This is a genomic window from Streptomyces sp. NPDC002793 (genome assembly GCF_040295485.1).
In the GTDB taxonomy this organism is placed as follows: Bacteria; Actinomycetota; Actinomycetes; order Streptomycetales; family Streptomycetaceae; genus Streptomyces.
This window is the reverse complement of record NZ_JBEOVL010000026.1, coordinates 57,672-100,372: the sequence shown is the minus strand read 5'-3', so window position 1 is coordinate 100,372 and position 42,701 is coordinate 57,672. Positions and strand designations below refer to the sequence as shown.

Genomic DNA, 42,701 nt, shown 5'->3' with positions numbered 1-42,701 from the left:
ACCCACATCACCCACCACCCCCTCCAACAACACCACGAACAACCCCACCAACCGCTCCACAGAACCCCGATCAAACAAATCCGCAGAGAACTCGAACCCACCCTCGATCCGCCCCGAAGGGGTTTCGGAGAGCAGCAGGGAGAGATCGAATTTGGCGGTGCTCTCCGTGACGTCCACGCGCTCGAGGTCGAGGTCGCCCATGCGGAGCTCGCTCTCCGCGAGATAGGTGAAGAGCACCTGGAACAAGGGCTGATGATCGGTCCTGCCGTGGGAGGCGACTTCCTGGACGAGCCGCCCGAACGGGAGGTCCCGGTGCTCGTAGGCGCCGATCAGGTTGTTCCGGACCTGGCGCAGGAGTTCCACGAAGGTGGGCCGGCCCGTGAGGTCGGAGCGGAGCACGAGGGTGTTGAGGAAGTAGCCGACGAGGTGCTCGGCGTCGGGGTGGTTGCGGCCGTCGACGGGCAGGCCGACGCTGATGTCGTCCTCGCCGCTCCAACGTGACAACAGTGCCTGGAAGGCCGCGAGCAGCACCATGAAGGTGGTCGCCTGGTTCCGGTGCCCGAGTGCGGTGAGGGACTCGACGAGGGGCGCGGGCAGGGTGAAGCGCACCACGTCGCCGCGGAAGCCCGGACTCGCGGGACGGGGCCGGTCGAAGGGCAGGCCGAGGGTGGCCGGTGCTCCTTCGAGCCGGCCGGTCCAGTAGTCGAGGAGTTCACGCAGCCGCTCGCCGCGCAGGGTCTCACGCTGCCAGAGGGCGTAGTCGGCGTACTGGGCCGCGGGCGGAGGCAGCGGTGAGGGCTCGCCCTTGCGGAACGCCTCGTAGAGCAGGCCGAGTTCACGGAAGAGGACGTCGAACGAGGTGCCGTCGATCATGATGTGGTGGGCAGTGACGGCGAGGACGTGCTCCTGGTCACCGGTGCGCACGAGTTGGAGCGACATGGGGCAGCGGGCCGCCAGGTCGAGGGGGGCTGCGGCAGCCGCGCGCAGCACCCCGCGCAGCGCCGCGTCGCGCTCGCCGGCCGCCACTCCGGTCAGATCGTGCCTCTGGAGGACGGGGGCGGTGGCGGGTTCGATCGTCTGCCGGGGCACCCCGTCGACGTCGGCGTAGCGGGTGCGCATCACCTCGTGGCGGCGGACGAGTTCGGTCAGCGCCTCGCTCAGGGCGGCTTCGTCCAAAGCACCGCGAAGGCGCACGGCCGACTGCTCGTGGTAGGCGGCCCCGGTCTCGCCCGTGCGGTCGAGGAACCAGAGGCCCTCCTGGCCGAGGGAGAGGGGCACTTCGGCGGGTCGTTCCGGCCTGGCCAGGCCACCCGCGGCGGCCTCCGGCACCCGGGCGGCAGGCCCGGACGCCGCCGCACCGACGGCCGCCTCCGCCCGCAGCAGCTCGGTGATCTCCTTCTTCGCCTCCCGCAGCGCGGCCATCCGCCCCGTGCTCAGCCCGTCGTCCGACCGGTACCGCAAGCGATCGCCGTGTACCCACAACCGCACGCCGTCGGCGCGCAGTTCGTCGAGCAGGCGGTGGGCGTCGGTCTCGGGCAGCGATCCAGTCATGACAGAGCCCCTTCTGGCAAGCGGAATCGGACGGCTCACGAGGGCGGCCGCGGACAGTCCGGGCAGCGGTCGGCTGGTGACACCCGGAAACAGCCGCGCTTGTTCCCGTTCCGGGATCGGAGCGAACACGGGGAATTCCCCGGTGACAATGCCTTCTCGGCGTACTGACGATCCTTGTCGACGCTATGACGAAGTCCGGCCGGAACTGCGATCCAGCCCACCGTAGACAGCGCCCATGGGCCCGTCAATCAAGTGCTTCCACGGCACCCCGGACGGCATTCCAACTGATGATTCACCTCAGTTGAACACCTGCTCTCCCCGGCTCGCGAGCCGCTCGTGACCGGTCCGTTCCGCCGGACGTGCGCCGAGGTGACCTCCGGGGTCACCCTGGGCCGACAGAGGACCCGCGCCGCTCGGCGCGGTCCGGACACGCGACAGGGGGCGTCATCGGTCATGATCGACCAACTGCTGCAGGAACTCCGCAGTAACAACATTCGCGTATGGGCGAAGGAAGGACGCCTGCATTTCGACGCGCCGAAGGACGCGATAACCCCGGAAATGCTGGCCCTGTTGCGCGACAGGAAAGAGGAACTGCTGCAGCGCTTGGCGAAAGGGCCCGGAATGCGCCCGCCGGTGTGGGAGGAGACGCGGAGAGAAGGGGAGCCCGGCGGCGAGGTCCGGCTGAAGCGGCTCACGGCCGCCGCCGACGGGCTCGTGGTCTTCGCGCTGCCGCCGGCGGGCGCCGGTCCCTCGCTCTTCCAGCCGTGGGCCGCGATCGCGCCTGAGGGGGTGGAGGTCGTGGTGGTCCACGCGCCGGGCCGCGAGGACAGGATCCAGGAGCCGCCCTACCGCAGGGTGGGCCCGCTCGCCGACGCGATCGCCGCCGCGGTCGACGGATACGGGGACCGTCCGTTCGCACTCTTCGGGCACAGCGCGGGCGCCCTGATCGGTCACCAGGTGCTGCGCAGGGTCCGGTCCCGTGGGGCGCGGCTGCTGGTGACGGCGGCGTCCACGCCCCCCGACCGGGTGGTGGGAGACGTCGCGGCCATGAGCGACACCGATCTGCTGGCCGCGATGGCGGCCTGGGGCGGTACCCCGGATCAGGTCCTGGACGACCCCTTCAGCCGCGGTGAGTTCCTGCCGTGCCTGCGCGCCGATCTGGAGGTCGTCGAGAGCTGTGCCAGGGCCGAGGACGATGTCGAGCCCGTCGACGTGCCCGTCCTCGCTCTGGTGGGGGCCGAGGATGCCTTCGCCCCTCTGTCCGAGTGCCTGCGCTGGTCGCGGTGGAGCACCGCGGGCTTCCGCGCGCATGTCGTGCCGGGCGGCCACTTCTTCCCCACCACGGAGGGGGCCGAGATCCTCGCCCTGATCCAGCGGCATGTCCTGTCGCGACCCGGCGGGGCCTGACGCCGTGGTGGGCCGGCGCCCGGGCGGCGCCGGCCCACCAGCCTCGACCGCCGTGCGTGACAGGGCCGGGGACCTGTAGCGGTCCCCGGCCCTGTCACTGTCCGAGTCCTGTCAGATCTCGTCGAAGACCAGGCTCTCGGAGGTGATCCGGCGGAGCCGTCGGGCGAGGCCGGCGGCGTTGCCGCCACGCAGCAGCGTCAGATGGTTGCCGGGGATCACCTCGCGCACCAGGTCCCCGACCACGCTCCGCCAGGCGCCCTCGCCCTCGTCGGGCGTGGGAACGACGGTGGTGACCGGGAGCGGCTCGGCGGCTCGCAGGAGGTGGACACGGCCCGCGTAGGGCTCGGGTCGGTGTGCGAGGAGCGCTCGCCGGTTCCGCTCGGTGACCCGGGCCAGGTCCTCGTCGAGTGCGTCCAGGTCGACTCCCTCCACGGCACCGATGTCCAGGTCCTCGATCGCCCGCCGGGTCCGCGACTGCTCGGCGGCGGTGGTGCAGCAGGCCGGCGGGGGCCAGCTGTCCAGCATGACCGTCGCGTCGACCGGGGCCGACCGGCGTTCGGCCTCACGGGCCATCTCCAGGGCGATGGACCCGCCCATGGACCAGCCCACCAGGAAGACCGGGCTGAGGCCGCGCACCGGTTCGAGTGCGTCCAGGTACCGCAGGGCCAGTTCCTCGACGGACGAGGCGTCAGGGGTGTCGGGGCCCGGAGCCTGCAGGGCGTGGACCGAGAAGTCCTCTCCCAACTGCTCGGCGAGTTCACGGAAGGGCAGCACGGAGCCGCTCGCCGCGTGCACGAAGACCAGGGTGGGCGCGCCGGCGCGGGGGGCGAGCGGTACCAGGCAGCCGCCGTCGGCGGCCCGCGGATCGCGGACCCGGGCCGCGAGGTCCCTGACCGTGGGTGCGGCGAAGATCTCGGCCACGCCGAGCTCCGTCCCGAACTCGGCGGTGCAGGCCGCGATCAGCCGGAAGACCAGCAGGGAGTGACCGCCCAGGGAGAAGAAGCTGTCGGTGACCGTCAGTTGGTGCACGCCGAGGATGCGGCGGAAGATGGCGGCCATCCGCTCCTCCGTGTCATCGGCGTAGGAGTGCGCGGCGTCGGCCCGGCTGTCGTCGGAGCCGGCCCTGCCGGGCCAGTGAGCGAGCAGCGCCTCCCTGTCGGGCTTGCCGTTGACGTTGGTGACGATGTCGTCGACGACCTGGACGGACGTGGGAACCATGTAGCGGGGCAGCATGCGCGCCGCTCGTGCCCCCGTCTCGGCGGGGTCGAGCTCGGCACCGTCCCCCGGGACCACGAAGGCCACGAGGTGCTGTTCCTCGGCCTCGGTGACCACCAGCACGACGCACCGGTCGACGCCTTCCTGCTCGGCCAGGACGGCCTCGAGCTCGGACGGCTCGATGCGCATGCCACGAATCTTCACCTGGTTGCCGATGCGCCCGAGATGTTCGAGGACGCCGTCGTCGCGGTAGCGGCACACGTCGCCGCTGCGGTACATGCGCGATCCGGGCGGGCCGTAGGGGTCCGGCAGGAAGCGCTCCGCGGTGAGCGCGGGCCGGTTGAAGTAGCCCTGGGCCAGGCCGACCTCGGCGGCGATGAACGCCTCACCCGGCACGCCGACCGGCACGACGTCGAGGTTGTCGTCGAGGACGTGCAGCCGGAAGTTGTCGGAGGGGCGCCCGAGCGGGACGACCGGGTTGCCCGGTTCGCGGGGAACAGTCATGTCGGTGACCCGGCCGGCCTCGGTGGGCCCGTAGCCGTTGACCAGCTCCGCGCCCAGCTTGGAATGGCAGGCGTCACGCAGCCGGGGTGTGACCGGCTCGCCGCCGGAGATCATCCAGCGCAGCGAAGCGCACTGCCCCTCGGACCATTCGTCGAGGAACACCTGGAGCTGGGTGGGGATCACGTAGGCGGTGGTGACCTCGTACTCGTCGATCATGCGGGCCAGGTAGTGGACGTCCCAGTGCTCGCCCGGACGGCAGACGGCCACCCTGGCGCCCGTGTAGAGGGGCCAGCAGATCTCCCAGAGGGAGACGTCGAATCCGTAGGACGTCTTCAGCAGGGCGGTGTCCCCCGGAAGATAGGGGTAGCGCCGCTGCATCCAGAGGATGTCCGCGACGGAACCGGCGGCGTCCGAGGCGACGGCTTTGGGACGGCCGGTGGAGCCCGAGGTGAAGAGCAGGTGGGAGACCTGGTGCGGGACCGCCCTGTCGGGGTCGGTGGCGGGCATGTCGGCCCAGGGCGCGGGGTCGTCCAGGGAGATCACCGACCAGGGGCCCGCGGGGACGCGCGCGCGGGCGGTTCCCGCCGTGAGCACCGTGCTCGGGCCGGTGTCCTCCAGCATGAACCGAATTCTGGCGTCGGGGAGTTCGGGGTCGAGCGGCACGTAGGTGCCACCGGCCTTGGCCACCGCGTAGATGGCGACCACCATGGCGAATCCCCGGTGCGTGCACAGGGCGACCCTGGTGCCCGGGCCGACACCACGGGCGGCCAGGTGATGCGCCAACCGGTTGGCCTCGGCGTTGAGTTCGCCGTAGGTGAGGACTCCCTCGTCGCCGATCAGAGCGGTGGCGTCCGGGCGCAGGCGTACCTGCTCCTCGAACGGCTCGGCGAGGGAACGGTAGGTGTGCGTGGGGCGTTCGTAGGCGTTGAGACCGTACAGGATGCGGTCCCGCTCGTCGTCGGTGATCAGCGGGTGGCTCGCCGCCTCGGCCTCGGGGGCGAGGAGCAGCCGGCCGAGCAGGTGCGTGTACATGGTGGAGAAACGGGTGACGGTCGCCCGGTCGAACAGGTCCGCCGAGCACTCCATGATTCCCCTGAGGCCTTGCGCGGTCTCGGTGACGACGAGGGCCATGTCCCATTTGGCGGTGCCGTACTCGGAGAGGCCGCTGGGGTCCGTCTCGAACCCCTCGTCCTGCGGCGAGTCGGCGGTCTGGAGGGAGAACTGCGCCTGGAACACGGGGTCGACGCCGAGATCGCGGGGCACGTCCAGGCGGGCCACGATGTCGTCGTAGGGGACGTACTGGTGGTCCTGGGCCTCCAGCACGGTCCGGTGCACGGCCCGGACGGCGGCGCTGAAAGTGGTCCGCTCGTCGAGTTCGGTGCGCAGGGCGACCGACTTCACGAAGCAGCCGAAGATCTTCTCCGAGAAGGGCTGGTCGCGGCCTGCGAAGACGCCGCCGACGACCAGATCGCGCTGGCCGCTGAGCCGGCCGAGGAAGACGTGGTAGGCGGCGAGCATGACGACGTACGTCGTGGTGTCGTGCTCGCGTGCCACCCGTGCCGCCTCGGCCAGCACCTCGGGGGAGACTCTGACCGGGACGCTGTGCCCGGCGCGCGTGGAGACCTTCGGCCGCGGGCGGTCCGCCGGCAGGCTGAGAACGGGCAGCGGGCCGCCCAGCTTCTCGGTCCAGTACGCCAGGTCGTCCTCGGCCCGCCGCTCGTCGTGGTTGTCGTGCAGCCAGGCCGCGTAGTCGAGGAAGTCGGGTCCCTCGGAGACCTCGTGGGCCTCGGAGACCTCTCCGGCGAGCAGCTCGGTGAGCTCCCGGACGAGCTGCATCCAGGACCAGTGGTCGGCGATGACGTGGTGGAAACCGAGGACGAACGCGGCCCGGCCCCGTGGCAGCCGGATCACCGAGAACCGCCACAACGGCGGCTTCTCCGGCCGCAGCACCTCACGAGAGCACTCGTTGGCGATGTCGGTGGCACGCCGCTCGGCCTGCTCCTCCGGGTACCCGGTGAGGTCGTACCGGACCACCTCGGGGTCGTAGGCCCCGCAGTCCTCCTGCACGGGCTCACCGTCCACCTCGAACATCCGCACCCGCAGGGCGACATGGCGCTCCACCAGGACGCGCAGCGCGGCTCGGAGCCGACTCTCGTCCGGAGCCCGGTCGACGTACACGAGGTCGAAGAGGTTGTACTCGTTACTCGTCGCGTAGAGCTGGGAGAAGAACCAGATCCGGCGCTGGGCCGGGGTGAGCGGTACGCGGGTGCCGGGGGGCACCCGGGGGATCCGTGTGCTCACCGCGCTCGATGTCTCCCCTGACAACAGCTGCCTCAGCAGCCGGTCCTGAGCGGATTCGGTGGTGGTCATCGTGCCTGGGACTCCTTCAGTTCGGCCAGTAGACCCGTCGCGTCGTCCTCCGACATCGCGGCGATCATCTCGCGCAGCAGGCGATCCACCGTGGTGGCCATCTGGCTGATCGTCGGCCCGGCGAAGAAGTCGCGCACCGTGAACTTGATGTGGAAGGCGGCGTTGATCCGGTTGAGGATCTGCAGCGACTTCAGCGAGTTGCCGCCGATGTTGAAGAAGTTGTCGTCGCGGCCCGGCCGGTCGATGCGGAGCACGGTCTGCCACAGCTCGGCGATCCGCTGTTCCAAGGCGCTCAGCGGCGGTTCCGATCCGGTGCGCCGTGCCGCCCGGTCGTCCGCGGTCGGGGCGGGCAGGCCGCGCCGGTCGAGCTTTCCGGACGAGTTGAGCGGCAGGGCGTCGAGGGCGACGTAGACGCTCGGCAGCATGTAGCCCGGCAGGTACTCCTCGGCGTGGGCGGCCATGGTCTCGATCGTGGAGCGGCCGCCCACCACGTAGGCGACGAGTTCCGCCGCCCCGTCCTCGTCCGGCCGGGCGACGACCGCGCAGTCGGCTCCGCCCCGGGAGAGAACGGCCTCCACCTCACCGGTCTCCACCCGGCAGCCGCGGATCTTGGTCTGTTCGTCGACCCGGCCCCGGTAGGTGAGCAGCCCGTCCTCGTCGGACGAGGCGAGGTCCCCGGTCCGGTACAGCCGCTCCCCCGGCGTGACGGGGTAAGGGTGGGGCACGAAGCGTTCCGCCGTGGTGCCGGGACGGCCCAGGTAGCCGCGGGCCAGCCCTCCCACCCCGGCGACGCAGAGCTCGCCGGTGACGCCGGGCGGGACCGGACGGAGCGCCTCGTCGAGGACGAACAGACGGTAGATGCCGATCTGCCGGCCGAGCGGCACACTTCCGTCACCCTCGAAGGCCCGTCCCTCCCAGGCGGCGACCTCGGAGGTCTCCGTCTGTCCGTACAGGTTGTGGCACTCGGCGGAGAAGTGCCCGGCGAACCGTTCGAGGAGCCGCGCCGGCACCGCCTCGCCGGAGAGCTGGACCCAGCGCAGGGAGGGGTGTCCGGACGCGGGCGCGTGGCGCAGGTAGGCGTCCAGCATGGACGGTACGAAGTGGGTGAAGACGGTGTTCTCGGTGGTGAGCAGCTTGCTCAGGTGCGCCACGTCCGACTCGGCCCCGGGGTCGGCGAGCAGCAGTGTGGCGCCCGCGCTGAGCGGTCCGACGATCTCCCAGACGGCCACGTCGAAGATCAGGGGCGTCTTGTGCACGACCCTGTCACCGGCCCCGAACCGGTAGCGGCGGGCCAGCCACTGCAGGCGCACGGACGCCGTCCGGTGGTCGAGCACGACGCCCTTGGGCTGCCCGGTCGACCCGGACGTGTAGTAGACGTACGCGGTGTTGTCCATGCGCAGGCCGGGAGCGCCGGGGGCGTCGGCACCGCCTTCGGTCGGCACCATGGTGAGCGGTACCCGCTGCTCCGAGAGCCGGGTTCTGAATTGCTCCTGGGTGACGATGGTGGTGAGCCGCGCGTCACCGGTGATGAACTCCACCCGCTTGTCCGGCATCCGCGGGTCGAGCGGCACCATGGCGGCCCCGGTCTTCCAGACAGCCAGCAGCGCGACGATCAGGTCGACCGAGCGTTCGACGAGGACGCCGGCGGTCCGCTCGGGACCGAGCCCCTGGGCGATCAGCCGGTGGGCGAGAAGATTGGCCCGCCGGTCGAGCTCCCCGTAACCGATCGACCGGGTACCCGACTCGACGGCGGTGAGGTCCGGTCGGCTGCGGGCGATCTCCTCGAACGCCGCGTGCACGGGGCGCGTTCCCGGGTAGGTCTCGAAACCGCTGTTGATCACCGCGACCGTGCCGTCGAGCCGGTCGGCCGGAAGCATCTCGAGTGCGCCGAGTCCCGCTGCCGGGCAGGCGGCGGCGTGAGCCAGGAGTGTGGCGAAGGAGTCCGCCCATCCCCGGGCGGCGCCCACCCGGATCTCGGCCGTGTCGTACTCGAGGACTCCGGTCCAGGTGTTCTCGGCGTGCGCGAGGCGGAACGAGACACCGGCCGCGGCGCCCGTCACCCGCAAGGGCAGCTCGCGTCCTCCCGCACCGTCGTGCGGGGCTCCCCCGGCCGGCCGCCTCGGGACGGGTCCCGGCGGTACGAACTGGACGCGCGGGGCGGGGGCCCAGGGCCCCCCTCCTCGTCCGGCGAGGGCCTCGGCGAGCGGCAGGTCCGCCCGCTGCCGGGCCTCCTCGAGGGCGGTGTGCGCCAGCTGCAGGAGCTCGCCGAAGCGCAGAGTCCGGTCGACGGGTACCAGCAGCGGCACCGTGTTGACGAAGTTCCCGACGGCTGCGCCGCCGGCGTTCGCGCCACCGGGAGCGGCACGGCTCTCCACGGGGACGCCGACGAGGGTCTGTTCCTCCCGGACGTAGCGGTGGAGCGTGGCCAGGAACGCCGCGAGCAGCACCGAGTCGGCGGCGGTCGCGGAGCGCCGTGCCAGCTCCTCCACGGCGTCGCGGACTCCGGCCGGCACGGTGAACGCGACCGCCCCGCGCCCGGCCGCCGGGCCGTCGGCCCGTGCCGGGCTCTCGATGCCGAAGCGGGGCAGGGGCAGGTGGGTGTCCAGCCGGCTCTTCCAGTAGGCGCGCTGCTGCTCGGGGGAACCGGTGGTGAGCGGGGCACGCCTCGGGTCGGCCTCGGGCGCGCCGGGCAGCGTTCCGCCCGCGCACAGCGTGCGGAACTCGTCCCACAGGGCGGTCATCGACGACTCGTCGCAGACCGCGCTCGGGGCGGCCAGCGTGAGCACGGTGGCGTCCTCGCCGACCCGTATCCGGCAGGCGCGCAGGCGCGGGCCCGTGCCGAGGTCCCACTCCGCCCCGGCGTGCTCCTCCGCCCGTCCCAGGGCCCCCTCCTCCGTGGCGGCGTCGGCCTCCTGGGCCCGGACGGGAGAGCGGTCGCCGTCCCCGCGCAGTACGGGGTGACGGCTCACCAGCGTCCGGAGCGCGCTGTCGACGTGTGCGGTCGGTACGGCACCCGCGAGCCGCACGGCACGGGCGACGGTGCCCACGGAAGGTGCGGCGGGACGCCAGTGGGACAGGGTGCGGGGGCCCTGCCGCGCGGCGGCTGCCGACTCGTGTGGCTGACGATGGTCCAGGTCCACGGACACCATGTACTCCAGCTCTGTCGTAGTTGGCCGTACGGAATGCCGGGCGCGCGGTCAGCGGCGGGTGAGCGCCAGCGGGACCGTCCGGTAGCCGCGGAAGAAGTTCGATTCCAGGCGCTGAGGCACTCCGGCGAGCTCGGCGTCGGCGACCTGCTCGCACAGGGCCTGGACGATCGCCCTGACCTCGATCCGCGCCAGTACCGCGGCGATGCAGTAGTGCGCGCCGTGGCCGAAGGTCAGGTGCGCGCTGCCCTTGCGGTCGAAGCGCAGTTCCTCGGGCCGGTCGAAGACGTCCTCGTCCCGGTTGGCCGAACGCAACCAGAGGGTCACGTACTCGCCCCGGCGCAGGGTGACGCCGCCGATCTCGACGTCCTCCAGCAGGACACGCATCACATGGCTGACCGGGGCCTCGAAGCGCAGCAGTTCCTCGGTGGCGCCGGCCACGTCGGTGCGGCCCGTACGCAGCCCCTGCCACGCCTCCCGGTGGGTGACCATGGTCAGCGCGGCGGCACCCGAGGTGTGCCGGGTGGTCTCGTTGCCTCCCGCGATCAGGTCGTGGCAGTTCATCACGGCGATCTCGCGGTTCATCGGTCTGCCGTACATGGTGGCGTTCGCCAGCACGGTCGCCACGTCCTCGCCGGGGTTGCGGCGCTTCGCCCGGATCAGTTGGTCGCTGTAGCTGAACAGCTCCGCGTGGGCCGCGAGCTGGGAATTGGAGGTGGCATAGCCGGAGCCGCTGAACGCCGACCTGGTGAGCCGCAGGACATGGTCGCGGTCGCTCTCCGGAACGCCGAGCAGGTCGCAGATGACGATGGCGGGCAGCGGGGCGGCGACCGCGTCGACGAAGTCCACGGAGCTCTCGTCGAGCGCCTTGGAGACCAGGGCGCGGGCGATGTCGAGCGTGCTGTCCGTCAGCTTCCGCATGAGGCGCGGGGTGAAGGCGGCGCCGAGCGCCCGCCGCATCTCGCCGTGCGCGGGGTCGTCCGTCACCAGGAGTGACATGCCGCCGGCTGCCGGGCCCGCCAGGGCGTCCGACTTCTTCTCGCCGAGGTGCATGCCCATCTCGGAGGAGAACTTGTCGCCCTGCCGGTAGACCTCCTCGATGTGCCGGTAGCGGGTCACAGCCCAGTGGTCCCGAAGGCCGTGGGAACGCACGGGTTTCCCGGCGGAGCGCAGAGTCCGCCACACCTGCTCGGGAAGCTCGCTCGCGTAGAGCTTCTCGTCGGTCAGGTCGACCTCGATGGCCCGGTCGAGGATGTCGTATTCGGTACCGTCCGCCACAGTCGTCTCTCCCTTCGGGGTGCTCAGCGCGCGACGGGCGCGGAGAAGGGGTGGGTGAGCACTTCCAGGGGACGCGGGTCGCGGTTGGCGAGCCACTCGGGGCGGGGGTCGGCCACCGGCCGCAGCGGATTGTGCACGCTGTTGTAGCGGATGAAGATGACCGTGCGCGGGCGGCCGGACAGGTTGGGCGGGGAACAGTGCAGCAGCCTGCCGTCGAAGACGCACACCGTGCCCGGCTTCCCGCGGACCGACTCCAAGCCGTAGGTGTCCGCCAGTTCTCCCAACGCCTCCGGAGTGATCTTGTGGCGGAAGTCGGCGTTGAGGGTGTTCTCCCAGCCGCCTCGCAGGGTCTTCGTCTGCTGGTCGAGGGAGAGCCGGTGCGAGCCCGGCATGACGAAGACCGGTCCGTTGAACTCGTTGACCTCGTCGAGGAAGACGGCGACGTTGAGGGCCCTCGGCTCGGCCATGCCGTCGTCCCGCTCCCAGTAGAGGTAGTCCTGGTGCCAGTCCCAGACGTCGCCCACGAAGGGGGCCTTGGGGTTCAGCTGGGTCTGGTGGATGTAGACGTCGCCGTCGAGGAGGGTACGCGCGGGCTCGAGGGTGCGGGCGTCGCGGGTGAACCGCTCGAAGGCGTCGCTGTGGTGGTGGACCGCGTAGACCGACCGCACCTGGGTGCCGTCGCTCTCCATGATCCGCTGTGGGATGTCCAGTCCGGCGAGCCTGCGGGCCTCGGAGAGCAGGAGGTCGGTCTCGGCGGCGTCGAACCGGTCGGGGAGCAGGAGGTAGCCGCGTTCTCGGTAGATGTCCACGTCCTGGGAGGTCAGCATGTCGGCCGCCTTTCGCCGGGGGCTGGGTAGGGGGGTCGGCTGGGGGCTGCGTCGTCCATCAGCCGGTCAGGGGTCTCACCGGATCGGCCGGGCGCCTCACGCAGCAGGCGCGTCAGGAGTCCGGCGAAGCCGGCCACGGTCGACTCGTCGAAGATGTCCAGCGGGAAGCTGAGGGAGCCCTCGATCCCTGTCGGCGCGTCGTCGGGACCGAAGGTCTCCGCGATGTCGAAGCAGAGGTCGAACTTGGCGATGCCGGTGTCGACCTTCTGGAACCTGGTGTCGAGGCCGGTCAGGACGGGCGGCAGCGCCGGCCGCATCTGGAAGGCGAGCATGACCTGGACGAGGGGGGCATGGGCCAGGGACCTGACCGGGCTCACCGCGTCCACGACCTGCTCGAAGGGGAGTTCCTGGTGGGCGAAGGCCGCGAGGTCCGTCTGTCCGGCCCGCTCGACCAGCGTGTCGAAGCTCGGCGCGCCGTCCGTACGCACGCGCAGGACGAGGGTGTTGGCGAAGAAGCCGACCAGGTCGTCGAGGGCACGGTCGGACCGGCCCGCGACCACCGCGCCGACGGCGATGTCCGGCCCCGCGCCCAGCCGGTCCAGGAGCGCGGTGACCGCGGCGTGCACCACGGTGAACACGGTGGTGCGACGGCTCCTGGCGAAGGCCGCGAGCCGGGCGTGGGCGTCGGCCGGCAGGTGGAGCGGGACGGCGTCCCCCCGCACGCCGCGGACCGCGGGCCTGGGTCGGTCGGTGGGTATTCCGACCACCTCCGGCATGCCCGCGAGTGCCGTGGCCCAGTAGGCGGACTGGCGTTTGACCAGGTCGTAAGGGTCCCGGTCCGGATCGAGCAGCTCGCGCTGCCAGAGCGCGTAGTCGGCGTACTGCACACCGAGGGGGGTCGACACGGTCGCCGGTTCCGCTTGCCTCGTACGGGAGTTGAAGGCCGCGGCCAGGTCCCGCCAGAAGGGCGCGATGGATGCGCCGTCACACGCGACGTGGTGCACGACCACGAGCAGGACGTGGGTCTCGTCGGGCGCGTCGGTGACGTGCAGCAGGCGGGCCCGGATCGGCAGGTCCTCGGCCAGGTCGAAGGGCTGCCCGACCGTCTCCCGCAGCGCCGGGCGGAGTTCGTCCTCGGTGACCTCGCTCAGCGGCAGACCGATCCTGGCCACCGCGGGTTCGAACACCTGCTGCAGGGGCTCGCCGTCGACGGAGGTGGTGAGCACGGTGCGCAGTGCCTCGTGGCGCGCGACCATGTCGTTCAGCGCCGCGTCGAGGACCGGCCGGTCGAGCCGTCCGGTCAGGCGCAGGGCGAACGGTTCGTTGTAGCGCGGGCTCGGGCCCTCCAGCTGGTCGACCAGCCACAGGTTCTGCTGGGCGTACGAGGCCTTCACCTCGGCCGGTCTGGGCACCACGGCGTGCGGTCGGGGGCGCTCCTCGCCCGAGGTGGTGAGCGACTCCGCCCACTCGGCCACGGTCGGCAGCCGCAGGATGACGTCCACGCCCAGGGCGATGCCGAGCCCGGCGCGGACCGAGGCGGCGAGTTCCGAGGCGAGCAGGGAGTTGCCGCCCAGCTCGAAGAAGTTGTCGTCCACCCCGACCTGCCCGCACTGGAGCACCTGCTCCGCGATCCGGCACAGCGCGAGCTCCTGGGGCGTCTCGGGCGGCCTGCTCGACACGACGTGCGGAGCGGGGAGTCCGAGCCGGTCGAGCTTTCCGTTGGCGTTCACCGGCAGCGCGTCCAGCAGCGTGAAGGTGGCGGGAATCATCGGCGCGGGCACGGTGCGGGCGAGCAGCGCCCGGGTGGCCGCGACGACGTCGACGGCTCGGGGGGCGGGCACCAGGTAGGCGTCGAGTCGCTGTCGGCTGCCGGTACCCGCCGCGACCACCGCGGCGTCCAGGACCTGTGGGGTCTGGCGGATCGCGGCCTCCACCTCGCCGAGTTCCACCCGCATGCCACGGATCTTGAGCTGGTGGTCGGTGCGGCCGAGGAACTCGAGGAGGCTGTCGGCACGCCACCGGACCACGTCGCCGCTGCGGTACATGCGGCTGCCCGGCGGTCCGAACGGATCAGGCAGGAATCGCCCGGCGGTCTGCGCCGGACGGCGGTGGTAACCGCGGGCTAGGCAGGTGCCCGCGATGTACAGCTCACCGGGCACACCGGGCGGCACCAGGGCCAGGTCCTCGTCGAGGACGTAGAGCCTCGTGTTCCAGACGGCCGCGCCGATGGGGGTGTTCTCCGGCCAGTCGGCCACATCCTCGGCCATCAGGAGAGCGGTGGCCGCGTGGGTCTCGGTGGGGCCGTAGAGGTTGTAGAGGCGGCGGGGCCGGGCGGCGTGGAATTCCTTGGCGGTCTCGCTCAGCACCAGGGGTTCGCCGCCCTGGGCGATCTGCCGCAGTTCCGGAAGGTCGATCCCCTGGGCCACGGCGGCCCGGTACATGGCCTCGATCATCACCGTGGGTGCGTACAGGTCGGTGATCCCGTGCTCCCTGAGCCAGTGCACGAACTCCGCCGGGTCGCGGCGCAGTTCCTCCGAGGGGACGACGAGGGTGCCGCCGGCGAGCAGGGTGCCGAGGAATTCCTGGATGGTCGGGTCGAAGCCGAGCGCCGCGAAGTGGGCGGTGACGTGACCGGGGCCCGCAGGCAGGTGACTCATGTTCCAGGCGATGAGGTTCACGATCGCCTCGGCGCCCATCGAGATGCCCTTGGGCGTGCCGGTCGAGCCCGAGGTGTACAGGAGGTAGACAGGGCTGTCGCCGGTGAGTCCGGCGACCTGCGGTGGGGTGTCCGGCTGCCGGTCGATCTCCGGGTCGGTGTCCACCTCGATGCAGGCCACCGCCCGGAGGTCCTCGGGCACGAGGCGCCGGGTCTCGGAGTCGGTGACGACGAGTGCGGGGGCGGCGTCGGCGAGCATGGTCCGCAGCCGTGCGTCCGGGAGCCCGGGGTCGGCCGGCATGTAGACCGCGCCCGCCTTCAGCACGGCGAGGAACACGATGATCAGCTGATCGGAGCGGGGCAGCAGTACGGCCACGACCTGCTCGGGGCCCGCGCCGCGGGCGGCGAGCGCCCTTGCGAGCCGGTTGGCCCGGGCGTCGAGCTCCGCGTACGTCAGGGTCGACTGCTCACAGCGGATCGCGACGGCGCCGGGGGTGCGCTCGACCTGCTCCTCGAACCACTCGCCGAAGGTGGTGTCGGGCAGTTTCCTGGCGGTGTCGTTGACGGTGTGCAGCAGGTAGTGGCGCTGGTCCTCGTCGAGGATGTCGAGCCGGTACACCGGCTCGTCGGGCTCGGCGAGGGCCGCGGTGAGCAACCGGTGGAGGTTGCGCAGGAACCGCCGGCCCGTGTCGGGCTCGAAGAGCCGCCGGGCGTAGTGCAGGGTTGTCGGGCCTTCCTCGCCGACGCCGAACCACAGTTCCGCCTCGGCGCGGGGCGCCCTGTCCGTGGTGGAGACGCCCACCTGGAAGAGAGACCGGCCAGGGGTCAGCCGGGCGCGGTTGACGCCGTCCCTGACCTCATCGAGGCCGACGGCGAACTGCCGCGCCTCGGCCCGCAGGGCGCCCACCCGGGCCACCAGTTCGCGGAAGGAGGGACGCCCCGACACGTCGATCCGGAGTACCGCGTCTCCCTCTCCGGCGGGCCCGTCGCCGGTGTCGGTCACCGCCAGGGGTATGTCGGTGCCGGCGCCGAGCCGGTGGACGAGCGCGGCGACGGCGGCCTCGTGGACAGCGGCGGCCGGCACGCCCTCGGAGCACGCGAACTCGTCGGCTGCCGCCCGTGTCCCCGGCTCGGCCGCGTGCTCCGCGCGGGCGAGGACGGAGTCGGACACCGCGGGGCGCGGCCGGTCGGTGGGCAGGTCGTGCTGTTCCGCGAGACCGGCGAACGTCATGAGCCAGTAGTCGAGTGAGGCCGCTTCCGCCGATGCGGTGCGATCGCCGTTCATGAGCACTCTCCACGTGTCCGCAGGGAATTCCGGCAACCGGCCGGCGGGCGGTATCCGGGCCGGGGCACTAGCTGACCAGCACTGCCTTGAGAGCCTTGCCGTTCGTCACGTCGTGCAGCGCCGAGGCGGAGTCCTCCAGCGCGTAGGTGGTCACCAGGCGGACCAGGTCGAACCTCGCGGCCAGCTCGGGCAGGAGGCTCATGTAGCGGGCGAGGTGGGCGCCGGTGAACGCCCATGAGCCGACGACGTCCAGCTGCCGGTGGACGATCTGGTGAGGGTTGATCAGGGCGTCGCCGCTGTCGGTGTACTGGCCGACCACCAGGTAGGAGCCGCCCCGTCGGGCGAGCCGAAGGCCCTGGCCCACGGCGGTGGGCACCCCGGTGCACTCGATGACCAGGTCCGCTCCGCGCCCACCTGTCAGTGCGAGGACCTCCGCGAGCGCACTCTCCTGATCCGCCGCGCCGACGACGTCCACGTGATCCGTGCCGATGCCGAGGTCCGCGGCCAGACCCAGCCGCTCGGCAGGGCCGCCGGCCACGATCACCCGCCGGGCACCGGCGAGCTGGGCCATCGCCGCGGCGGCGAGACCCACCGGACCGCTGCCCTGGACGAGGACGGTCTCGCCGAGCCGCACCGGCCTGCGCTCGAAGGCGTGCGCCATGGTCGGGCCCGCGCAGGCGAGTGACATGGCGGTGAGCGGTTCGATGCCGTCCGGCAGCCTGATCACGGTGGTGCCCGGCATGAGTTCGATGTGTTCGGCCCAGGATCCCGCGAGCGGGGCGTCCTCGGTGACGGACCGGTTCACGCCGTAGGTCCTGCGCCGCTCGCACAGGGTGGGCTCCAGGTGTACGGAGCAGGGCACGCAGACCCCGCACGCGATCGACGAGGCCCACATGACCCGGTCGCCCACCGCGAGCGGAGCGCCGTGGGTGTCCCGGTCGACGCCCTCCGCGAGCTCGTGCACGGTGCCCAGTCCCTCGTGCCCGAGGACGAGCGGTACGGGCACGTCCAGGTGTCCCTGCTGCAGGTGGAGGTCGGTGCCGCAGACCCCGCCGTGGCTGGAGGCCACGATCATGCCGCCGGGCGGGGCCGCGGGAAGCGGGAACTCCCGTATCGCGAGGGGCGCGCCGAATCTCTCGAGCACGACGGCCCGGCTGGTCCTGTCGGTCATGGAATGAGGTCTCCGTCCGCGATGGTTCGGGACTCGTCGAGGGACCGGAGGGTCCGGGTGTCGCGGCCCACCAGGTAGTCGGGGCGTACCCGCCTCGTCGGCCCCGGCTGGTTGTGGACGTCGTTGTACGTCGCGATCAGCAGGCGCCGGGGCAGGGGCGACATGTTGGTGGCGGAGCCGTGCACGACCTCGGGGTGGAACAGCACCACGGAGCCTGCGGGCCCCTTGGCGCTCTCCATACCGTGCCGGGCGACGAGTTCGCGCATCTCGTCACGGCCCAGCGCGATCTCGTCGGGGTCGACGTGGTCCCCGGACAGGGCCGTGCCACTCCCGGACCGGCCTCCGGCCGCGCCGCGCCGGTGCGAACCCGGCAGGAAGACGACCGGCCCGTTGTACTCGGTGGCATCGTCAAGGAAGAGCGCGACATTGAGCAACCGGGGCTCGGGGAGGTGGTCCGCGGCCTGCCAGGCCATGAAGTCCTGGTGCCACGACCATCCGCCGCCGCTGAAGGCCGGCTTGCTGTTGATCTTGAACTGGTACATGTACAGCTCCGGGCCGACCAACTGGCGGGCCGGCCCCAGCAGTCGCGGAGAGCGGATCAGGGAGGCGAAGGCGGGCTGCCTCTGGTGCGAGGCGTAGACGGCCCTGAGTTCGTCGGTGCCGTCCTCCCGAACGCGGTGCGGGCCGGGCGCCCGGGCGTCGCGTTCGAAGGCCGTCCGCAGCGACTCGACCTCCTCGGCGTCGAACAGAGCGCGCAGTACGACGAAGCCTCGATCCCGATATGCGTTCACCTGACCAGGAGTCAGCCTCATTTCAGCCTCCGTTCGACGGAATACACTTCGACCTTCGGGAATTCATCGGCCATCCTCCGGAATGCGGCACCGAACAGACATTAGGCGAACCCTTCCACGGGAAACAATCGCCCCTGAACACCGGAAAGAGCGGCACCTTTTCCCTCCCCCTCCGGAGGAGACAGCACCGTATTCGTCCGTCTGCCTTCCGGGACAGCGGGAATGTGCGTCAGCGGGACGTGATGGTGACGGGCAGCCGGTCGATGCCGCCGGTGATGTAGGACGGAATCCTCCGGGGCGGGCCGGCGAGTGTGATCTCGATGCGCTCGTCCACCAACTCGTCGAGCAGCGCCGAGATCATCAGCCTGGCGAGCGGAGCTCCGATGCAGAAGTGGCTGCCGCCTCCGAAACTCACGTGCCGGTTGGGGTGGCGGTCGAGCCGGAACTCCATCGGCCGCTCGAAGACGTTCTCGTCCCGGTTGAGCGACGGAAGCCAGACGCTGACCGCCTGGCCCGCGCTGATGGGCACTCCCGCGATCTCCGTGCCGGTGACGGCCGTACGCATGATGTGGTTCACCGGTGCCGACCAGCGGAGCATCTCCTCGACCGCGCGCCGGTGGCTGATCTCCCCGAGGCGCAGCGCCTCGACCTGCTCCGGGACGTCCAGCAGGGCGAGCAGACCGGCACCGGTGACCTGCCTGGTCGTCTCGCCCGCCGCCACCACCAGGTTGTCGCAGGTGAGGATGATCTCCTCGTCACTGATGTCCAGCCCCTCGGCCTGGACCCGGGCGAAGGCCGAGACCACGTCGTCGCCCGGCCTGCTCCGGCGGTCCTCCAGGACCTCGGCGTAGTACTGCAGGACCTCGAGGTGCGCCTGCTGCGCCGTGCTGCCGTCGATGTCCACGATGTTGTCAGCCGCCGTGCTGGTGTACGAAGCGACACGTTCGACGTCGCCCGGCGCCACGCCGAGGAGTTCAGCGGTCACCTCCAGCGGATACCTGGCAGCCACATCGTTGACGAAGTCACAGGGCCCCGTGTCGGTGACCGAACCGATCAGCCGGTGTGCCACCTCCTTGGCCCGGTCCTGGAACGAGCGGGAGGCCCGGGGTGAGAAGAGGTGGCTCAGTACCCCGCGCAGCACACCGTGCCGAGGCGGGTCGGTGAGTGTCATCATCCGGCCGCCGCCGGGGAACGGGTCGGAGAGGTTGGGGCGCAGGAAGGTTCCCCGGGTCGAGCTGAAGCGCCGGAAGTCGGTCAGGACGTCCAGCCCTTCCGCATAGGTCGTCACCGCCCAGAAGCCCTCGTGGCCCGGCTCGTCGTGCCAGGAGACGGGGCGCTCGCGGCGCAGCTCGGCCCAGACCGCGTGGGGGTCGCCGTGCGCGTAGAGGTCGGGATCCGTCAGTACCAGGCCCTGATCCGTCGGCGCGTACTGCTGAACCACCACGAGACACTCCTTCGTTCAGGCATGGGCGGCGCAGGAACATGACCCGGGTACCGGGCCGCGGAAAGGCCGGCGGCCGTGTCACTCGGCTTCGTCGGGCAGGTCGTGGACGCGCCTGATGGGAGACCAGAAGAGGAACAACGCGCTCAGGAAGCCGCCGACGACAGCGAACCAGAGGGTGGGGCGGACCCCGATCAGGGTGCCCATGCCGCCGGCCACCATCGCTCCGACCGGCCGGATGCCGTAACTGATGGCCATCTGCGCACCCTGCATCCGGGACCTGAGCCGGTCCGGGGTTATCGCCTGCTGGAGCGTGGCACCGCTGATGTCGAACAGCATCAGGCCGAGGGCGGAGACGAACTCACCGATCACCAGCATCGTGACGACGAGCCACTTGGGGCCCTGGGCCAGCGGCGTCATGACCAGCGCGGCGGGGAAGACCAGGCAGCCGATGAGGTACGTGGTGCCGAGCCCCAGGCGTGTGGAGGCCCTGCTGGTGATGGCGGAGCCGATCAGTGCACCCACGGCGCCGACGCTGATCACGGCCCCGACCAAGCCGGCCGAGAGGCCCAGGTCGCGGGCGGCGAAGAGGATGAGCAGCGTCGAGTAGACGGTGTAGAAGAAGTTCAGGGCGGTACCGGAGAGCATCTTGGCGCGCAGCACGGCCGTCCTGCGCAGGAACCGCAGCGCTTCGCCGATGCCGCGCTGGGACTCGGTCTCCTCCTTCCTGGTCTCCGTGACCTTGACGTTGCGCAGCATCACCGCGGCGACGAGGAAGGAGAAGACGTCGAGGAGCAGGGCGAAGGGCGCGGAGAGGATCTGCACCACGACGCCGCCGACGCTGGGTCCCGCGACGAAGGAGAAGGAGTAGCTGGCCCTGCTCAGCGAGGTGGCGCTCAGGTACTGCTCCCTGGGGACCAGGGAGGCGAAGAGACCGGGCAGGGCAACGCTGAACAGCACCGCCAGCGTGCCGATCACGAAGGCCACGGCGTACAGGTGCATGAGGGTCAGCGAGCCGGTGAAGTAGGCGAGCGGGACGGTGGCGACGGCTGCCGCGCTGGCCAGGTTCGCCGCGATCATCGTGGCGCGGCGCCGGCCGCGGCGGTCCACCCAGGCACCGGCGTGCAGGGAGAACAGCAGGAGCGGTAGCTGCTGCAGCGTCACGAGCATTCCCATGTCCGCCGCTGAGGCGTCGAGCGCCATCACCGCGATCAAGGGCAACACCACGGACGTGACCTGGTCCCCCATGTAGGAGACGGTCTGCGCGGTCCAGAAATTCCGGAAATTCTTCTGGCGCAGCACAGCAGGAATTCTGTCTGCTATGCGGGGCGGCGAGACGACACTCAACGGCTGAATCCGTCCTTGCTCTGGCGGTCGGTGGACATTTCTGCGGCACAGCACCAGGAATTCCTCGTCGGCCGGGTAAGACAACCGCAAATGCGGTCGCCCGACAAGCGGCGGCGGACGTGCGGGGTGCTTCGCCGAATTCTCCCGGCCGATCGGGACCGTCGCCCGGGAGCGCCGCCCGGACACCGCCGGCCGAGCGCCCCCGGGCGGCGCTCATGAGAGGTCGTCCAAGCGGCGCCGTACCACCGCGGGCCCCGCCACATGGACCCGGTCCCCGGCAAGGGTGACCGTCAGACGGCCGCCGCGTTCGGACAGTTGCAGGGCCGACATCGTCTCCTTGCCGAGACGGCGGGCCCAGTACGGCGCCAACTTGCAGTGCGCGGACACGCAGACCTGGTCCTCGTCGACCCCCAGGGCCGGGAAGAACGTACGGGACACGAAGTCCGGGCCGTCCCTCCCGCCTCGGGCGGTCACCACGTGCCCGCGGCAGTCGATCGCCGCGAGCGCCTCGAAGTCGGGCTCGAGGCCGGCTACCTCGTCCACCGACCCGACCTCGACGAGGATGTCGTCCTCGGCGCGTTCGCACCACGTCATCTCCACACCGAGCGCCTTCTGCAGGCCGGGGGGAGGGTCGATGGGCGCGGTGTGCATCACCGGCAGGTCGATGGCGAAATCGTCGCCCGCGCGGTGGGTGTAGAGCGGACCCGCGCCGGTCTCGAAGACCAGCTGACGGCTGTCGTCCACCCCGCCCACCTCGTGCAGGTAGCAGGCGCTCGCCACGGTGGCGTGACCGCAGATGTTGAGCTCCTTGCCCGGGGTGAACCACCGCACCCGGTAGTGCCCCTCCTCGACGGGATGGAGGAAGGCGAGGGTCGGCAGCCCCGCCGAACGGGCGGCCTCCTGCATCCGCCCGGCCGTGGGGTGGCCGTCGGGGCAGAGCACCACTCCGGCCGGATTGCCCAGGAACTCGGCGTCGGCGAAGGCGTCAACCAACCAGGTCTCCATCACGGGGCACCTCGCTCATGGTCCGGAACATGCGGTCGACCGCCTGGAACATGCCCCACACCTCGGTGTACGAGGGCCCGTGGTCACCGCTGTCGATGTCGCGCTGCCGTGCGTAGGCCGCGGTGGTCCAGGAGACGGTCGTGGGGTAGCGGTGGTGGTAGTCGTGGTTCGGCAGGTCACCCACGATGACCGTGAGCCTGCTGGGCAGGTGGTAGAAGAGGGTGCTCAGCAGCCAGCCTGTCCAGCCGGCCGCTGCCCGCCCGGCCGGCAGGCCCCGTTCGGGTACGGGCGCACCGCAGAACCGGGCTGACGTCGCGGGCACCGTGTAGAAGCGGTTGTCGTATTCGGGGTTGGCGGGGGTCAGCCACGCGTGTTCGCCGAGGCGGTCGAGGAGCGCGCTGAGCTGCGACAAGAAGATCACCGGCAGCACGAAGGCGAGCAGGAGCACAGACGTGCCGTGCGGCAACCAGAAGGGCACGGAGAGCCAGAGCCCCGCCCAGAGGACGAAGCCGGCCCGTCGCCAGGTCCCGGTGGTCAGGTTGGAGCGCAGCCGCCCGCCGATGGTGTAGGCGTAGAAGCGCGGGGAGACGAAGACGACGAGCGCCCTGCGCCACAACTGACCGCGTGTCATCGACGGAAGGAACCCGAACCGGAAGAGGAACTGCACCGGCGGATCCTGCACGGTGGCGAAGACCGACCGCCGGTGGTGGTTGTCGAAGTGCTCTTCCTTGAACTCCTGGAACGTGTTGTAGACGTTCAGCACGGTGACCAGCTCACCGAAGAACCTGTCCAGCGCCTGGTTGCCGGAGAACTTGCGGTGCAGGGCCTGGTGCGCGATGACCAGGATCATGGTGCGAGCGCCCTGCAGGGTCAGGACCCAGCCGGCCACCAGCGCGAGCCCCCACAGGTCGAACCGTGCGGACACGGCCGCCGCGGACAGGGCGAGCCCTCCGAGGAAGACGACCAGGGTCACCGCGGTGTAGCTCGCCCACGTGTGCCGGATCAGGGGTTTCTGGTGGGGCAGCGCCCGTCCCGTCGCCCAGGTCCAGAAGTGCTGGGTCCACCCCGGGAACCGAAGGTACGACGCGCGGATGTCACTCATCGCGACGCCTGCCCGACGAGGCCGCCACACCCGTCTCCTCGCTCAGACGGTCGAAGAAGGCGGTCCAGCAGCCCCACATCTCCTCCGCCGCCTTCAGCACGGTCAGCTCGTCCTCCGGGGAGAAGCCGTCGAGCAGGGCGTGGTTGGCCTCCTCGACGTGGTCGGGTTCCTGGGCGACGTGGATGTCCACCCACGCGTTCCGGGCGGCGCCCGACTCCCGGCTGACGGCCTCTCCGATGCTGGACACCATCAGGAGGTCCGTCACCTCGGTCGCGTAGATGCCGCCGAGTGCGGTGAAACGCTCGCCGGAGAGCCGCTCGTAGCAGGCGATCAGGTCGGCGGTCTCCGGATACGGCGCGGATCCGGTGACCCGCACCGGGTCGTAGCCGGCCTTCGCCATGCTCCGTTCGTAGATCACCTCGTGAGCACCACGGGCGGAGCCCGCTCCGGCCTCCTGGCTGAGGATGCGGGTGATGGCGCTCTTGGACTCGATGTCGGGCAGCACCGCTATGCAGCGCGCCAGGAAGGTCGTGAAGTAGTGCAGGGGATGCCACCACTGGCCCAGGTAGGTCTCCACCTGTTCGTGCGTGAGCGGCCTGGAGTGCACCTGCTTGAAGAAGTCGTGATCGGCGAAGCGCGCGTGCACCTCGTTCCCGGCCAGTCGGCCGGCCAGAGAGGTGACAGTTCCCTCGGTCGTCATGATGATCCTCCGTCGGGGTGGTTGGTGGCACGTTCCATCAGGAAGAAGCGCTGCTCCTCCTGGATCTTCGAGCGCACTGCCGGGTCGGGGCACCGGCGTCCGATCTCCGTCAGCGTGCGCCACACGAAGTCGTCACCGCCGTCCCTGCGGTAGTGCTTCTTGATGACGAGGCCGAGGACGTCGCGGTAGTTCTCGAGATCGACGACATCGGACAGCCGGAACAGCGCCTCGATTTCGCCGTCCGTGAGCGAGGGCCGCTTGCTGATCCGGTCCTCAGGGATCCGCCCGGTGGGTCGCAGGGGGAACTTCACGACGTCGGCCGCCTCTGCGGCATCGGTGAAGTCGAGGATCAGATGGGTGCGGCTCCGTGGTGTCAGGGCGGCCGCCCCGTGCACCTTCGACGCGTCGAAGAACCAGACGTCGCCGACGGCCATCCTGTACACGACGTTGTCCTCGGTGAAGAGCGCGCCCTCGTTGGTGTCCAGGGGGATGTGCATGCGGTGCGCGTTGCGCGCCTCCTGCGGGATGTCCTCGAGCTCCAGCAGGTCGCGGTGCGGAATGGTGACGCTGTTGGTCATTTCCGCGATGCGCGCGAAGTTCAGGTTCTCCAGGTGGAAGTTGCGCTCCACCAGCTGCCGCAGGTACGGCAGCTGCTCGCCGAAGGAGGTGACCGCGGACTTCCGCGAGTGGTCGTAGTTGGTGATCAGTCCGTCGCCGCCCTCACCGCCGGTGGCGAAGAGCATCAGGCTCTTCCAGAGGCCGCCGCAGAGATAGTCGCTGTAGGCCTCGGAGAATCGGAAGGTGGCAGCTCGCGCGAGGTCCTCGGCGACCGCCGCGGGGTCGATCTCGACCCGTCCGGCCAGCTGTGTGTCTACCATCAGGCGCTCCTGGGACGTGTGATGAACGGTTCGTCCCAGGCGTTGGCGGTCCTCATGGTGTTGAGGCCGTAGTCGTCCTGCCCGGCGAGGAGGACGCTGCCGTGCCGGGACAGATCGAAGTGGTGACCGAATTCGTCGAACTCCGTCATGCCGCCGTAGACCCGGACCGTGGGCGGGACCACCCGGACCGAGAAGCCCATCCGCTGCCGGCGGCTGGTGTTGGGATTGGATCCGTGGATGCAGCGCGCGGTGAACAGCACCACCTCACCGGGGGCCATCTCGTGGTGGACGACCTCCTCCTCGTCGGGGTTCCAGTCCTTGTCGAGCCGCAGTTCGCCGTAGTCGTAGCCGAAGAAGGTGTTGTCCCTCCCGGTCCCGTTCCAGGAGATCGGCGCGGTCTCGTCGTACTTCCAGCTGCGGTGGCTGCCCGGGATCATCTTCAGGCAGCCGTTCTCCTTGGTGGCCTCGGTGAACGCCACCCAGGCGGTGAGTTCCATGGGAACTCCCTCGGTGCGCTCCCCGGGCTCCAGCATCCCCTTCTCGGCCTCGCCGATGGCGTAGGTCTCCACCTGGTGCCAGCCGGTCCCGGAATCGCCCGGGTTCTTGGGGAAGAACTCGGTCCGCCAGCACAGCACATCGGGGCCGATGACGCTCTGCATCCTCTCCACGATGGCCGGTTCGCTGATCAGCGAACCGAGCCCGGGAACGTCCAGGTGCCGGTCGTAGTTGACCGGATTGTCGAAGACGGCCCGGCCCTTGTTCGCGGGATCCAGCAGGTAGGCCCGCTGCTCCTTCCACCACGCGGTCATGACGTCGGGGTCCCAGAGTTTGAAGGGCCCCATGAAGCCCTTCTCGTCGAACTGGCGGCGTTCTGCCTCAAGATCCATCGCTGTCGTTCCCCTTCCCGATGTTTTCCAGAACCGCGTCGATCGCCTCGGCGAGCACCGTGACGTGCGGGGAGACGAGGATGCCGGTGTGATCACCCGGCACTTCGTGCACGCGCACGGTGCCGCCGACGACACCACGCAGCCCGGCCTCCAGTTGAGCGCGCGCCCCGGGCCCGGTGGCCCCGGCCTGGAACAGGTCCGCGTCGCCTCCGTAGGGACGAGCGGTGTACGCCGCCAGGGCCTGCATGCTCTGACGGGCCATCGCCAGACTGCGGCGCAGGTGGGCGGCCTTGACACCGGCCGCGGGCGCACCGCCCATCAGCCCGACCCAGTCCCGGTCGGAGGAGAGCTCCGAGATGTCCACCGAGTCCTCTCCGTCCGCTGCACGCCGGTCGACTTCCTCGAGTACCTGGCTGAGCAGCGCCGCGTAGGGCGTCTCGGACGGCAGGACTCCGGTCAGCGGATCGAGCACGGGGTTGGCGTCGATCAGACCGAGGAAGGCGACCTCCTGCCCGGACTCCCGCAACAGCCTGCCGACCTCGAGCGCGAGCACGCCGCCGAAGGACCAGCCGGCCAACAGGTACGGGCCCTCGGGTTGCACGGCGCGCAACTGCTCGTGGTGGGAGCGGGCCATCGCGGCGAGGGAGGGTTCATGGCCCGGTTCGGCCGGTCCCGCGGCCCAGCGGACGCCCAGTACCCGCACCGGTGACTCCATGCGCCGTGCCAGTTCCCGGTAGGTGAGCAGTTCACCGCCGAGCGGGTGGAACAGGTAGAGCACGTTGCCCGCAGATCCGGGCTTGAGGGTGATGAGTTCCGAGTCCGGCCTGCGCGCCGGTGAGGTCGCGGGCTCGGTCGCCAGGAACGCGGCGAGCTCCTCGACTGTGGTGTTGCGCAGGATCACCGAGAGTTCGATCTCCCGGCCCGCCAGTTGGCTGAGCTCGGTGACCACCCAGGCTGCGAGCAGCGAGTCGCCGCCGACGTCGAAGAAGTCCTCGTCGCGCTCGAACTCGTCGTGCCCGAGGACCCGCTGCCACACGGCGGCCACGGCGTCGGCGGTCGCTTCCCCGTCCAGCCGTACGGCTCCGTGGTCCGCCGGCTCGGGCAGCGGCACCTCGGCCAGCTTCCTGCGGTCGGCCTTCCCCGTGGAGCTGAGCGGAATGGCGTCGATGAAGGCGAACCGCGCCGGCACCATGTAACTGGGCAGCATCTCCCGCAGCGAAGCGGAGAGCGGGGAGACCGACGGCCGCGCTCCCTGCTCCGCCACCACGTAGGCGACCAGAGCCCTGATCCCGTCGCCGAGTTCGCGCACCCCGACCGCCGCCTCCCGCACGCCCGGGCAGCGGGAGAGGGCCAGTTCGACCTCGGCGGGTTCGATACGGTAGCCGCGGACCTTCATCTGGTCGTCGGCACGGCCCAGGAAGTGCAGCAGACCACCGGCGTCCAGACGGCCGAGGTCCCCTGTGCGGTACATGCGGGCCCCGGGTTCGGTGCTGAACGGGTCCGGCAGGAACCGGTCGGCGGTCTGGGCGGGCGCGTTCAGGTAGCCGCGCGCGAGGACCGTGCCCCCGACGTGGATCTCACCGGGCTCACCCGGTGCGACCGGGGTGAGATCGGGACCGAGCAGGTGTACGACGGCCTCGTCGACGTCCCTCCCGATCGGCGGCGTCCGCGGCCAGGTCCCACGGTCCTCGTCGAGGGTCAGGCTGGTGACCAGGTGGGTCTCGGTGGGGCCGTAGTGGTTGTCGAGGCGGCAGTGCGGCAGCGCGCCGAAGAACTCGGCGACCGCGTCCGTGATCACGACCTGCTCCCCGGCGGTCACCACCTGCCTGAGCGAGCTGGGGTACCTGCCCGTACGCCGGGCTGCCAGGGCCAGCTGGCCGAGCGCCACGTACGGCAGGAAGACCCGCTCGATGCCCTCCTTCTCGAGGACGGCGAGGAGTTGCTCGGGATCGCGCCTGGCCTCCTCGGACACCATGCACAGGCGTCCGCCGGTGCCGAGCGTACCCAGAACCTCCTGGAAGGTGACGTCGAAGCCGGTCGACGTGAAACTCACCGTCGAGAGACCGGCCGGACCGTCCGCCGCCTGCCAGCGGATCAGCCGGTTCAGCCCTCGGTGCGTCATGGCCACACCCTTGGGCCGCCCGGTGGACCCCGACGTGCTGATCACGTACGCCAGATTGTCGGGGTGCAGCGCGGGGGTCTCCGGCGCACCGGTCGCCATCAGCCCCGCCGGTTCGCGCGGATGCGCGATCCGGCTGATCCGACGGCTCACCTCCTGGGGCGTCTCCCGGTCGGTCAGCAGCACCGGAGCGCCCAGGTCCTCGACGATCGCGGCGAACCGACCGTCCGGGCACGAGTCGTCGATCGGCGCGTAGACGCCGCCCGTCTCCAGGATCGCCAGCATCGCGACGACGAGGTCGGGCGATCTCTCCAGTCTGACGGCCACCGGGACCTCAGGGCCCACGCCCCACGCCCGCAGGGTAGCGGCGAGACGCTCCCACCTCTCGAGCAGTTCCCGGTAGGTCACCCGCGAACCGGCCCCGTCCGTCAGGGCGACCGCTTCCGGCCGGGCCAGTGCGCTTTCGCGCACCAGGGAGTGTGCGAAGGCGCCGGCGTCCGGCATGTGCGAAGAACTTGATTGTCCCATGTGAAGAACTCCGACCACTGTTGTCGATTCGATGCCGGAAATACTCAACAGGAGTGAAGGATTCAGGACTTCCCGTTCTCGGCCGCAGCCATGGCGGCGCGCAGACTCGCCGGGCGCATATCGGTCCAGATCTCATCGATCCGGCTCAGGCAGTCCTCCTTGCCGGCAGGCCCTTCCACCGTCTCCCAGCCCGCCGGTACCGGCTTGTCGCTACGCCAGATCGAATACTGTTCCTCGTGGTTACGGACGACGAAATAGAGCTCGTCCTGACTCTTGTGCGACACGTCCTCGCTCACGGTTCCTCCAGCGCCTGGGTGCCTGCGAACGGATAGCAGCGATACTCCGGCACGCCGTGACGGTGCGAGCCGTCGCTCTCGGGCGTGCGGATGGAACAACGGAAATCTGGAGTACTGGGGTTTGAACTCCGGGACCGGATCCCGCGTCATCGGCCGAGCACATCGAACAGCCGAGGTCCCGCTCAAGTAAAGGAGGCGTTCAACCAGGGAATGTCCTCAGTCGAACAGGACCCGGAACCAGGGCCGCGCCGACGAAGGTTACCCAGTCTCCCGGAAAACACCAAGGCCCATTCTTCTTGAACGGAAATCACGAGGCATCCGTCCGACGCCGGGGCCGGCCCCGGCCCGGTGACGCCGCCCCACCTCCGACCGGGCCATTAGGATTCCCTGATGACCGGTGCCTTCAACGGATGGACGGAACGGGCGTTTGATGTGCTGTTGCGCCTGGAGGGAGACCCCCCGCGCGAGTCGCGCGAGAACCTCCGCGGGGAGAGGGAGCTCTACGTCCGGCAACCCATGATCGCGCTGCTGAACGACGTCGCCGACGCGAACCCCGCCCTGGACGACTTCTCCGTCTGGGGTTTCCGCAAGGAGTCCTGGTGGTGGCAGCATCAGTGCGCGGTGATCCGCATCGCCCGACAGGTCGAGATCGGGCTCCGCTTCGATCTCGACGGCCTGCACCTCAAGGCGGGTTGGCACTACCCGGACCCGGGGCAGGTCCCCCGATACCGGGCGGCGGTCACCGCCGAGGACAGCGGCGCCGTACTCGCCGACCTGACGGACACCCTGCTGGAGCAGGGATACGAGATCACCGGCGACCTCATGAAACGGGTGCCACGCGGCCTGCCCGCCGACCACCCCCGCGCCTGCCTGCTGCGGCACCGCTCACTGCTGGCCGTTCGACCGCTCGCCGGGGACGATATCGCCCTCACGCCCGCCGCCGTCGACCACGCCCTGAAGGCGGCACACGAACTGACGCCCCTGCTCACCTGGTTCGGGCGTCATGTGGCGGGCTCCGCGCCCGCACCCATCTGACCGGCACGGACATCAGGGCGTCACCGCCCCGCAACGCCCGCAAACCATCGGCTGATTGAGCGGCGGTAAGTACGGTGCCGCTCTCACGGATGAGCATCGTCGCGCCCAGTTGCATCGGGAATCCACGCGTTGCGGGCACCAAGACCGCCGTCCGACCGGCGACCGTCCGCAAAGGCGCACCACAGGAGGCGGTAAAAGGTCGCCAATTCGCCCAAAACAATCGCTATAGCTGCACCATTGCAGCCCTCAGAGGCCCTTGTTACTCTGAGGCCGCTTCGATCGCCCTCCTCCCCAACCACCCCACATGGGCGTTCGTACCGACCTTCAGCTCCGCACGGCACTCCCCATGCCGCAGAACGCCCTTGCCCCAATCGGTGTCTTTATTTCTGATCAGCACGTCCTCGGTGTTGCCCATATTTCCTGCTCCCCACCGGTACCCGACTGACGGAACGGACCCCGTAGATGTCCAATGTGCACTCCGCGTCCTCTCGGCCCATTTCTTCGCTCGAAGAATACAATGCCGATAGAATAAATTTCCCCCGCTCCACCCTGCCGGAAAAGAAGACACCGTGTACGGGCGATGTCGAACTCGTTGCCACGAGTTCCCTCCTGGCTGCCGACTCCCCCAGGACGGCAGGCCTGAACGAGGACCATGTCCGGGCACTGGTCGACGTTCTGGAAAGCCTCCCGCCTCTGCTGGTGGACCGGAACACCCTGCGGGTCATAGACGGAATGCACAGACTCCTGGCCGCGCGCCTCAAGGGGGAAGAGCACGTTCGTGTGCAGTTCTACGACGGGGACTCCGACCAGGCGTTCCTGCATTCCGTCCGACTCAACGTCAAGCACGGTCTGCCCCTGAGCAGAGCCGACCGGCGGGCCGCCGCGGAGCGCATGTTCCGGACGCACCCTCAATTGTCCGACCGGGCCATCGCGGCGATCGCCGGCCTGGCCACCAAGACGGTGGCCGGCCTGCGGCTCAAGATGGTCGACGGTTCCGCCCCCGACGTCCGGGTCGGCCAGGACGGCAGGCGCAGACCGGTGAACATCGCCAGCGGGCGCCTGGCGGCAAGCCGGGTCATCGCCCTCCGGCCGGAGGCCTCCCTGCGCGAGATCGCGAGCGAGGCCGGTATATCGGTCGGCACCGCGCACGACGTCAAGGAACGGATCAGCCAGGGCAAGGACCCGCTGCCCGACAGTGTGCGCGAGAGGGTGCTCGGGATGGCCGACTCCCCGCAGGCCGGCCCTCCGTCACCGGCCACGGCCCCGCACGTCACGAAGCGTACGGTCGCCCAGGAGGCGCAGGAGGTACTCCAGCGCCTGCGCCAGGACCCGTCCCTGCGCTACACCGAGTCCGGCAGGTCGCTGCTGCGCTGGCTCGGCTCCAGCGCGGTGACTCCGGGCGAACTCCCGGTCCCGCACGAAGAGGTGCCCGCCCACTGCGCGATGAGCGTGAGCCGACTGGCCCGGTCCTGCGCCGCGGCCTGGCTCGAGCTCGCCGTCCGCCTGGAGAGCGGAACCTCCCACTGACGCTGGGCAGTTGCCCGCCACAGCACCACCCGGAGACCGAGTACACCGGCGGGGCCGCTCCGCCCGTGCCCGCCACCCACCCTGCACGCCGCCCGACGTGGGGTCGACCCGGCCGACGCCCCGGTCCGCCCCCTCAGGCCCCCGCCGTGGTCTGCCGGTCCGCGTGTCCGGAAGCAGCGCCCCGCCCGATCGACCACGTGTCTCTTCCCGGTGGGCGCCGACCACCGCCCGATCCGTTGGAGTGGATACTCATGAGCGCTGCGCAGACGGTGTACCTCCTCTGCGACCTGGCCCTGATACTCGGCCTGGCCCGCATGATGGGAGCACTGGCCCGCAGGTTCGGCCAGCCCGCGGTCATCGGTGAGATCCTCGCCGGCGTGATGCTGGGTCCCACACTGCTGGGCGAGGAGCTCTCCAAGACGCTCTTCCCCGACGACATACGGTCCCTGCTCGGCGCGCTCGCCGGACTGGGCGTCGCGCTCTTCATGTTCCTCGTCGGTATGGAACTGAATCTCGGACTGCTCCGCGACCGGGGACGGGCCACGCTCTGGACGTCCCTGTGTTCGACGCTGCTGCCGCTCGGGCTCGGCGCCCTGCTGGCCTGGCCGTTGATGTCCTCTCACCACAAGGGTGAGCCCCTTGATTTCGTCCTGTTCTTCGCCGTGGCCATGGCCGTGACGGCCTTCCCCGTACTGGCCCGCATCATCGCCGATCGCGGACTGGCGGCGACCAAGCTGGGGACGACCGCTCTGGCCTGCGCGGCGATCACGGACCTGCTGGCCTGGGCGCTGCTCGCCGTGGTCGTCGCCGTCGCCACGGGCGGGCAGATGGAATGGCGGCTGGCACTGCTGGTCCCCTACGTCGTGCTGATGGTCACCGTCGTCCGTCCCCTCCTCCGCAAGGCCAGCACGCTCGGCCCGCCGGAGCCCGGCGGACCCGTGGTGGGACGGAACTTCGTTGCTCTGGTCCTCGGCGGGCTGCTGCTCTCGGCGGCCTGCACCGAGTGGCTGGGCATGCACTACATCTTCGGAGCTTTCCTGTTCGGTGCCGTGATGCCGCGCGGCACGCAGGGGAAGCTGCGCGACGGTGTGCTGGACCGGATCGAGCCGCTGTGCGGACTGCTCCTTCTGCCCGTGTACTTCGTACTGTCCGGGCTCAAGGTCGACCTCTCCCGGCTGAGCGTGTCGGACCTCGGCGAACTCGCAGCCATCATGGTCGTGGCGGTCAGCGGGAAGTTCTTCGGTTCCTACGCCGGAGCACGGATGGGCGGTCTCGACAGCCGCCGGTCAGCGGCGCTCGGTGCTCTGCTGAACACTCGCGGACTCACCGAGCTCGTGATCCTCGGTGTGGGCCTGGAGATCGGCGTCCTGGACGACAAGTTGTACTCGCTGATGGTGGTGATGGCCGTGACCACCACCGCACTCACCGGTCCGCTGCTCAGCCTCATCCTTCCCGAGCGGTCCGCCGGTCCCGGCGCCGCCCGAACCGAGGCCAGGTCCGCACGCGTTCCGGTGGAGAAGGACGACGAGGTCACGGCTCACATGCCACCGTGACATGGCCCGCGCTGACGACGATCCCCCGCCCCCGCGTCACCTCCCTCAGCCCACGATCGGGGCCAGGTCGGGACAGAGCCCGGCATGCGGCTTCCTTCGGACTGCAAGCGCCTCTGGCCGAATCTCGCCGGACGGTCGGCTCGCAATCACGTTGAGCCTGCCGTCCATCGGCCATTCACCGCATCCGTCGTGCAACACCGGCGGCCCGAAACCGCTCGTACTCCTCGCGCCCGGGTGCCGCCGACGCCGCGAACGCAGTCCGGCCTTCCGGGCTCAGCCGAACGCGGTGTTCCGGTTCACCCCCAGCTCACGCGCCACCACGGTCACGTTCCCCACGACATCCAGCCGCGCAAGGAAACGCTCCCGCAGCCCTGCAAGATCAGCACACTCAACGCCCACGGTCCTCGCAACTCCCACAGATCGCGAGTGTCGCGAGGACCGTCAGAACCCGAGCTCACGCGCCGGGGCCCTGATGAGAGGGGTACGCCGATCCGGAACGGCGTACCCCCGGCTGGGTTCCGGCGGTGGTACGCCGTCCTGCTCTAAACGAGCGTCATGGCATAGATCTCGACGCGGGAGTCGTCCGGCAGCGAGACCGAACGGACCGTCTTGCCCCCTTCGAGTTCGGCGGCCGTACCGAAGAGCCGAATGGACGGCCCGTCGACACCGCTGCCCCGCTTGATGCGGTGCGGCATGTCGAGGACGACCGCGCTGCCGTTCGGCGCGGAGCCCGCCCAGTCGCCGAACGTCACCGGTGCCTCCGTGCTGCTGCCGTCCGTGTAGTGCACGGTCAGTGTGGTGGTCACAGGACCGTTGTGCGCCGAGCCGACCAGCCGCAGCGCACTGTGCTGTCCGGCGGGCAGCAGGAGTGCCTGCCCGCTTGCTTCGAGGAAGTTGTTCGCCGTGCCGGTGGGGTCCGGCGCGTCGTACGTCACCCCGTCCCAGGTGACCGGCCCCGCCTTGGGCAGCAGGTCGCCGTCATAGCTCCAGCCATGCCCGTCGAAGTCGCCCTCGTCGGAGTTCGCCACCGTGGCTGTGCCGTCGTGGCCGAGGTCTGCGCGCAGGTCCACCGCGCACTGCCCGTTCGCCTCACTCGCACAGGTCGTGGCGGCTCCCACCGTGACGGTGGCCTTGCGGGTGACCGAGTTCGTCCCTCGGCCCGCGACCTTCACCTCCACCGGATAGGACCCGGCCGCGACGCCCGGGGGCACGGTGATCTCGAGCGACACCTTCTTCTGGACCGGGAGGTGACCCGAATCCATCACCAGTGGTGAACGCTGTGCCGTCGTGGCCTTCCAGCCGCTGGGCACCTTCGCCGTGACCGACACGTTCAGCTTGCCGGGAGCCTGCCCGAGGACGTCCAGCGTGAACTTCGCGGTCTGTGCGGCGTCCCCCGTGGGGACGACCGCCGAGGCGGGACGCAGCGACGCGTCGACGTGCTTGCGGCTGTCGGGGGATGCCTGGTTGACGGAAGGCGGCTGGGCGCCCTTGCCCGTGCCCCAGGAGGAGGGGGAGGTCCCGAGCCGGTGGGCAAGGGTTCCGCCGTGCGCGAGCTTGTTCCAGCTCAGCCAGGTCTGGGGTACGTCCCGGCCGTTCAGGGCCACGCTCTGCACGTACCGCTTCGTGTCACTCGCTCCGGGTGCTTCGATCGTCAGCGTGCCGCCCTGGCCCTTGGTGCCGGACGCCTTGGGATAGCTGCCGATCCGGACGGTCGCCGATTCGAACTGCGGGCTGGACACGGCCAGGAAGTCGCCGCCGCTCATCGTCGGGTAGAGGCCGAGGGAGGAGAAGACGTACCAGGCCGACATGGTGCCCAGGTCGTCGTTGCCCGTCATCCCGTCCGGCCCGTTGGTGAACAGCGTCATCGCCGCACGCACCACGGTCGCGGTCTTCGCCGGGGCGCCGACCCAGTTGTACATGTACGGAGCGTGCAGGTCCGGCTCGTTGTTCGGGTTGTACGTCGGCTTGCCGTAGTAGTCGTACGGCTGCGAGATCCAGTCGTTCCGAGCGGTGCCCGCCGGGTCGGTGAGCAGCTTGTCGTGGACGAAGAAGGAGTCGAGCCGCTTCTCGGTGGCGCTCCGGCCGCCCATCAGGCTGACGAGGCCGGCCGGGTCCTGCGGTACCAGCCACTGGTACTGGTATGCGCCGCCCTCATGGAACTGGTGCGCCGCCTCGACCGGGTCGTAGGGCGTGAGCCAGGTGCCGTCGGCCGTCCGCGGCCGGAACTGCTGGATCGAGGAGTCCCACAGGTTCCGGTACCACTGGCCACGCGCGGCGAACATCTTGGCGTCCGACTTGTGTCCGAGCCGGTCGGCCATCAACGCGAGCGACGCATCGGCGGCGGAGTACTCCATCGTCGCCGAAGCCGGGTGCTTGCAGTCGTTGTCGCCGCCCTTGTCCGCGCAGTCCTTGCCGAGCTCGAGACCTGACGGGATGTAGCCGCGCTCGGTGTAGTGGTCCGATCCCGAGCGTCCGTTGTACGGCGAGTCGGCTGGCGGGGTGCTGGTCGCGTTCTTCTTCAGCAACGCGTAGGTCTCTGCCTCGTGTCCGGCGAGCAGTCCCTTTGACCATGCCTCTACGAGGAAGGGCGTGACCGGGTCACCGGTCATGATGTTGGTCTCGCTGTTGGCGAGCGCCCAGCGGGGCAGCCAGCCGCCGTCCCGGCCGGCCGCGACGACCGACAGCGCGACGTCCCGGGCGACCTTCGGCGCCAGCATCTGCAGCAGCTGGTTCTGCGGCCGGTAGGTGTCCCAGAGCGAGAAGTTCTGATACGGCGTGTAGTCCTTTGCCGTGTGCGTCTTGTTGTCGAACCCCTGGTACATGCCGTCGACGTCACCGGCGAGGTTCGGGTGCAACTGGCTGTGGTAGAGCGCGGTGTAGAAGGCCTTCTGCCGGTCCGCCGCGCCTCCGCCGACCCGGATGGAATCCAGCTGCTTCTTCCAGGTGTCCCGCAACGCCGCACGCGTGGCGTCGAAGTCGAAGGACTCCTTGGTCTCCGCGGCCAGGTTCTTACGGGCGCCCTCCACACCGGTGTAGGACAGCCCCACCTTCAGGACGGCATCCCGGTCGGTGGTCGCGTCGAAGGTCACCCAGGCACCGTTCTGGCCGTCTCCCTCCGCGTCGCGGGTACCGGGCTCGGGGTCTGCGCCGTCCCACGTGCCGTAGGCCTTGAAGGGCCGGTCGAAGGTGGCACTGAAGTACACCGTGTGCTCGTCGTGTCCGGCACAGAAGCCCCCGGCGTGCACCCGGCCCTCGATGGTGCGGTCACCGACGACGTGCACCTCGGAGTCCAGCACGGACTGGTTGGCCTTGCCCGTGTTGAACAGGACGTTGGCCGAACCGGTGGAGGGGAAGGTGTAGCGCTGCCACCCGGTGCGCTCGGTGGCGGTGAGTTCCGCGTCGACGTCGTACTTCTTCAGCCCCACCCGGTAGTAGCCGGGACTGGCCTGCTCGTCGTCGTGGCTGTACGGGGAGCTGTAGGTGTTCGGGTCCACGGAGTCGACCGCACCCGTGGTCGGCATGATGGGCAGCTCGCCCATGACGCCGCAGCCGACGCCGGACAGGTGCGTCTGGCTGAATCCGTAGATCGAGTCCTGCTTGTAGTCGTAGCCGCCCTGGCCGCCGGTGTCCGGACTGACCTGGACCATGCCGAACGGCGCGCTCGCCCCGGGAAAGGTGTTGCCGAAGTTCTGGGTTCCGACGAACGGATTGACCAGATCGATCGGTTCCGCGGCCGCGGCGGCGGCGGGCTCGGCGATGCCGAACACTCCGCCACTCACGAGTACGGCGGCCATCAGACCGGCTGTTATACCGGAAGCACGGGGACGGAACGGTCTGAAAGCAAACCGCATGGGGTATTTCCCTTCGAGTCCTGCTCAACTGACAACGTTGTCACATTGTTCGTTCGCACCATAATCCCCGGCCGCCCCGGATGTCACTGGGTGGAGCGGGGGCAAATTCTGACGCACTGCATCGATTCTCCGGAGCGGGGCGTCGACAAGCGACCTGCCTGCCCTGGCGCGAGGAACCGCGCGACGGCTTGGGCCGAGACCTCGTCGGGCACGTCGAGGTACAGGGTGGGATGGAATCCCCAGGCCCGGAGCGCCAACCGGTGGCCGCTGGCGAGCGGAACGATCACGTGACACCCGAGATCCGGCTCCGCCGGCTGCTGAACGCGGATCCGAGCCAAGTCGGCGGAGAACGGAGTGAGGTTGAGCAGCTGCCGCTGCCAGGTCCGTCTGATCAGGTGCGCCGTACAGCCGGGTGTGGCACTGCCCGCACAGGGCGATCTTCGTCAGGAGATACTCACGATTCGAGTCGCGAGTCCAAGGCACCATTCGGTGGAGCATCACCTTCTTCAACGCTTCGTGGGTCGCTCGGCCCCACAGCCCTCACAGGGCCTTACGCGTTCCCATCCTTGCCGAGTTCCGGCTTGTGCTGGTGCGTCAGGTAGCCATGCGCCTCCCGCAGGTTGACCCGATCTTCGTTCGGGACGAAGAGGTCGTGGGTTCGAATCCCGCCGTTCCGAAAGCTGAAATACCAGGTCAGAGGGTTCAGTGTGAGAGTTGCACTGGCCCCTCTGACGTTGCTGCGTGCTCGTGATCGCCCTCGAAAAGGCCGTGCATGACCACGACCCGGCCTGGATCACAGCCCGGCCTGGATCACGGGGCTGAGCTGCTTCCGGTGGACCTCTTCAGCAACGGAACGGTCACCTGTCCTGGTTTCGGCGCCGAAGCCCCCCGATCTGCCGCGTGGGCAGTCAGTGGACGGCGTCGAGCCGGGCTCGCTGATCAACTGTCAGCTCCACGTCCACCGCGGCCAGGTTCTCCTCCAGTTGCGCCAGTGACGACGCCCCGGCCAGCGGGATGACCGGCAGCTCGCCGCCGATCTGCCAGGAGAGGACGACCTGGTTGACGGTGGCGCCGGTCTCCCGGGCGACGGAACGCAGCTCGGCGAGCCGGGCCGGGGTGCCCGGGTGGTCGTAGTCCGGCGGCAGCGGCTTGTCCTCGCGTACGTACGCACCGGCGAGCAGCGGTGAGTAGGCGACGAGGGTCAGGGCGGGCTCGGCCCGCAGGTAGCCGAACAGTTCGGGGCCGGCGTGGCCGAGGCTGCCGTCCGGGAAGAGGTCGCTCGGCACGTCGAACCGGGGGCGCAGGTGGCTGTGTTGGTACTGGAGCACCTCGTATCCGGGCAGCCCGGCCGCGGCGGCCAGCGCCCGGGCCCGTTCGACCCGCCACATCGCCTGGTTGCTGGCGCCGAGGAGTCCGACCGTACCCTCCGCGGCCAAGGCGCCGAACCCCTCGACGGTTTCCTGCTGCGGTACGGAATGGTCGTCGATGTGCGCGTACAGCAGGTCCAGCTTGTCGACACCCAGCCGTTCCCGGCTGGCCTCGGCCGCTTCGCGGATCACCTTGGCCGACAGACCCTCCGGGTTGTCGGCGAAGCCGGTACCGGGAGCCAGGGGACGGGCGCCGAGCTTGGTGGCGATGACGATCTCGTCACCGACACCCCGGCTGCGCCGCCACCGGCCCAGGACGTTCTCGCTGTGACCGCCCTGTCCCCCGTCGGTCCAGAAGGCGTAGTTGTCGGACGTGTCGATGAAGTTCCCGCCCGCTTCGACGTAGCGGTCAAGAAGTGCGAAAGAGGTTTTCTCGTCGGTGAGCGAACCGAACAGCATCGCGCCGAGCGCGAGCACGCTCACCTCACGCCGGTGGGCAGGGTCGGTGCCTATGGTGCGGTATTTCATGGTTGTCCTCCCCTTCGGCCCGGTGGTCCGGGCTCGATGAGGAGTCTGCATTTTGAAGTGCACTCCAGGTCAAGCGTTCCGGGCCCCCCAGGGACGGAATCTCCTGGGGGCCGCCCCGGCGGCGGACGTCAGCCCACTGCCGGCAATGGCCTGACAAAGGTCAGGCCCAGGCGTTGTCGGTCAGCACGCGTTCGATGCGGGTGATGCCGAGTTCCTCGCGGATGACATCCTCCCCAGGCGCTCATCGCCGCGCAGCACTGCTCATCCGGCCCTGCCCAGAGCTGGGCCTCTCTCAGTTGGTGCGGCCGGACGCAACTCCTACAGTGATGGCAGACGCAGCCCTACCCGGAAAATGACAGGCGGACCTGACGGTTTGCATTGTCGCGATTTGTATCCACCAAAATCCGTTAAGGCAACCCGATGGTACCGAGCCGCCACGGGGGATCGATCATGCTCTGACTGGGCCCGAACAAATCTGGGGACCAGTCGGCCGACCCAACAGGCCGTCCCCTCCTCAAAGGCAGCCACCTCCAGTTGCTGGCCATCCTGACGAGTAGAAGCCAACAGTTGGGTTGCCTCCGGCAGATGGCGCCATCCGGGCATCGCCGAGAACGCCGAGACGACGAACCCCTTGCCGCCCCCGTCGCCTCTGATGCTTCGTGCCGTGCGCTGCACGATGTGCACCTCAGTTCGAACATGCACGATGGTCATCTCATAACATGCTGATTGATCGTGCTTGGCTCGGGCTACTGCGAACCGGGGGCTGTTGCAGCATGGGTTACACGATTCCTGAGGGCGTCGACACGATGCTCGATGTTGTCGGAGTGGGCTGGCCCAACGTCGATGAGGACGCCTACCGCGACATGGCGGATGCGCTGCGTGAGTTCGGGGACGATGCGGACGACGACGCGTACGCGGCCTATCAGCACATCCAGAGGCTGCTCGCCAGCGGGCGCAGCGAGTCTCTGACCGCCTTGGACAGGCACTGGTCGAAGGTTCAGGGCAAGCACAAGGACCTCGCGAAGGCTGCGCGACTCGTCGCGGGTGCGCTGGACCGGGTGGCGGACATCATCGTGGCCCGGAAGATCGCCGCAGTGGCCGAGCTGGCGGATCTGTGCGCGACGGTGGGCATCACTCTGGCGTTCGCGCCGGTGACGGCGGGTCTGTCGGCTCTTCTGGCGGGGGCGAAGATCGCGGCTACGCGTATCGCGTTCAAGCGCATCTTGAAGGAGATGGCTGAGGCTGCCGTGTCTGAGATCGTCGCGACGCTCACGGAACCGGCGGTCGCTGCGATCGAGAACATCGTGGCGGACCTGGCCGTCCAGACCGCGCTGAACGTCGCCGGCGTACAGGACGGCTACAACAGGGACCAGACAGTTCAGGCAGGCAAAGACGGGCTTCAGCTCAACTCGGTGGGCGGGGCCGGAGGCCCGGGGCCCTTCGGCAACCTGGATATCGACCATGACGCGCACAGCAAAGCCGGGACACGCCTGGCCGGTGTGCAGATCAACATGCGCCAGAAGACTGGCGGCAAGCTCGGCAAGGCCAAGGGGCACCACGGCCGCGCCAAAGGCAAGGACTCCCTGACCGCCGCGCTCGACACGACGATCGACGGGGTGGTGGAGAAGCTCGGAAAGGCGCTCGGTGACCTCGGTGATCACGTGGGCAAAACGGTGCCCGATGGCATCACCAAGAGTTCCAAAATCCACAAGGATACGGATCACGACATCCGTGACGGCCTCAAAAGCGTCCAAACCAAGGACGCCAAGGGCCACGATGGCCGTCGTGGCGCGCCGCAGGATCGGCCGAACCGCGAGCACGGGGACAAGCGCGTCAAGCCCGCTTCACTCGACGAGGTCAAGGACACCCCGCGTCGGCATGCCATCGCGCTGGAGAAGAAGACTTGCAAGAACGACCCGGTCGACGTCGCCACAGGCGAGATGACGCTGCCCCATACCGACCTGGCACTCCCCGGAACCCTGCCGCTCCTGTTCCGGCGTACCCACCTCTCCACGTACCGATACGGCCGCTGGTTCGGGCGGAGTTGGGCATCCACCGTCGATGAGCGCATAGAGCTGGATGCCAGAGGCCAGGGGGCATTATGGGCGCGGGAAGATGGATCCGTTCTCGTCTACCCGCGTTTGCCGTCCCCGGACGACGCGGAGGGTGTTCTACCCGTGGAAGGGGCTCGTCTGCCGCTGACCTACGTGGGTCAGGACAACGCCTCCACGACCTACCGCATAACAGATCCGTTCTCGGGGACCACCCGGCACTTCGTCGGCAGCCCGTACAACGAGTCCCCCGCGTACTGGCTGAACGAGGTCGAAGACCGCAACCACAACGGCATCACCTTCGTCCGACGCGATGACGGTGCTCCGGTCCGGGTTGTACACGACGGCGGCTACGAGGTCAGGCTGCGCGTGGAAAACGAACGCGTGGTCGACCTCTCGCTGCACACGCCGAAGGGGCCAGTCACCGTGTGCCGCTACGGATACGACCGTGAGGGGAATCTCGATGCAGTAATCAACTCCTCCCGTCGTGCCTTGCGGTTCACCTACGGCCCCGAGGCCCGCATCACCTCCTGGACCGACCGCAACGGCTCCACCTGCAGGTACGTCTACGACGCCCAGGGCCGCGTCGTGCGCACCATCGGACCCGACGGCATCCTGTCTTCCACCTTCGTGTACGAGGAGCTCACCGGAACGGGCCACGGCGGCCGGATCACTCGGTACACGGACTCAACCGGTGCCACCTCCGTCTTCCGCATGAACGAGGCCCTGCAGGTCTTTGCCGAGACCGACCCGTTGGGCGCCACCACCTCCTATGCGCACGACGAAGCCGATCACCTGCTGCAGCGGACCGATGCCCTGGGTCGCAGCACCACCTTCGAGCGCGATGAAGTGGGAAACCTGGTCGGTCTGGTGGCCCCGGACGGGGGACGGAGCACCGCGACTTACAACGACATGAACCTCCCCGAGGTGATCACCGAACGCGGTGGGATCCAGCGCCGTTATCGCTACGACGATCGGGGGAACCTGGTCGCGGCCGTGGGAGCGGCTGGGGAACGGACCGAATATGGGTACACGCGGCAGGGGCACCTGAATTCTGCGCGCGATGCCTACGGTGCCACTACGCAGGTCGTCACGAATGCTGCTGGCCTCCCGGAGCAGATCACCAGGCCTGATGGCGCCACCGCCACCTGCACCCGGGATGCATTCGGGCGTGTCACAGAGGTCACTGATGCCATGGGCGGCCTCGTTCGTCAAGGTTGGAGCGTGGAGGGGAAGCTCACTTGGCGCGAACTGCCCGACGGAAGCAGGGAAGAGTGGGAGTGGGACGGCGAGGGCAACCTCCTGGCGCACACCGACCGCATGGGCCGGACCACGGCCCACACGTCGGGCCACTTCGACCAGCGGCTGAGCACCCGAACCGGAGGGGACAGCAGCTACCGCTTCACGCATGACACCGAACTGCGGCTGAGGGGGGTCACAAATGCCCAGGGCCTGGTGTGGCAGTACGCCTACGACGCGGCCGGTCGGCTCGTCTCCGAGACCGACTTCGACGGCCGTACTCTGACGTACGAGCGAGATGCGCTTGGGTATGTCGTGCGCCGCACGAACGCAGCAGGCCAGAGCCTGACGTTCGACCGGGACATACTTGGCCGGGTCACCCGGATCAGCGGGAGTGACGGATCAGCATCAGTGTTCACGCACGATGCCGATGGCCGCGTCGCACGCATTGAGAACGCCCACTGCTCCATGGTGCTGGAGCGGGATCCCTCGGGGCGCATCGTGACTGAGACCGTCAATGGTGAGGCCATGAGGTTCTCCTATGATGCACTCGGCCGACGCATCGGTCGGCGCACCCCGTCGGGAGCCGAGAGCAGCCTTGAGTACAGCAAGTCCGGAGTCGCTTCCTACACGGCCGGCGACCATGCCTTCCGGTTCGAGCGCGACAAGCTCGGCCGCGAAACCGCCCGGCATATCGGCGGAGATCTGGAGTTCAACCAGGACTGGGATCCCGTGGGCCGTCTCGGTCACCTCTCTGTCGCAGCCCGGCACACCTCCGTTCTTGACCGGAGTTTCACTTACCAGGCCGACGGCGTCCCCACCGGCATCGACGACAGCCTGACCGGGCAGCGTACCTTCTTGTTGGACTCCGCCAGCCGAGTCAAAGAAGTCCAGGCGGACGGGTGGAGCGAGCAATACGCCTACAACGCCGCCGGTGACCAATCCCAGACTGCCCTGGCTGCCCGGGCTCCAGGCCAGTCGGCCACAGGAGAGCGGCTCTACGAGGGAACCCGTATCACCCGAGCCGGCCGTACCCGTTACACATA

At 69.6% G+C, this 42,701-nt stretch carries 24 protein-coding genes (1 of these 24 only partly in view); 5 read left to right on the top strand and 19 right to left on the bottom strand.

Going from position 1 to position 42,701, the window contains the following annotated elements:
- Nucleotides 1-1,551 (bottom strand): condensation domain-containing protein (locus ABT001_RS24065; RefSeq protein ID WP_351281049.1); only part of this gene is annotated, 1,551 nt, incomplete at its 3' end.
- Between the two features lie 453 nt (nt 1,552-2,004).
- On the opposite strand from ABT001_RS24065, the gene ABT001_RS24060 reads away from it, so the two are divergent.
- A complete protein-coding gene (locus tag ABT001_RS24060; protein WP_351281046.1) occupies nt 2,005-2,958 on the top strand; it encodes a thioesterase domain-containing protein in 954 nt (317 codons plus the stop codon).
- Nucleotides 2,959-3,069: 111 nt separating this feature from the next.
- On the opposite strand, the gene ABT001_RS24055 is transcribed toward ABT001_RS24060, so the two are convergent.
- From ABT001_RS24055 to ABT001_RS23980, 16 genes are all read right to left on the bottom strand, one after another.
- Entirely contained in the window at nt 3,070-7,047 is a 3,978-nt protein-coding gene (locus ABT001_RS24055) for a non-ribosomal peptide synthetase (protein WP_351281044.1), read from the bottom strand.
- Nucleotides 7,044-10,196 (bottom strand): non-ribosomal peptide synthetase, encoded by a 3,153-nt coding sequence (locus ABT001_RS24050; protein WP_351281041.1) that lies wholly within the window; start codon nt 10,194-10,196, stop codon nt 7,044-7,046. Before ABT001_RS24050 ends, ABT001_RS24055 begins: the two co-directional genes overlap by 4 nt.
- Nucleotides 10,197-10,244: 48 nt before the next feature.
- On the bottom strand, nt 10,245-11,471 hold the full coding sequence (locus ABT001_RS24045; RefSeq protein ID WP_351281039.1) for a cytochrome P450: 1,227 nt from the start codon (nt 11,469-11,471) through the stop codon (nt 10,245-10,247).
- A 23-nt stretch (nt 11,472-11,494) separates the two neighbouring features.
- Complete coding sequence (locus ABT001_RS24040; protein WP_351281036.1) at nt 11,495-12,298, bottom strand: phytanoyl-CoA dioxygenase family protein; 804 nt, start codon at nt 12,296-12,298, stop codon at nt 11,495-11,497.
- A complete protein-coding gene (locus tag ABT001_RS24035) occupies nt 12,292-16,239 on the bottom strand; it encodes a non-ribosomal peptide synthetase (protein ID WP_351281033.1) in 3,948 nt (1,315 codons plus the stop codon). The genes ABT001_RS24040 and ABT001_RS24035 overlap by 7 nt, the downstream gene beginning before the upstream one ends.
- A gap of 67 nt (nt 16,240-16,306) precedes the next feature.
- A complete protein-coding gene (locus ABT001_RS24030) occupies nt 16,307-17,410 on the bottom strand; it encodes a zinc-binding dehydrogenase (RefSeq protein ID WP_351281030.1) in 1,104 nt (367 codons plus the stop codon).
- Nucleotides 17,407-18,222, bottom strand: a complete 816-nt coding sequence (locus ABT001_RS24025; protein WP_351281027.1) for a phytanoyl-CoA dioxygenase family protein — start codon at nt 18,220-18,222, stop codon at nt 17,407-17,409. Before ABT001_RS24025 ends, ABT001_RS24030 begins: the two co-directional genes overlap by 4 nt.
- Before the next feature lie 208 nt (nt 18,223-18,430).
- Nucleotides 18,431-19,645 carry a cytochrome P450 gene (locus ABT001_RS24020; protein ID WP_351281024.1) on the bottom strand — a complete coding sequence of 405 codons (1,215 nt, stop codon included), beginning with the start codon at nt 19,643-19,645 and terminating at the stop codon, nt 18,431-18,433.
- Between the two features lie 78 nt (nt 19,646-19,723).
- Nucleotides 19,724-20,944 (bottom strand): MFS transporter, encoded by a 1,221-nt coding sequence (locus tag ABT001_RS24015; protein ID WP_351281021.1) that lies wholly within the window; start codon nt 20,942-20,944, stop codon nt 19,724-19,726.
- A gap of 258 nt (nt 20,945-21,202) precedes the next feature.
- Nucleotides 21,203-21,994: a PhzF family phenazine biosynthesis protein gene (locus tag ABT001_RS24010; protein WP_351281018.1), complete on the bottom strand. Its 792-nt coding sequence runs from the start codon at nt 21,992-21,994 to the stop codon at nt 21,203-21,205.
- Complete coding sequence (locus ABT001_RS24005) at nt 21,975-23,096, bottom strand: fatty acid desaturase (protein WP_351281016.1); 1,122 nt, start codon at nt 23,094-23,096, stop codon at nt 21,975-21,977. Before ABT001_RS24005 ends, ABT001_RS24010 begins: the two co-directional genes overlap by 20 nt.
- On the bottom strand, nt 23,089-23,796 hold the full coding sequence (locus ABT001_RS24000; protein WP_351281013.1) for an iron-containing redox enzyme family protein: 708 nt from the start codon (nt 23,794-23,796) through the stop codon (nt 23,089-23,091). The genes ABT001_RS24005 and ABT001_RS24000 overlap by 8 nt, the downstream gene beginning before the upstream one ends.
- Nucleotides 23,793-24,674, bottom strand: a complete 882-nt coding sequence (locus ABT001_RS23995; RefSeq protein WP_351281010.1) for an aspartyl/asparaginyl beta-hydroxylase domain-containing protein — start codon at nt 24,672-24,674, stop codon at nt 23,793-23,795. Before ABT001_RS23995 ends, ABT001_RS24000 begins: the two co-directional genes overlap by 4 nt.
- The gene (locus ABT001_RS23990; protein WP_351281007.1) at nt 24,674-25,561 is read right to left on the bottom strand and encodes a chlorinating enzyme; all 888 of its coding nucleotides are present in this window, start codon (nt 25,559-25,561) and stop codon (nt 24,674-24,676) included. The genes ABT001_RS23995 and ABT001_RS23990 overlap by 1 nt, the downstream gene beginning before the upstream one ends.
- Nucleotides 25,551-28,184: an amino acid adenylation domain-containing protein gene (locus ABT001_RS23985; protein WP_351281005.1), complete on the bottom strand. Its 2,634-nt coding sequence runs from the start codon at nt 28,182-28,184 to the stop codon at nt 25,551-25,553. The genes ABT001_RS23990 and ABT001_RS23985 overlap by 11 nt, the downstream gene beginning before the upstream one ends.
- An 86-nt stretch (nt 28,185-28,270) precedes the next feature.
- Nucleotides 28,271-28,504 carry an MbtH family protein gene (locus ABT001_RS23980; RefSeq protein WP_351281002.1) on the bottom strand — a complete coding sequence of 78 codons (234 nt, stop codon included), beginning with the start codon at nt 28,502-28,504 and terminating at the stop codon, nt 28,271-28,273.
- A gap of 390 nt (nt 28,505-28,894) precedes the next feature.
- Between ABT001_RS23980 and ABT001_RS23975 the strand changes: the two genes are divergently transcribed.
- The 3 genes from ABT001_RS23975 to ABT001_RS23965 all read left to right on the top strand — a co-directional run bounded on the left by ABT001_RS23975 (nt 28,895) and on the right by ABT001_RS23965 (nt 32,619).
- Complete coding sequence (locus tag ABT001_RS23975) at nt 28,895-29,539, top strand: DUF2461 family protein (RefSeq protein ID WP_351280999.1); 645 nt, start codon at nt 28,895-28,897, stop codon at nt 29,537-29,539.
- A gap of 732 nt (nt 29,540-30,271) precedes the next feature.
- Nucleotides 30,272-31,066, top strand: a complete 795-nt coding sequence (locus ABT001_RS23970; protein ID WP_351280996.1) for a hypothetical protein — start codon at nt 30,272-30,274, stop codon at nt 31,064-31,066.
- Between the two features lie 251 nt (nt 31,067-31,317).
- Nucleotides 31,318-32,619 (top strand): cation:proton antiporter, encoded by a 1,302-nt coding sequence (locus tag ABT001_RS23965; protein ID WP_351280993.1) that lies wholly within the window; start codon nt 31,318-31,320, stop codon nt 32,617-32,619.
- A 542-nt stretch (nt 32,620-33,161) separates the two neighbouring features.
- Here ABT001_RS23965 and ABT001_RS23960 read toward each other — a convergent pair.
- Both ABT001_RS23960 and ABT001_RS23955 read right to left on the bottom strand, forming a co-directional pair.
- Nucleotides 33,162-36,413 carry a GH92 family glycosyl hydrolase gene (locus ABT001_RS23960; RefSeq protein ID WP_351280990.1) on the bottom strand — a complete coding sequence of 1,084 codons (3,252 nt, stop codon included), beginning with the start codon at nt 36,411-36,413 and terminating at the stop codon, nt 33,162-33,164.
- Nucleotides 36,414-37,378: 965 nt separating this feature from the next.
- Nucleotides 37,379-38,365, bottom strand: a complete 987-nt coding sequence (locus ABT001_RS23955) for an aldo/keto reductase (RefSeq protein WP_351280988.1) — start codon at nt 38,363-38,365, stop codon at nt 37,379-37,381.
- Nucleotides 38,366-39,138: 773 nt separating this feature from the next.
- On the opposite strand from ABT001_RS23955, the gene ABT001_RS23950 reads away from it, so the two are divergent.
- A protein-coding gene (locus ABT001_RS23950; protein WP_351280985.1) for a DUF6531 domain-containing protein crosses the window boundary here: on the top strand, nt 39,139-42,701 show its 5' portion. 700 nt of this gene lie beyond the right edge of the window; the window shows 3,563 of its 4,263 coding nt (coding positions 1-3,563); it begins with the start codon at nt 39,139-39,141; its stop codon lies off the right edge, out of view.

What these genes read in the sequence shown, in the direction of transcription:
- ABT001_RS24060 (WP_351281046.1), top strand. Translation starts at nt 2,005, where the DNA reads ATGATCGACCAACTGCTGCAGGAACTCCGCAGTAACAACATTCGCGTA.
- ABT001_RS24055 (WP_351281044.1), bottom strand. Translation starts at nt 7,047, where the DNA reads ATGACCACCACCGAATCCGCTCAGGACCGGCTGCTGAGGCAGCTGTTG.
- ABT001_RS24050 (WP_351281041.1), bottom strand. Translation starts at nt 10,196, where the DNA reads ATGGTGTCCGTGGACCTGGACCATCGTCAGCCACACGAGTCGGCAGCC.
- ABT001_RS24040 (WP_351281036.1), bottom strand. Translation starts at nt 12,298, where the DNA reads ATGCTGACCTCCCAGGACGTGGACATCTACCGAGAACGCGGCTACCTC.
- ABT001_RS24035 (WP_351281033.1), bottom strand. Translation starts at nt 16,239, where the DNA reads ATGAACGGCGATCGCACCGCATCGGCGGAAGCGGCCTCACTCGACTAC.
- ABT001_RS24030 (WP_351281030.1), bottom strand. Translation starts at nt 17,410, where the DNA reads ATGACCGACAGGACCAGCCGGGCCGTCGTGCTCGAGAGATTCGGCGCG.
- ABT001_RS24025 (WP_351281027.1), bottom strand. Translation starts at nt 18,222, where the DNA reads ATGAGGCTGACTCCTGGTCAGGTGAACGCATATCGGGATCGAGGCTTC.
- ABT001_RS24010 (WP_351281018.1), bottom strand. Translation starts at nt 21,994, where the DNA reads ATGGAGACCTGGTTGGTTGACGCCTTCGCCGACGCCGAGTTCCTGGGC.
- ABT001_RS24005 (WP_351281016.1), bottom strand. Translation starts at nt 23,096, where the DNA reads ATGAGTGACATCCGCGCGTCGTACCTTCGGTTCCCGGGGTGGACCCAG.
- ABT001_RS24000 (WP_351281013.1), bottom strand. Translation starts at nt 23,796, where the DNA reads ATGACGACCGAGGGAACTGTCACCTCTCTGGCCGGCCGACTGGCCGGG.
- ABT001_RS23995 (WP_351281010.1), bottom strand. Translation starts at nt 24,674, where the DNA reads ATGGTAGACACACAGCTGGCCGGACGGGTCGAGATCGACCCCGCGGCG.
- ABT001_RS23990 (WP_351281007.1), bottom strand. Translation starts at nt 25,561, where the DNA reads ATGGATCTTGAGGCAGAACGCCGCCAGTTCGACGAGAAGGGCTTCATG.
- ABT001_RS23985 (WP_351281005.1), bottom strand. Translation starts at nt 28,184, where the DNA reads ATGCCGGACGCCGGCGCCTTCGCACACTCCCTGGTGCGCGAAAGCGCA.
- ABT001_RS23975 (WP_351280999.1), top strand. Translation starts at nt 28,895, where the DNA reads ATGACCGGTGCCTTCAACGGATGGACGGAACGGGCGTTTGATGTGCTG.
- ABT001_RS23970 (WP_351280996.1), top strand. Translation starts at nt 30,272, where the DNA reads ATGCACAGACTCCTGGCCGCGCGCCTCAAGGGGGAAGAGCACGTTCGT.
- ABT001_RS23965 (WP_351280993.1), top strand. Translation starts at nt 31,318, where the DNA reads ATGAGCGCTGCGCAGACGGTGTACCTCCTCTGCGACCTGGCCCTGATA.
- ABT001_RS23960 (WP_351280990.1), bottom strand. Translation starts at nt 36,413, where the DNA reads ATGGCCGCCGTACTCGTGAGTGGCGGAGTGTTCGGCATCGCCGAGCCC.
- ABT001_RS23955 (WP_351280988.1), bottom strand. Translation starts at nt 38,365, where the DNA reads ATGAAATACCGCACCATAGGCACCGACCCTGCCCACCGGCGTGAGGTG.